The organism is Sorangium sp. So ce590, from assembly GCF_051521365.1.
In the GTDB taxonomy this organism is placed as follows: Bacteria; Myxococcota_A; Polyangia; order Polyangiales; family Polyangiaceae; genus Sorangium.
Window position 1 is genome coordinate 3,117,565 of sequence record NZ_CP150346.1, and the last position, 57,671, is coordinate 3,175,235.

47 protein-coding genes and 2 tRNA genes (2 of these 49 only partly in view) are annotated in these 57,671 nt (G+C 72.1%); 15 read left to right on the forward strand and 34 right to left on the reverse strand.

The annotated features are described in order from the left end of the window. The 4 genes in view from WMF28_RS11925 to WMF28_RS11940 are tightly spaced (at most 27 nt apart) and all read right to left on the reverse strand, a layout consistent with a single transcriptional unit that may run on beyond the window. Positions 1-582, reverse strand: partial view of a DUF4340 domain-containing protein gene (locus WMF28_RS11925; RefSeq protein ID WP_437602311.1) — the 5' portion only. Its footprint begins 528 nt before the window's first position; 582 of the gene's 1,110 nt are visible here — the first part of the coding sequence; it begins with the start codon at positions 580-582; the stop codon falls past the left edge of the window. A 27-nt stretch (positions 583-609) separates the two neighbouring features. After that, positions 610-2,451: a GldG family protein gene (locus WMF28_RS11930; protein WP_437602312.1), complete on the reverse strand. Its 1,842-nt coding sequence runs from the start codon at positions 2,449-2,451 to the stop codon at positions 610-612. 9 nt (positions 2,452-2,460) lie between these two features. Next, complete coding sequence (locus tag WMF28_RS11935) at positions 2,461-3,195, reverse strand: ABC transporter permease (protein WP_437602313.1); 735 nt, start codon at positions 3,193-3,195, stop codon at positions 2,461-2,463. Between the two features lie 5 nt (positions 3,196-3,200). After that, positions 3,201-4,385 (reverse strand): ATP-binding cassette domain-containing protein, encoded by a 1,185-nt coding sequence (locus tag WMF28_RS11940; RefSeq protein WP_437602314.1) that lies wholly within the window; start codon positions 4,383-4,385, stop codon positions 3,201-3,203. Between the two features lie 440 nt (positions 4,386-4,825). Between WMF28_RS11940 and WMF28_RS11945 the strand changes: the two genes are divergently transcribed. Together WMF28_RS11945 and WMF28_RS11950 are read left to right on the forward strand one after the other, a co-directional pair. Further along, a complete protein-coding gene (locus WMF28_RS11945) occupies positions 4,826-6,073 on the forward strand; it encodes an aspartate kinase (protein WP_437602315.1) in 1,248 nt (415 codons plus the stop codon). 219 nt (positions 6,074-6,292) lie between these two features. Next, positions 6,293-6,769 (forward strand): hypothetical protein, encoded by a 477-nt coding sequence (locus WMF28_RS11950; RefSeq protein ID WP_437602316.1) that lies wholly within the window; start codon positions 6,293-6,295, stop codon positions 6,767-6,769. 42 nt (positions 6,770-6,811) lie between these two features. Here WMF28_RS11950 and WMF28_RS11955 read toward each other — a convergent pair whose 3' ends face one another. From WMF28_RS11955 to WMF28_RS11980, 6 genes are all read right to left on the reverse strand, one after another. Beyond that, positions 6,812-7,204 carry a DUF4150 domain-containing protein gene (locus WMF28_RS11955; protein WP_437579845.1) on the reverse strand — a complete coding sequence of 131 codons (393 nt, stop codon included), beginning with the start codon at positions 7,202-7,204 and terminating at the stop codon, positions 6,812-6,814. A 23-nt stretch (positions 7,205-7,227) separates the two neighbouring features. Then, complete coding sequence (locus WMF28_RS11960; RefSeq protein ID WP_437602317.1) at positions 7,228-7,914, reverse strand: DUF3540 domain-containing protein; 687 nt, start codon at positions 7,912-7,914, stop codon at positions 7,228-7,230. A gap of 18 nt (positions 7,915-7,932) precedes the next feature. Further along, positions 7,933-8,997, reverse strand: a complete 1,065-nt coding sequence (locus WMF28_RS11965) for a pentapeptide repeat-containing protein (RefSeq protein ID WP_437602318.1) — start codon at positions 8,995-8,997, stop codon at positions 7,933-7,935. Next, positions 8,984-11,650, reverse strand: a complete 2,667-nt coding sequence (locus tag WMF28_RS11970; RefSeq protein WP_437602319.1) for a DUF2169 domain-containing protein — start codon at positions 11,648-11,650, stop codon at positions 8,984-8,986. Before WMF28_RS11970 ends, WMF28_RS11965 begins: the two co-directional genes overlap by 14 nt. A gap of 181 nt (positions 11,651-11,831) precedes the next feature. Then, positions 11,832-13,427 carry a TROVE domain-containing protein gene (locus tag WMF28_RS11975; RefSeq protein ID WP_437602320.1) on the reverse strand — a complete coding sequence of 532 codons (1,596 nt, stop codon included), beginning with the start codon at positions 13,425-13,427 and terminating at the stop codon, positions 11,832-11,834. A 133-nt stretch (positions 13,428-13,560) separates the two neighbouring features. After that, positions 13,561-13,694, reverse strand: a tRNA-Arg gene (locus WMF28_RS11980). 788 nt (positions 13,695-14,482) lie between these two features. Between WMF28_RS11980 and WMF28_RS11985 the strand changes: the two genes are divergently transcribed. Continuing rightward, positions 14,483-15,565 carry a hypothetical protein gene (locus tag WMF28_RS11985; protein ID WP_437602321.1) on the forward strand — a complete coding sequence of 361 codons (1,083 nt, stop codon included), beginning with the start codon at positions 14,483-14,485 and terminating at the stop codon, positions 15,563-15,565. A gap of 206 nt (positions 15,566-15,771) precedes the next feature. Here the strand turns inward: WMF28_RS11985 and WMF28_RS11990 are convergent, their stop codons facing one another. Continuing rightward, entirely contained in the window at positions 15,772-17,148 is a 1,377-nt protein-coding gene (locus WMF28_RS11990; RefSeq protein ID WP_437602322.1) for a type VI secretion system Vgr family protein, read from the reverse strand. A 208-nt stretch (positions 17,149-17,356) separates the two neighbouring features. Between WMF28_RS11990 and WMF28_RS11995 the strand changes: the two genes are divergently transcribed. Beyond that, positions 17,357-18,436 (forward strand): hypothetical protein, encoded by a 1,080-nt coding sequence (locus WMF28_RS11995; RefSeq protein ID WP_437602323.1) that lies wholly within the window; start codon positions 17,357-17,359, stop codon positions 18,434-18,436. A gap of 173 nt (positions 18,437-18,609) precedes the next feature. Here the strand turns inward: WMF28_RS11995 and WMF28_RS12000 are convergent, their stop codons facing one another. Next, entirely contained in the window at positions 18,610-20,853 is a 2,244-nt protein-coding gene (locus WMF28_RS12000) for a type VI secretion system Vgr family protein (RefSeq protein ID WP_437602324.1), read from the reverse strand. A gap of 40 nt (positions 20,854-20,893) precedes the next feature. Further along, a complete protein-coding gene (locus tag WMF28_RS12005) occupies positions 20,894-21,697 on the reverse strand; it encodes a hypothetical protein (protein ID WP_437602325.1) in 804 nt (267 codons plus the stop codon). 389 nt (positions 21,698-22,086) lie between these two features. Here WMF28_RS12005 and WMF28_RS12010 point away from each other — a divergent pair, with 389 nt between their 5' ends. Further along, the gene (locus tag WMF28_RS12010; RefSeq protein ID WP_437602326.1) at positions 22,087-22,827 is read left to right on the forward strand and encodes a hypothetical protein; all 741 of its coding nucleotides are present in this window, start codon (positions 22,087-22,089) and stop codon (positions 22,825-22,827) included. Between the two features lie 98 nt (positions 22,828-22,925). On the opposite strand, the gene WMF28_RS12015 is transcribed toward WMF28_RS12010, so the two are convergent. The 8 genes from WMF28_RS12015 to WMF28_RS12050 form a co-directional block, all read right to left on the reverse strand. Further along, a complete protein-coding gene (locus WMF28_RS12015) occupies positions 22,926-25,022 on the reverse strand; it encodes a S9 family peptidase (RefSeq protein WP_437602327.1) in 2,097 nt (698 codons plus the stop codon). A gap of 69 nt (positions 25,023-25,091) precedes the next feature. Then, positions 25,092-27,947 (reverse strand): hypothetical protein, encoded by a 2,856-nt coding sequence (locus WMF28_RS12020; RefSeq protein ID WP_437602328.1) that lies wholly within the window; start codon positions 27,945-27,947, stop codon positions 25,092-25,094. 78 nt (positions 27,948-28,025) lie between these two features. Beyond that, positions 28,026-28,577, reverse strand: coding sequence for an outer membrane beta-barrel protein (locus WMF28_RS12025; protein WP_437602329.1), 552 nt, complete (start codon positions 28,575-28,577; stop codon positions 28,026-28,028). A 125-nt stretch (positions 28,578-28,702) separates the two neighbouring features. After that, entirely contained in the window at positions 28,703-29,401 is a 699-nt protein-coding gene (locus tag WMF28_RS12030) for a hypothetical protein (RefSeq protein WP_437602330.1), read from the reverse strand. A gap of 167 nt (positions 29,402-29,568) precedes the next feature. Then, positions 29,569-31,827, reverse strand: coding sequence for a hypothetical protein (locus WMF28_RS12035; RefSeq protein ID WP_437602331.1), 2,259 nt, complete (start codon positions 31,825-31,827; stop codon positions 29,569-29,571). An 84-nt stretch (positions 31,828-31,911) separates the two neighbouring features. Continuing rightward, on the reverse strand, positions 31,912-32,760 hold the full coding sequence (gene lipB / locus WMF28_RS12040; RefSeq protein ID WP_437602332.1) for a lipoyl(octanoyl) transferase LipB: 849 nt from the start codon (positions 32,758-32,760) through the stop codon (positions 31,912-31,914). A 2-nt stretch (positions 32,761-32,762) separates the two neighbouring features. Next, positions 32,763-34,250, reverse strand: a complete 1,488-nt coding sequence (locus WMF28_RS12045; RefSeq protein ID WP_437602333.1) for an HD domain-containing phosphohydrolase — start codon at positions 34,248-34,250, stop codon at positions 32,763-32,765. Positions 34,251-34,480: 230 nt separating this feature from the next. Then, the gene (locus WMF28_RS12050; RefSeq protein ID WP_437602334.1) at positions 34,481-36,688 is read right to left on the reverse strand and encodes a pseudouridine synthase; all 2,208 of its coding nucleotides are present in this window, start codon (positions 36,686-36,688) and stop codon (positions 34,481-34,483) included. Between the two features lie 446 nt (positions 36,689-37,134). Here WMF28_RS12050 and WMF28_RS12055 point away from each other — a divergent pair, with 446 nt between their 5' ends. Then, positions 37,135-38,661 (forward strand): hypothetical protein, encoded by a 1,527-nt coding sequence (locus tag WMF28_RS12055; protein ID WP_437602335.1) that lies wholly within the window; start codon positions 37,135-37,137, stop codon positions 38,659-38,661. Positions 38,662-38,671: 10 nt separating this feature from the next. Here WMF28_RS12055 and cyaY read toward each other — a convergent pair whose 3' ends face one another. From cyaY to WMF28_RS12105, 10 genes are all read right to left on the reverse strand, one after another. Then, entirely contained in the window at positions 38,672-39,010 is a 339-nt protein-coding gene (gene cyaY / locus WMF28_RS12060; protein ID WP_437602336.1) for an iron donor protein CyaY, read from the reverse strand. 108 nt (positions 39,011-39,118) lie between these two features. Then, a complete protein-coding gene (locus tag WMF28_RS12065) occupies positions 39,119-39,400 on the reverse strand; it encodes a hypothetical protein (RefSeq protein WP_437602337.1) in 282 nt (93 codons plus the stop codon). Positions 39,401-39,464: 64 nt separating this feature from the next. Then, positions 39,465-39,538: transfer RNA gene (locus WMF28_RS12070), tRNA-Arg, on the reverse strand. 105 nt (positions 39,539-39,643) lie between these two features. After that, positions 39,644-40,384 (reverse strand): polyprenyl diphosphate synthase, encoded by a 741-nt coding sequence (gene uppS / locus WMF28_RS12075; protein WP_437602338.1) that lies wholly within the window; start codon positions 40,382-40,384, stop codon positions 39,644-39,646. A 285-nt stretch (positions 40,385-40,669) separates the two neighbouring features. Beyond that, on the reverse strand, positions 40,670-42,043 hold the full coding sequence (locus WMF28_RS12080; RefSeq protein ID WP_437602339.1) for a histidine kinase dimerization/phospho-acceptor domain-containing protein: 1,374 nt from the start codon (positions 42,041-42,043) through the stop codon (positions 40,670-40,672). Between the two features lie 3 nt (positions 42,044-42,046). Then, positions 42,047-42,748: a winged helix-turn-helix domain-containing protein gene (locus WMF28_RS12085; protein WP_437602340.1), complete on the reverse strand. Its 702-nt coding sequence runs from the start codon at positions 42,746-42,748 to the stop codon at positions 42,047-42,049. Positions 42,749-42,925: 177 nt separating this feature from the next. After that, positions 42,926-43,504 (reverse strand): hypothetical protein, encoded by a 579-nt coding sequence (locus WMF28_RS12090; RefSeq protein ID WP_437602341.1) that lies wholly within the window; start codon positions 43,502-43,504, stop codon positions 42,926-42,928. An 11-nt stretch (positions 43,505-43,515) separates the two neighbouring features. Beyond that, on the reverse strand, positions 43,516-44,781 hold the full coding sequence (locus WMF28_RS12095; protein ID WP_437602342.1) for a hypothetical protein: 1,266 nt from the start codon (positions 44,779-44,781) through the stop codon (positions 43,516-43,518). Further along, positions 44,778-46,013, reverse strand: a complete 1,236-nt coding sequence (locus WMF28_RS12100) for a hypothetical protein (protein WP_437602343.1) — start codon at positions 46,011-46,013, stop codon at positions 44,778-44,780. The genes WMF28_RS12095 and WMF28_RS12100 overlap by 4 nt, the downstream gene beginning before the upstream one ends. Positions 46,014-46,158: 145 nt before the next feature. Then, complete coding sequence (locus WMF28_RS12105; RefSeq protein WP_437602344.1) at positions 46,159-46,965, reverse strand: tetratricopeptide repeat protein; 807 nt, start codon at positions 46,963-46,965, stop codon at positions 46,159-46,161. Positions 46,966-47,316: 351 nt separating this feature from the next. Between WMF28_RS12105 and WMF28_RS12110 the strand changes: the two genes are divergently transcribed. The 7 genes from WMF28_RS12110 (at position 47,317) to WMF28_RS12140 (ending at position 54,207) form a co-directional block, all read left to right on the forward strand. Beyond that, entirely contained in the window at positions 47,317-48,762 is a 1,446-nt protein-coding gene (locus tag WMF28_RS12110) for a sigma-54-dependent transcriptional regulator (RefSeq protein ID WP_437604248.1), read from the forward strand. Positions 48,763-48,766: 4 nt separating this feature from the next. Then, positions 48,767-50,056 (forward strand): formylglycine-generating enzyme family protein, encoded by a 1,290-nt coding sequence (locus tag WMF28_RS12115; RefSeq protein WP_437602345.1) that lies wholly within the window; start codon positions 48,767-48,769, stop codon positions 50,054-50,056. A gap of 182 nt (positions 50,057-50,238) precedes the next feature. Next, positions 50,239-50,979: a hypothetical protein gene (locus WMF28_RS12120; protein ID WP_437602346.1), complete on the forward strand. Its 741-nt coding sequence runs from the start codon at positions 50,239-50,241 to the stop codon at positions 50,977-50,979. After that, entirely contained in the window at positions 50,976-52,307 is a 1,332-nt protein-coding gene (locus tag WMF28_RS12125; protein ID WP_437602347.1) for an ABC transporter ATP-binding protein, read from the forward strand. The genes WMF28_RS12120 and WMF28_RS12125 overlap by 4 nt, the downstream gene beginning before the upstream one ends. Then, positions 52,297-53,061, forward strand: coding sequence for a hypothetical protein (locus WMF28_RS12130; protein WP_437602348.1), 765 nt, complete (start codon positions 52,297-52,299; stop codon positions 53,059-53,061). The genes WMF28_RS12125 and WMF28_RS12130 overlap by 11 nt, the downstream gene beginning before the upstream one ends. A 134-nt stretch (positions 53,062-53,195) precedes the next feature. Beyond that, positions 53,196-53,609, forward strand: a complete 414-nt coding sequence (locus WMF28_RS12135; protein WP_437602349.1) for a hypothetical protein — start codon at positions 53,196-53,198, stop codon at positions 53,607-53,609. 55 nt (positions 53,610-53,664) lie between these two features. Further along, positions 53,665-54,207: a hypothetical protein gene (locus WMF28_RS12140; protein ID WP_437602350.1), complete on the forward strand. Its 543-nt coding sequence runs from the start codon at positions 53,665-53,667 to the stop codon at positions 54,205-54,207. On the opposite strand, the gene WMF28_RS12145 is transcribed toward WMF28_RS12140, so the two are convergent. The 3 genes from WMF28_RS12145 to smpB form a co-directional block, all read right to left on the reverse strand. Further along, positions 54,185-55,639, reverse strand: a complete 1,455-nt coding sequence (locus tag WMF28_RS12145; RefSeq protein ID WP_437602351.1) for a DUF362 domain-containing protein — start codon at positions 55,637-55,639, stop codon at positions 54,185-54,187. The genes WMF28_RS12140 and WMF28_RS12145 overlap by 23 nt on opposite strands. Before the next feature lie 158 nt (positions 55,640-55,797). Next, a complete protein-coding gene (locus WMF28_RS12150) occupies positions 55,798-56,100 on the reverse strand; it encodes a hypothetical protein (protein ID WP_437602352.1) in 303 nt (100 codons plus the stop codon). Further along, positions 56,097-56,627, reverse strand: a complete 531-nt coding sequence (smpB, locus tag WMF28_RS12155) for an SsrA-binding protein SmpB (protein ID WP_437602353.1) — start codon at positions 56,625-56,627, stop codon at positions 56,097-56,099. The genes WMF28_RS12150 and smpB overlap by 4 nt, the downstream gene beginning before the upstream one ends. A 227-nt stretch (positions 56,628-56,854) precedes the next feature. Between smpB and WMF28_RS12160 the strand changes: the two genes are divergently transcribed. Both WMF28_RS12160 and WMF28_RS12165 read left to right on the forward strand, forming a co-directional pair. Continuing rightward, on the forward strand, positions 56,855-57,202 hold the full coding sequence (locus WMF28_RS12160; protein WP_437602354.1) for a hypothetical protein: 348 nt from the start codon (positions 56,855-56,857) through the stop codon (positions 57,200-57,202). 40 nt (positions 57,203-57,242) lie between these two features. Then, positions 57,243-57,671, forward strand: the 5' portion of a protein-coding gene (locus WMF28_RS12165) for a collagen-like protein (RefSeq protein WP_437602355.1). The gene runs 816 nt beyond the window's last position; only the first 429 of its 1,245 coding nucleotides appear in the window; the start codon lies at positions 57,243-57,245; the stop codon falls past the right edge of the window.

Genomic DNA, 57,671 nt, shown 5'->3' on the forward strand with positions numbered 1-57,671 from the left:
GATCGCGTTCTCGTCCTCGAACTTGAGGATCGAGTTCTCGCGCCAGTTCTTCGCCTCCCGCGTGTAGAGGTAGCTCGAGTAGCCGCCCGCGACGTAGACGCCGTCCGTGCCCTCGACCCGCGCCATCTGCCCGCGCGACCCGCTCTTGCCGAAGTACAGGTCGAGCGCCTTCTCGTCGCCCTTGTGCGCGACAAGGCGGACCGCCTTCTCGTCGGTGAGCTCGTACTGGCCGTAGGTGCCGCTCGTCCTGTCGATCACCTCCTTCAGCTTGAGCTCCTTCATGTTGTCGAGGAGGCTCCGCACGTTCGCCGCGTTCGCCTTCGCGTTCACGGGCTTCGTGACCTCCCACGTCTCGCCCTTCTTCTCGAGCGTCACGTCGGACTTGTCGGCGTTCTTGATCGAGATCTTCGTGATCTTCTCGACGTCTTCCTTCGAGATCCCGACCTTGGGCAGATCCGCCGTCGCGGCGGTCACCGAGTGCGCGGCGAGCTGGTCCTTCTGCCGCTTCTGCGTGAGGTACACGCCGACGCCGAGGAGCGCGAGGACGACGAACGCGATGTAGATTTTGTGCTCGGTCTTCATGGCTCTTTCACCCCAGGGGGCCCTGGCTCAGTCGAGCGTGATGTTCTCGCGTGCGCTCTCGCGCCGCCGCCACCGGACGAGGCCGAACGCGGCGAAGAAGACCGCCGGCAGGAGCGTGAGCGTCCACTGCACGCGCTGCTGCACGGTCTTGCGCTGCGCCCGGTACTCCTCGGTCTTCTTGGCCAGCGTGGCCTCGTCGTCCGTGGCGTCCTGCTTCGGCTTCTCGACGTCGGCGTAGGTCAGGTTTGTGTCACCGAACATCTTCGCGGTCGCCGCGAGCAGCGTGCTGTCCCCCGCCATCCAGTCGAGGGTGTTCTTGAACGTCAGGATGGTGGCGGTCAGGTACTTCTGCGCGTAGGGCTGCGACAGCATCAGGAGATCCTCGTCTCCGCCCATCCCGCCCATCATCTGCATCTGCGGCGGCATGGGGGGCGCGTTGCCGGCGCGGGCGAACGGGTTCGCGAGGAACTGCGACGCCGAGAGCACGAGGATCCGGCTCCGGTCCGCGCTCTCCGCGGGCGCACTGATCCCGAGCCCCTCCTGGCCGCCGAAGGCGCTCTTGAGCTTGCCCTCGACCGTCACCGCGATCGCGCGCTGCGCGTACTCGCCCTTCGGCTTCCAGTCGGCCGAGAACTTCATGTCGACGGCCTCGGACGTGTCGACCGTGGTCTTCGGGGTCGAGCGCGCGACGACCTTCATCGTCGCCTCGGGCTGCTTCTCCGGGTGCGGCACGAGGGTCGACGGGAAGGGGAAGGCGAGCTCGGGGAGGCGGAAGAAGCCGGGGAACGACGAGTCGAGGATCTGCTCGTTCTCCTCGAAGCGGCTGTCCTCCTGGAGCTGGAGGATGCCCGGCGCGCGGAACCACATCATCTGGCCCGACTGCGTCTGGACCGGGATGGCCATCGAGCGGCTCCAGTCGAGGATCGCCTCCTTCTTCATCTCGACGCCGTAGCCGTCGAGCAGCTTCTCGAGGCCCCAGGTGTTCAGCGTCGCCTTCATCGACGGGTCGGACGCCTTGAGGTTCACCGCGCCGGCGAACACCGCGAGCGACTTGTTGCCGAGCATCAGGAACTGGTCGACGCGGCGCAGCTCCTTCTCGGTGAACTCCTTGCCCGGCTGCGTGATGACGAGGCCGGCGAGCTCCTTGTTGACCTCGGCGTCGCCGCCCTTCAGGTCGACGTCCTCGAACTTGTAGAACGGGAAGTGGTGCTCGAGCAGCGCCCGCATCGACGGGCCGCCCCGGCCGCCCTGCGACGCGACGAGGTTCGGGTCCGTGAGCTTGATCTCGTCCTTGCCGGTCACGACGCCGATCTTTGTATCGATGCCGTCCGCCTTGTCGCGGATCTCCCGGATGGTGTTCGTGATCCAGAACTCGAGGCCCTGCCCCTGGTCGGGCGAGAGCATCGGGATCGCCTCCTTCTCGCTGCCGTACTTGAAGGCGATGCCCATGAACCCGCGGGTGATCGTCGCCTGGTCCTGGCCGGTCTCGCTCCCCTCGCCGAACGCGGCCTCCTGCAGGCCCGCCTCCTTGGCGGCGGTGCGCTGCTCATCCGTCTTCGCCTCGATGAGCGCGTAGTGGAGCTTGCCGTTGGAGGCCTGCTCGTACTCGTTCATCAGGTCGGTGAGGTCCTGGATGAACGCCTCGTGCTTCGGGAGCCCCCGGGTGACGTAGACGTCGATCTGGAGATCCTGCTTGAGCCCCTCGCGGACGAGGTGGGCCGAGCCCTTCGAGAGGGTGAACCTCTCGGCCTTCGTCATGTCGAAGCGCTTGTAGACGCCGAGCGAGATGACGTTGGCCGCCACGAGGATGGCGGCCACGATGGCCAGATAGACGCCTGTCTGCGTCGCGGCTTTGGCTTTGCGTTCCATGGTTAGTCCTTACGCCCACTTCCTGCGCTCGAGCGCCCTGAACGCGGCCATGAGGCAGCCTGCGGTGATCGAGAGGAAGAAGACGATGTCGCGGGTGGACACCATGCCGCGCGCGAACGGCGTGAGGCGGGTGTCGAAGCTGATGAAGGAGAGGACGTCGCGGAAGGCCGACGGGGCGTAGTCGGCGAAGTTGTCCACGCCGTGCAGGAAGGCGAGCACCAGGAAGGTGATGAAGAAGGCGATCACCTGGCTGTCGGTCAGCGACGAGATGAGGAGGCCGATCGAGACCGCCGCCGCGCTGTAGAGCACGAGGCCCACGTAGCCCGCCACCACCGGCCCGCTGTCGAGCGCGCCGAGGTGCCAGGGCCACATGAACATCATGATCGGGTAGAGGATGGTCGAGAAGACGAGCACGAGGACGAGCCCCCACGCCCCGAGGAACTTGCCGAGGACGACCTCGTGGTCCTGCACGGGCAGGGTGATCAGCATCTCGAGCGTGCCGCTCCGCTTCTCCTCGGCGAGGAGGCGCATCGTGATCACGGGGATGATGAGGAAGGAGAGCCCTATCGGCGCCCACGAGAACAGCTGCACGAGCGAGGCGCGGTCCGCCTGCCAGAAGCCGCCGTTCATGAAGAAGAAGATGACGCCGAGCGCGATCAGCCCGAAGCAGATCACGACATAGGCCAGGGGGGAATCGAAGTTGGAGCGGAACTCCCGCTTCGCGATGGTCAGGGTGGTGCTCATACCGTTCAGCCCTTCTTCTTGGCCGGCGCTTCGTCGTCGGCGCCTCCGTCCTCGGCGCCGTCGCTCTTCGCCTCGTCGCTCTCGTCGCCGGCGCTGTCCTCGTCCTCGTCGTCCTCGTCGTCCTCGTCGTCCTCGGCGTCGTTTTCGTCATCGAGGTCGTCGGTGATCAGGGCGCGGCCGCGGTCCTTGCGCTCGTCGCCGCGCGTGAGCGCCTTGAACACGTCCTCGAGGCTCTGCGAGTCGCGCCGCATCTCGAGGAGGAGCCAGCCCTTCTGCACGATGAGCTGGAAGAGCTCGGGCCGGACGTCGCCGCCGAGCGCGCCGAGGAGCTGGAAGCTGTGGGCGTTGTCGTCGGTCGGCAGCTCGGTGACGCTCGTGACGCCGGGCAGCCCGGCGAGCGCCTCCTGGACCTCCTGGGCCGTCGGGGGCTTGCGCGCGCCCGACCGGTAGCCCTCGCCGCCCTCGAAGACCTTCTTCTCGTGGACGGTGACCACGTACCGGACCTTCCCGCTCTTGGAGCGGATCTCGTCGAGGGGGCCGTCGGCGACGACGCGCCCCTTGGAGACGATGATGGCGCGGGCGCAGGCGGCCTCGACCTCGGAGAGGTTGTGGGTGGAGAGGAGGATCGTCCGCTCCTTGCCGATCTCCTTGATGTAGCGGATGACCTCCGCCTTCTCGTTCGGGTCGAGGTCGCTCGTCGGCTCGTCGAGGATGAGGATCGGCGGGTCGTGGACGAGCGCCTGACCGAGGCCGACGCGCTGGCGGTAGCCGTGGGAGAGGGTGCCGATGTCCTTGCCGAGCACCTGGGCGAGGCCGCACACCTCGACGATCCCCTTCATCCGCTTCTTGAAGAGCGACGGGTCGAGCCCGCGCATGTCGGCGACGAACGACAGGTACTCCCAGACGTTCATCTCGCCGTAGAGCGGGGCGCGCTGGGGCAGGTACCCGAGCTTGCGCCGGACATCGAGCGGGTCGTCGAAGACGTCGTAACCGTGAACGCGCGCCGTCCCGGCCGACGCCGAGATGAAGCAGGTGAGGATGCGCATCGTCGTCGACTTGCCGGCCCCGTTCGGTCCGAGGAAGCCGACGACCTCGCCGCGATGGACCTCGAAGCTCACCTTGTCGAGCGCGCGCAGCGACCCATAGCGCTTGGTCAGCGAGCTCGCCTCGATCATCACATCGCTAGCCAAAATGACCTCCTTAGATGGTTCCTTGAGAAGCGGAGCGGGTGCTCCGCGGTTCGCCCCTGGGCGATCCCCCCCGCCCTGGCGGGCGGCCGCGCCGTCGTGACGCCCTGGATCGCCCATTACCCAGGCGAATGGCGGCGCCATCGTAGCGACGGGTGGATCTGTGTCAACAGCGCCGACCCGAAGCGGTTGAGCCGCGGGTTTATTCCCGGCCGGCGGGCCTTGCACGGGGCGTGGTGGTTCAGGGGTTCCACGGTCGGGGTTGGGGTGGCGGCGGTGCTTCCGGTGCCTGGCCTGGGCGCGCTGTGCTCGTCTGCTCCGCGGTGCTTTCGCGTGCGCTGCGGCGCTGTCGCGTGCTCCGCGAAGCTGTCGCGTGCTCCGCGAAGCTGTGGAATTTCCTCTTGACCCGGGCGTCCACGTTGGACTAGTTGGCCACACCTCGCGTGAGCCTCATCGTCCAGAAGTTCGGCGGCACGTCCGTCGGGTCCATCGAGCGCATCCAGCGGGCGGCCGCGCGGGCGCTCGCCACACAGCGGGCCGGTCATGACGTCGTGGTCATCGTGAGCGCGATGGCCGGCGAGACGAACCGGCTGCTCAAGCTGGCGTCGGACATCGCGCCCGTGCCTGACGCGCGGGAGATGGACGCGCTGGCGGCGACCGGCGAGCAGGTCTCGGCGGCGCTGATGGCGATCGCGATCCAGGCGCTGGGGGGCCAGGCGCGGAGCTTCCTCGGTCACCAGCTGAAGATCCTGACGGACAGCGCCTACACGAAGGCGCGGATCAAGGCGATCGACGCCCAGCGGCTGCACGAGGCGCTGGCGGCGGGGAAGATCGCGGTGGTCGCCGGCTTCCAGGGCGTGGACGACGCGGGCAACATCACGACGCTCGGGCGCGGCGGCAGCGACACGAGCGCCGTGGCGATCGCCGCGGCGGTGGGCGCCGAGTGCGAGATCTACACGGACGTCGACGGCGTTTACACGACGGACCCGAACATCTGCAAGACGGCGCGGAAGATCGAGCGGATCAGCTACGAAGAGATGCTGGAGCTCGCCTCGCTGGGCGCGAAGGTCCTTCAGATACGGAGCGTGGAGGTTGCGATGAAGTATGGTGTCCCGGTGCACGTGCGGTCGTCGTTCTCGGACGTGCCGGGCACGTGGGTCGTCGGCGAGGAGCAGTCGCTCGAGAGCGTGACGGTGACGGGCGTGGCCCTCGACCGGAACGAGGCGCGGGTGATGCTGGTCGGCGTCGACGACAAGCCGGGCGTCGTGGCGCAGATCTTCGGCGCGCTGGCCGAGGAGAACATCAGCGTCGACATGATCATCCAGAACGCGCCGAGCTACGGCCTGGAGGCGCGCGGCGCGTCCGGCGAGGTGAGGGCCGACGTGACGTTCACGGTCGGCAAGGCGGATCTTCCCCGGGCGAAGGTCGTGATGGAGAAGATCGCCGGCGGCGTGGGCGCGGTGGGGATCCGTTACGAGGAGGACATCGTGAAGGTGTCGATCGTCGGCCTCGGGATGCGCGCGCACGCAGGCGTGGCGGCGCGGATGTTCCAGCTGCTCGCGGCGGAGGCGATCAACATCCAGGCGATCTCCACGAGCGAGATCAAGATCTCGTGTCTGGTCGGGACGAAGTACGCTGAGCTCGCCGTCCGTGCGCTGCACGATGGCTTCGGGCTCGGCGCCAAATCGTAACGAAAATCGTGCTACCGTCGTAGCGCGCTCGCCGTGAGCGGCCGCCGACACTGTCGGTGAGGCTGCTCGCGGCGCGTTGCGTTATGGCGTCGCGATCGCTCCGTGAGGAGCGCACGGCGTTGTTTTTGTCGTCGTGGGGGGTCGCATGCGTAGCAGGGATGTCGAGCTGCTGTGGCGAGGCGCGCTCTGCGCGGTGGCGCTTTCCATGAGCGCCGGCGGGTGTCAGCCCGCGAGGGGAACCGCAGCCTGCCGACGGGGCCTGGGCGGCCGGGAGGGGCCACGAGCGGGGCGGAGGCGAGCGCTGGCGAGGTGGTGAAGCTCAGCTCACCCACCGAGAAGGATTTCCATCACGCGTGGGGCGGAGTGAAGGTCCGGCTGGAGGGAACGCTCTCCCCGGTGCTCCGGACCGATACCATGGGCGAGCAGACCGTCGCGGGGGCCCATGGGAATATCCACCTCAACAGCGGACCCGAGGGCGGGCTCGTTCATGTGGGCAACGAGGCCTATTACATCGGCGGCGCGCAGAGCGCTTGCCACGAGGGACCGGTCTACTCGGATGTGAACGTCGTGTTCAATCGAGTCGACGGTTTCATTCATAACAACTCCTGTATCTGGAGCTTGCAGCCGGCGAACAAGTGCACGGACATCGATCCGCCGAGCGAGGACTGCATCGCGGAGGAGTCGATGTGCCCCTGACGCTGTACACCGTGCCTCGTTTGCGTGCTGTCCCGACCTCCCTCACGGCGCCAGCATCAGCACCTTCACCTGGCTCGGCACGACCCTCATCCCCGGGCAGTTCGTGCTGTTCTGGAGCGACATGCTCGTCAGCCTGCTCGCCGGCATCCCGCGGATCAGCACCGTGAAGGCCCCGGTCAGGTGGCGGCTCGGCCCCATCACCGTGCCCGACGCGACGCCCATCGCGACCCCGGCGTTGTCCCCGTTCGTCAGCGGGATCGTCGTCGCCAGGTTGTGGGCCGGCGCGGCCATGAACAGCACGTTGTAGACCGCGGGCACCCCCATCGGGCCGGCGGCGATGTTCGGGTAGGGCACGGGCACCGGCGCGGGCGAGGGCGTCAAGCACACGTCCGGCAACCCCAGGTCGATGCCCATCATCTGCGTGTTGGCAAACATCGCTTCCTCTGCTCCCGTTCAGCTCAACCGAGGTGGATCTGCGCGCCGTCGAGCTTGACCAGCTCCTCGGCCGTCACGAGGGTGTTCTCGCCGCGCAGGCTCATGTTCTTCTTTGCCACGTAGTCGACGCGCTCCGCCCGGAGCTGCTCGAACTCCTCGACGAAGCGGTACACCCGCTTCAGCCGCTGCGTCACCCGCTCCACGGAAGCGTCGAACGCCGCCGCCTTCACCTTGACCTTGTCGATCTCGGCCTGCACCGCCGTCCCGAGGTACGACAGGCTCTCCACGAAGACGCTGCCGAGGCGCGCGTTGACCTTCAGCTCGCCGGCCACCACCCCCACCTCCTTGCCGGACGCGAACGTCACGCCCTCGGCGGCGCCGACGACGAACCGCCCTCTGGGCAGCTTCACGTGCAGATCCCCTTCGAGCACCAGGCTGACGTCGCTGCCCTGCCGCTCCAGCACGGCCAGGATGTACGCGCCGCGCTCCGGCAGCACCGAGACGAGCACCACGTCGCCGGCCATGGGCTCGACCATGCAGCTCACCGCGCGACGTGCCTCGATCTCGGCGGCGCCGGAGGCCACCACGAACGCACCGCCCTCCGCGCGCACAACGCGCCCCGCCTCCTGGTAGGCAGCCTCGGGCTCGATCTCCTCAATCTTCGCGAGCTTCTCGATCTTCGCGAGCTTCCTCGCAACGTTGTTTCGCATCACGCCTCCCGCGCCGGCTCAGCCGGCCTTGCCTCGAAGCTTGTCCTGCCAGGCCTCCGCCTCGGCGAGCGGCTCGTCATCGCCCAGGGCGAGCGCGCGGCCGGTGAAGACGGCCCCCTCGTCCCGCGTCCGGTGAAGGCGCGCCCGGAAGAGCGCGGCCCCCGTGAAATCCGCCCCCCGGACGTCGGCGTGGGAGAAGTCGGCGTACGTGAGCTCCGCGCCCGGGAACCGGGCGCGCTCGCAGCGCGCGCGGTGCCAGAGGCTCTGCTCGAGGCTGGCCCTCGAGAGATCGGCGCCCTCGAGCTCGGCGTCGACGAAGATCGCCTGCTTGAGCCGCGCGCCGCGGAGGCTCGCGCCGCTCAGGTCGGCCTCGACGAAGATCGCGCCCTCCGCCCTGGCGTCGTCGAGCCGCGCGCCGGTGAGCTTCGCACCCTTGAAGCCGCACTGCGTGAGGGTCGCGCCGGTCAGGTTCGCGCCGGTGAGATCCGCCTCGGTGAACTGGCTGAGGGTGAAATCGAGCCCCGAGAGATCCATGCCCGCGAACCGGCTGCCGATGAAGATGACGCTCCGGCAGCGCGCCCCGGCCAGCGCGACCGTCGTCATGTCCGCCTTGATGAGGTGCGTGAACTCCAGCCGAGCGCCCGAGAGATCCAGGTGCGCCACGTTCGCGTCGACCAGCACCGTGCGATCCAGGCTCGCGCGCGCGAGCCTCGCGCCTGCGAAGCCCGACTGCGCGAACGCCGCGATGATCAGATCCGCCTCCGAGAGATCGGCGCACGACAGATCGGACGCGGCGACCTGCGCCGCCGCCCAGCTCGTCCGGACCAGCTTCGCCCGCGCGAGCACGCACCGGTGCATCGCCACATGGTGCAGGTTGGCGCCGGTCAGATCCGCCTCCCTGAAGTCGCACGCGGTGAGGATCGACTCCTTGAACGAGGCCCCGGCGAGGCGCGCCCCCTGGAAGCTCACCTGCTCGAAGAGCCCGCCCGAGAGGTCGGCGCCGCTCAGGTCCTGCCCGTCCAGGCAGGCGCCCGAGATCGTCTCGCCGCCCTGGATCGCCGCGATGAGCTCAGCCCTGTCCACGTTGCCTCCGCGGCACGAACCGCACCTCCCGGACGTTCGCCTCCTCGAAGCGCGTCCGCTCGTCGCCGAGCACCTTCGCGAGATCCGCGCGGAAGAGGTTGGCCCCGGTGAAATCGGCGCCCATGAGCTTCGCCTTCTGGAGGACGCCCAGCATCAGATCGGCATACGTCAGATCCGCGTCCGACAGCTCGGCTCGGATGAACCGCGCCTCGCGCGCCGCGATCCAGGCCATCCTGGCGCCGCGCAGGTCGCAGTCGCTGAGGTCGCTGCCGTTCATCTGCGCCTCGGTGAAATCGGCGCCGGCGAGGCTCGCCCCCCGGAGGTTCGCGCCGCTCAGCGTGGCGCCGCGGAAGTCGGCGCCGTCGAAGGCGCACGCCTTGACCATGCGCAGGTTCTCCGCGAAGGCGCCCCGGAACACGGCGCCTCGACCCTCCGACGAGAAGAAGGCCGTCGAGATCAGCCGGGCGCCCGAGAGATCGACGCCGCCGAGCTTGCACTCGATGAAGGTGGACCGCGAGAGATCCGCGCCGGTGAGCTTCGACCCCGCGAGATCGACCCGCAGCAGCGTGAGCAGCTGCGCCAGCGCGTCCGAGAAGTCGTTGTCGCCCAGGGTGGCCTCGGAGAGGTCGGCCAGGGTGAGCTCCGCGCCCCGAAACGATGCCCCCGTGAGGTCCGCCCGGTAGAGCACGGCGCCGGAGAGGTCCGCGCCGGAGAGGTCGGCGCCCCGGAGCGTCGAAAGCCCCAGGTTCGCGTCCTCGAGCCTCGCGCCCCGGAGCGCGGCCCGGCAGAGGTCGGCGTGCGCGAGGACCGCCCGTTCCAGATCGGCGTCCTCGAGGTCGGCGTCCGCGAGGCTCGCGCCCTCGAGCAGCGCGCCGGTGAGGATCGCCCCGCGGAGATCGAGGCCGGAGAGGTCGGCGCCGGTCAGATCGCGGCCGGCGAGCGAGCGCCCCGCGCGATGCGCTTCGATCACCTCGTCGCGGAGGCGCCGCGCGGCCTCGCCGGCGAGCCGGCCGGCCGCGGGGCCGAAGTGCGCGGTCTGCCGGTATCCCTCCAGCACCTGCGCTTCCATCTCGGCGAGCTTCCGATCGAAGGCGGGATCGGCGAGCGTCTCCTCGAGCGCGGTGTCCGGATAACCCGCGTTCGCGAGCAGCGCCGCGAGATCCTCCAGCCGCTCGCGCTCGGCCTTCGCCGAGAACTTCGGCGGGCCGGCGGCCTGCTTCATCGCGTCTGCCGCCAGCGCGTCGTAATCCATCCCGGCCGCGGCGTAGGCCGCGCGCGCCTCGGCTTCAGCGCTCGCCCGGCGGCCCTCCGCCTCGGCCCGCTCCCGCTCTGCGCGCGCCTCCAGCGCCTCGACGAACGGCCCCAGCTCCTCGATGTCGGGGATGACCTCGTCCACGGCCGGCTCCTCGGCCTGCTCCAGACCGAACTGCGCCGGGTCGAGCCCGAGCTCCACGACGGTCGCGTGCGCCTTTCGGCGGTTCGCCTCCGCCCTGCGCCGCGCGCCGTCCTGGAGGTTCTTCCGGAGGAGATCGTCGCTCTCCAGCAGCCGCTCGACGTCGGACTTGTCGCGCGGCGGCCGCGCTCCCGAGGGCAGCGGCGGCAGGAGATCGCCGTCGCGCAGGGCCGCGAGGTGCCCCGCCTTGGGGTCGAGCCGCTGCCTCAGCACCTCGCGGTAGTGCTCCTCGGCCCTCGGCTCCCCGAGCGTCTCTGCGCCGATCACGATCTGCAGCACGTCGGCCGCGTCGTCCTCGTCGACGAGCGCGATGCCCCGGAACAGGAGGACCCCGCGCTCGGCGTGAGGAAAGAGGTGCACGGTCTCGAGGTGCATCGCGATCTCGCTGAACGTCTCCGTCTCCCCGCTCTTCCGGTTCATGAACGCGCGCGTCGCGATCCCCGGCAACGCCGCCTCGATCACCGGCTTTTCCGGGTGCATGTGCTCCAGCACCATCGGCTCGTCGCCCCGGAAGAACCCCTGGATCTGCTGGTCCTCCGGCGCGGCGTTGAACATGCCGAGATCGGTGTCCTCGGCGAAGCCGGGGAACCGCTCCTTGAGCCACTTCTGGTCGTACGTGCCGATCTTGGCGAAGCGCTGCGGCCACATGAGGTCGATCGGGCCGAAGCCCGCGGGCGCAGGTCGATCGCCCGGCGACGTGATCAGCGGCTTCGGCAGCTCGATGTTCGGGAGCGGGTGGGTCTCTCCCGCCTCGGTCTCGATCGGCTGGGCCCCCTTGCCCACGGGGTTCGGCGCGAACCCCGGGCCGCCGAAGGCGCGCTCCCAGACGATGGGCATCGAGGTGAACGGCTCCGGCTCGGTGGGGACGCCGCGCCGCCACGTCCTGTCGCCGATGACGTAGAGCGTCTTGTCCACCGCGCCGAGCCGCGCCCTCACCGCGCAGGCCGGCGCCCGGCCCTCGCGCGGGTAGGCTCGCCCGGAGATCAAGAGCTCTCCTCTCGGCTTGGGCATGCCCATGTCGAGCACGGCGTCCCTGCCGAGCTCGGCCGCGGTGAACTTCCACAGATCGATCTCGGACAGCAGGGCTGCTCCGGGGTCGAACGAGAAGAAGGCCAGGACGGTGACCGACAGATAGCAGTCGCTGCCGTCCTCGAAGACCCTGTGGAGGAGGCCGAGCTTCTGGGGCTTGATCGTCTTCATGGGAAAGGGAGGCGCGCCGCGGGAGCGCTGGCCCACGGCCCCCGTGCCGAGGGGAAGCGAGGCCGTGGGGCCAGCCGAGGATCAGGGGCGCCGCGGGCCATGCCGCGGCGGCACTGTCACCGAGCCGCCCGCGTCCGTCAATGCGGCGGCCGGAGACCCGGCAGGGTTCCGGCGCGCGCCGCTACGCCTGCGCCATCGCCGCGGCGAAGCGCAGGAGCCCCTCGCCCCAGCCGCCGAGGATGTACGTGCGATCGTAGAACTCGGGCACGAGGGTGTCCTGGTAGCCGGCGACCTGCACGAGGAACACGCGCACGTCGCGGTGCACGCGCGCGCGGTACGCCGCGACGAGCTTGGCCACGTCGATGTACTGCTCGTTCCAGGCGAAGTCCGCGTAGTCCTTCGGTCGCTTACCGTAGAGGCCGCCGTGGCCGGCCTGCATGTCGCTCAGCACGAACACCGCGTCCCAGCGCTGCCGCTCGCGGATGGCGCGATCCCAGAACAGCCACACGCCGTTCTCGGTCGCCGTGCCGATCGTGCGGGCGATCTGCTCGGCGCGGTCGAGCTGTGAGAACACGCTCTCTTTCCTGCGCACGGCGAAGCTCTCCAGCCGGTCGCCGAACACGCCGAGGTGCCCGTCGTCGGCGCGCATCCCGGCCACGACGCCCGTGAGGTTCGCGATCGTGGAGATCCGCATCGTGCCGAGGCTGCTCGTGGTCGTGCCCTGCGCCGAGCCGCTGTTGTCAGAGAGCACCATCACCCGCCCGGGGAAGAACGGCACCTGGCCGAGGGAGCGGTGCAGGCACTGCTCCACCGCGTCCAGCACGGCGCCCGGCGCGCAGGCCTTCACCGCCTGATAGGCGCTGTAGTACCGGAAGGGCAGCTGCTTGCCCTCGGCGGCCGTCGCGACGAGCTTCGGCAGGAACACGTCGGTCGGCACGCCCGCCTCGATGAGGTTGCGCAGGTTGCGCAGCAGGGCCATGTGGCCCATGGCCGGCAGCGCCTTGCGCCACGCGCACCGGTTCGAGCCGCGGGCCGAGACGATCGCCTCCCAGGTGCGGCCTGTCGCGCGGAGCGTGCCCTTCGCGAGGCGGTCGACGCTCGGGCTCTTCGGGTGCACGAGGTTCACGACGTCCACGGTCTTGCTCCCCTTGCCCTCGAGGCGGTACTTCGCGAGGGCGTGATCGTCGAGGCGCTGCAGCGCGTCGCGCAGCGCGCGCTTCAGCGCGTTCGGCACCGGCTTGCCGAACCGGTAGAGCTGGTACGCGAGGGCGACCGCCGGCTCGTCCGCGCGCTTCAGGATGCCCGGCGCGAACCGGCGCACGAGGCCGGTTCCGCGGACCGAGGCGGTGTTCGCCGCGCGCACGAGGATGACCTGGGGCGTCGTGCGCAGGTGCTCCTCCTCGCGCAGCCGCGCCGCCTCGGCGAGCGTCGCCTCCGGATCGGCCGCGAGCGCCTCGTCGATGGCCCGCTCGATCAACGCCGCCGGCGAGAGCGCGCGCCACTCGGCAGGATCCACGGCGCCGAGCGTCTCGCGCAGGCGCCTCACCTCCGCGTCCGAGAGGCGGGCGCTGTCTTCCGCCTTCTTCCTGGTCTTCGCCGGGCGCGGGTCCGCCGGGTCGCGGTGGTAGTACATGGGCTCGCCGAAGAAGCACGACGAGGCCGCGAGGCGGAGGCGCTTCAGCGGATCGGCGATGTCGTAGGAGCGCCCGCCCATCCAGTTCAGGTGGGAGGCGCCGTCGCGCTGAGCCTTGCGCTTGAGATGCTGAAAGAAAGCCATGAGGACACCTCCTTCCTCGACGCACGCGCGGCGAGGGGTCGAGAGATCGGGCGCAGCGCGGAGGATGGTGGTCACGGGGGTTGTCGTTGTTGGACGAAGGAACCGTGACGCTCACTGCCGCGCTGCGCCCTTGTGCCAGAGGCGGGACTCGAACCCGCGACCTCGTCCTTAGGAGGGAAGTAACCCCGGTTCTCACTGCCGGCGCTCATCGCGCCGGAGAACACCGTCCGGAGTTGTTTGCGCGCTCTACCGCTGAGCTACTCTGGCGTGGACGCTGAGGGGGTATTGCAGGGAGGATGCCAGCCGGCCTCGGGCGGGGATTTCCGCGAGGAGCCGTGGGGGACGAGCGCGGGGCCAGGGGGAGGCCTATCCTGGAGGATAAATTTGTAGATGGGGGGATAGAGAGGTGGGCGCGCCGCCGCGCGGGCACGGGCGAGCTGCGGCCGGCGGAGCTCCCGCCGTCCGGCCGGCGGCGTGCGGTGGGGCCGGGGGTTGGGTGTATCGAGGGCGGACGGCCGGGGGTGGGGCCGGCGCGGCGCCGGCCGGATGGCGCGCAGGGGGCCGGGAGGTCGCGACCGCGGCGGGCGCTCGTGACGAGCGAGCGCGGAGGTCGCGACCTGGCGCGCCGCATCTTTTCGACGGAACTGCGAGGTCGCGACCGATGGCTCAGCATAATTTTGAAGGAATTGCGAGGTCGCGACCTGGCGCGCCGCATCTTTTCGACGGAACGGAGAGGTCGTGACCTATCGCACGGCATGATTTCGACGGAACTGCGAGGTCGCGACCTATCGCACGGCATGATTTCGACGGCGCGGAGAGGTCGGGACGTGTCGCAGTGCATGATTTCGACGGCGTGGAGAGGTCGGAACGTGGGCGGGGGCTGTGAGACGAGGGGGCGGCCAGGGGCGCGACCTCCCCAGGGGCTGCGGAGCGAGGGGGAGTATCGCGTGTCGTGATCGAGGTTGCGGTGCGCGCCGGCCAGCGTTCGTGCGGGCTGTCGCTTCGTGTACAGTTCGCGCAACGCGCCCGAGCGCGCCGTCGATCTCCAGGACAGGATGAGCACAGCGACCGTCGAGTTTGCCGGCATCGAGCTCCTCAGCCCGTGCCCCCACTGCAGCGCGCCGATGGCGGTCAACACGCTGACCGACCGGTGCCGCTGCTCGAGCTGCCTCATGGAGTCGGCGCTGCCGCCGCCGGTCTGGGACGAGGCGCTGCGCGGCGTCGAGAAGGACGTTGTGCAGTTCGCGCCCGGGTACCTGCGGCACGGCCCGGCGTGGGGCGAGGGGGGGCCGCCGCCGGGGCCGCACGTGGAGTGGCAGCGCGGCCACGACGCGCCGCCGTGCCCGCGCTGCCAGCGGCCGATGCGCCTGGCGCCGCAGGGGGGCTGCGTCTGCGCAGCGTGCGGCGCGGGGCGAGCGATCCTGCCGAAGCCGCCGTGGCTTCCGGAGAACAGCCCTGTTCTGGGCTTCGTGAGCGACGAGCCGGCCGTGGCCGAGGAGCGGCCGCGCGAGCCCGTGCACGTCTCCTGCACCCAGTGCGGCGGGCCGCTCGTGGCGGATGGGTCGAGCCGGATCGTGCCGTGCGGCTACTGCTCGGCGCGGGTGGCATTGCCGGATGCGGTCTGGGCTGCGCTCCACCCGCCGCGCATCAAGAGGCGGTGGTGGCTCGTCGTCCATGTCGTCGCTGACCCGCGACGAGAGCCGGCGCGACCCGACCTGTTTGGAGAGCCTGCGCTTTGGGTTGTCCTCATGGCCGTGCTGGTGCTGCCGTGGCCTGGCATGCTTCTCTTGGCTCTACTGGATTGGCGAGTGGAAGTTGCTGCCGCCTGTCTACTCACTACGATTGCCGTCATCGTCGCCCTTTGGCTCCGAGGGCGTTGGCTCTACCGAACTATCTGCCGCCCCGAATGCGAAGTCGTGGGCCGCCTGGTTGGTCCTTGGCGCTTGCGGTACACCGCCAGGGTGCTTCTCACGAAGCCCCATCAGCCGGACGTCGTTCTAGCAAGTGCAGTTCTACGGCACGTCAGTGCAGAACGGTTCGCCGAACTCGGCGGTGACGGTGGCAAGGTCCGCGCATGGATGGTGCCCGGAAGAACAGATCGGGTTCACGTCGAGGCGATGCCTTCTGTGCTGGAGTAGGGGCTTTATTTGATCGGGCTGTGCAACCATGTCGCTACACCCGGTTGAGCTCGATGCGTCAGGATCTGTCCGTAGAGGAACTTGATTTTGCGCTTCGGGCAGCGCTGTTCTCGCGACCCTCCGGCCCAATTCACGTCGATGTCGTGAGGCGTTGGGGTGGATGACCACGAAGGACCGGTGACTCATGTTGCGAGGCGTGGGCCACCTCACGCGATCGAAAAGATGCCCGTGAGCATCGCTCGAACGGCGTTCTTGTCAATATGGGTTGCGGCAGTCTTCATGTTGACGGCATTGTTCTGCATCTTGAAGCCGGCGAAATCGACCTTGAAGACGGTTATGTCCATTTTCTGAATTCCGATGTTGATGCTCCGGCCGAAGGTCTTTGTTTCGGCAATTACTCCTTTCATATCCAGGCCGATGAACGCCGACTTGTACCAGGTCCTCTCGTTCCAGCTCGCGATCACCGTGTCCACTAAGCCTTTGGTTTCCTTGTGGCTCCCCGCGTTGGTGACCTTGAACTCCGGCGCGTCGATCACGAAGCTCGGCGCCTTGATGTAGCCGCCCCCGCTGAGCGTCCACTTGAGCCCCTTCGTCTCCCAGTCGAGCGCGCCGACCCTCCACTTGACGTCCCCGCCCTCCTGCTCCGCCGTCCCGAACTTGTCCTTGTGCAGCCCCTCGACGGTCGTCTCGAGGCGCTTGAAGTCCTCGTCCACGGCGCCGGCCTTCGTGTGCTTCTTGCCCGCCATCTCGGTGTCCTGGCTGGCGTAGCGCTCGACCACGGCCTCGGCGGTCGTCTCCTGCTTCCCGCCGATGGTCGTCGTCAGCGAGGTGTCGTAGTCCTCCTCGACCGCGCCCTCGACGTGGTCGTCGCGCTTGCCCGCGACGTGGAGCTTCTGGTCGCCGCCCACGTCCACGCCCTGGTTCGCGCCGACCGTGACGACGTTGTCGCGGTGGGCATGGAGCTCGAGCAGCTCCGCGCCCTTCTTGTCCTCCATCATGATCTGGTTGAACCCCTCGCCGCCGGGCGACGTCTTGCTCTTCCAGATCGAGCGCGTCTTCTCGGCGGGCAGCTTGAGCGGCGAGACGCTCCACGCGTTGTGCAGGCGGCCGACGACGACGGGCTCGTCCGGGTCGCCGTCGAGGTAGGCGATGATGACCTCCTCGTTCACGCGCGGCAGCATCACCATGCCGTAGTCGAGCCCCGCCCAGCCCTGCGAGACGCGGACGAAGCGGGTCGGGTTGCCCTCGTGCAGGTCGCGGCGATCCCACCGGAACTCGACCTTGACGCGGCCGTGCTCGTCGACGTCGATCTCGTCCACGCCGGCCTTGTTGCCGACCACGAAGGCGGTCTGCGTGCCGAAGATGCGCGGCTTGGGCCGGCGCGCAGGACGCCACGGATCGCCCGCGGGCACGCAGACGAGGACGTGCCGCCGCACCGGGTGGCCGTCAGCCACCGCCGTCACCGTGCAGCGCGACCGGATCACGAGCAGCTGGCCGTTCACGTCGGCGCGCGGGTGCTCCTCGACCGTGAAGCGGCCGCCGGCGCCGAGCGCGAAGCTCGTGTGGCACTCTTGAACCGCCAAGGCGCCAAGGACGCCAAGAAAACCACAAAAGTCTTGGCGTCTTGTGGCGCCTTGGCGGTTTCATCATTCCGGCAGGGTGGGGGAATTCCCCCGTCGCCGCGCGTCGTGGTCGAGGCTGCGGTGCGCGCCGCCCGGCGCTCGTGCGGGCTGTCGCTTCGTGTACAGTGGGCGCAACGCGCTCGAGGGCGCCGTCGATCTCCAGGACAGGATGAGCACAGCGACCATCGAGTTTGCCGGCATCGAGCTCCTCAGCCCGTGCCCCCACTGCAGCGCGCCGATGGCGATTAACACGCTGACCGACCGGTGCCGCTGTTCGAGCTGCCTCATGGAGTCGGCGCTGCCGCCGCCGGTCTGGGACGAGGCGCTGCGCGGCGTCGAGAAGGACGTTGTGCAGTTCGCGCCCGGGTACCTGCGCCATGGCCCGGAGTGGGGCGAGGGCGGCCCGCCGCCGGGGCCGCACATGGAGTGGCAGCGCGGGCACGAGGCGCCGCCGTGCCCGCGCTGCCAGCGGCCGATGCGCCTGGCGCCGCAGGGGGGCTGCGTCTGCGCCGCGTGCGGCGCGGGGCGCGCGATCCTGCCGAAGCCGCCGTGGTTGCCGCCGGACAGCCCGGTGCTCGGGTTCGTGAGCGACGAGCCGGCGATGGCCGAGGAGCGCCCGCGAGCGCCGGTGCATGTCGCGTGCACCCAGTGCGGCGGACCGCTCGTGGCGGATGGGTCGAGCCGGATCGTGCCGTGCGGCTACTGCTCGGCGCGGGTGGCGTTGCCCGATGCCGTCTGGGCCGCGCTGCACCCGCCGCGAATCAAGAGGCGGTGGTGGCTGGCGGTGCACGTGGCGAACGACCCGCGACGGGCGCGGGCCAGCACTGACAGGTTCATTGAGCCCGCGGTAGCGGTCGGCTGCATCTCTGGGCTCATCGGCATAACACTCATCGCGTTCGGCTTCGTGAGATTCCGCAACTTTGCAGCCGCAGCGGCCTGCGTCATCATTCCTGCTGCGCTCACTCTCATCTTCTGGCTCCGTGGGCGCTGGCGCTACTCTCGCATTTGCCGCCCTGAACACGAGGTCGTCGGTCGCCTCCGTGCACCTTGGAACAAGGGCTACCGCGCCGACGTGCTGGTGACACCACCGCACCAGCCGGCCGCCGTGCTCGGACGCACCGTTCTCAAGCACATCACCGACACGCGATTCGCCGAGCTCGGCGGCGACGGCGGGAAGGTCCGCGCATGGGCCGTGCCGGGGAGGCCAGATCTGGTCCACGTCGAGGCGAAGCCCAGCGCGTTGGAATGATTCTCTCGTTCGGGCAGTAGCTGACCTTGCCCCACCTGCTGGAGCGTGGCGCTAGTCCTGGACTCAGATTGGCTACTGCATCACCGCTGAGATGCGTCGTTCAGCCGCGCGAGGCGCCTCGGAGTCATGTCGGTGCGGATAGGGGGCTTCGGTCGGCGATCAGGAAAGCGGGATCATGCGATCGAGAAGATGCCAGCGATCGTTGATACTATGCCGCTCTTGGCGATCTTGGTCCCGGTGTCCTTCAGGTTGATAGCGTTGTTCTGGAGCTTGAAACCGGCGAAGTCGATCTTCAATCCGGTGATATCAAGCTTTGTTTCCCCGGCGTTGATGCTGGTGCCGAAGGCCTTGAACTCGTGGTACACGCTCTTTGTGTCCGACGTGAGGAATGCCGCCTTGTGCGCGGTGGTGTCCTTGTGCGCCGCGCACAGCGTTTCCCACGCGCCCTTGACCTCCTTGTGGCTCCCCGCGTTGGTGACCTTGAACTCCCGTGCATCGATCACGAAGCTCGGCGCCTTGATGTAGCCGCCCCCGCTGAGCGTCCACTTGAGCCCCTTCGTCTCCCAGTCGAGCGCGCCGACCCTCCACTTGACGTCCCCGCCCTCCTGCTCCGCCGTCCCGAACTTGTCCTTGTGCAGCCCCTCGACGGTCGTCTCGAGGCGCTTGAAGTCCTCGTCCACGGCGCCGGCCTTCGTGTGCTTCTTGCCCGCCATCTCGGTGTCCTGGCTGGCGTAGCGCTCGACCACGGCCTCGGCGGTCGTCTCCTGCTTCCCGCCGATGGTCGTCGTCAGGGAGGTGTCGTAGTCCTCCTCGACCGCGCCCTCGACGTGGTCTTCGCGCTTGCCCGCGATGTGGAGCTTCTGGTCGCCGCCCACGTCCACGCCCTGGTTCGCGCCGACCGTGACGACGTTGTCGCGGTGGGCGTGGAGCTCGAGCAGCTCCGCGCCCTTCTTGTCCTCCATCATGATCTGGTTGAAGCCGTCGCCGCCGGGCGACGTCTTGCTCTTCCAGATCGAGCGCGTCTTCTCGGCCGGCAGCTTGAGCGGCGAGACGCTCCACGCGTTGTGCAGGCGGCCGACGACGACGGGCTCGTCGGGGTCGCCGTCGAGGTAGGCGATGATGACCTCCTCGTTCACGCGCGGCAGCATCACCATGCCGTAGTCGAGCCCCGCCCAGCCCTGCGAGACGCGGACGAAGCGGGTCGGGTTGCCCTCGTGCAGGTCGCGGCGATCCCACCGGAACTCGACCTTGACGCGGCCGTGCTCGTCGACGTCGATCTCGTCCACGCCGGCCTTGTTGCCGACCACGAAGGCGGTCTGCGTGCCGAAGATGCGCGGCTTGGGCCGGCGCGCAGGACGCCACGGATCGCCCGCGGGCACGCAGACGAGGACGTGCCGCCGCACCGGGTGGCCGTCAGCCACCGCCGTCACCGTGCAGCGCGACCGGATCACGAGCAGCTGGCCGTTCACGTCGGCGCGCGGGTGCTCCTCGACCGTGAAGCGGCCGCCGGCGCCGAGCGCGAAGCTCGTGTGGCACTCGAAGACCCGCCGCTCCGAGCGGGCCTCTTCCAGGTACCGCTTCGCCAGCGCCTCGCCGTGCTTCTCGGAGGCGGCGGTGAACCTGTTCGTCGTGAACTCGTACCGTTCGAGCGTCGCCTCGCGGACGAAGGCCTTCTGCGAGGTCTCGACCCGCTGATCGAGGACGTACTCGGGCTTCTTGAAGTCGTAATCCCGCACCGTGACCATCGACGTCTCGATCGACGAGGTGATCGCGATGAACGAGACCGTCGGCGCCGCCGCGCTCATCCCGGCGCCCGTCGGCGGCACGAACGGCACCCGGGGCGCGCCGTCGTCGGTGAAGGCCGTGTCCTCGGCGAGCACCCAGTCGCTGCTCCGGGACCCGTGATCGAAGTAGGAGATGAGGCCCTCGTCCGCGAGAGCGCGGAACATGAAATCGAAGTCGGTCTCCCCGTACTGGACGCGGTACTCGCGCGCCGGCCGATCCGGCGAGGCGATGAGCGAGCTCGGCGCCGGGATCCGGCCGCCGTACGCCGACGCCACGACCTCGCAGACATCGTCCGCCGTGAGGTTCTGGATGATGCGGTGATCCGCGGCCCGGGTGCTGAGCCACAGGGGAGGCACGACCGCGAGCTCGTAGCGCGACACACCGGTGGGCTCCGCCGAGAGCTGCCGCACCCGCCGCACGATGCCGTGGACCTTCTTGAGGAAGGGCTCGCCGTCGAGCTCGACGACGATCTCCTCGCCCACCACGCTGGAGAGATCGACCTCCGGATCGGTGGTCACCACGTCGAGCGTCAGCTCGAAGAGATCGTTGAGCGCGTCCCTGTAGTCGAGCTGGTGGACCTCGAAGCCGGTGACTCCGGAGGTGGGGAACGTCAGGCGCACGTCGATGGCCATGGTCGGGTCTCCTCGGGGGTTGCGCCGCCGGGCGCGGCGCTCATCTCGGCTCGTTCGGGCTCTTCCCGGCGGGAGAAGAGCGGGCCCTTTGCTGCCAGTAAAGCTCCTGCCAGCGCTGATGCGCCGCCGGGTCGCGCGCCAGGCGCTCGCGCCAGAAGCCGTCCACCGCGCGGCGCGCCTCGGGCTCCCTGAGCCCGTACTGCGCGAAGAGGGCCTCCGCGCCGGCGGGAGCGGCGGCGAGGTCGGCGCAGAGGGACGCATACTGCTCCAGGGAGAGCGCCGGGGCCGGCGGGGCGCCCGGGGACGCAGCGGGCGCGGCGGGCGCAGCGGGCGCGGCGCGAGCGCTGGACGAGAACGGCAAAGCCGCCTCCGCGGGCGCTCCGGACGTCGGCTGCGTTCCGGTCAAGCTGGTGAAGCCGCGCATGCCTCTGGGCACCTCGGCCATCGCCGCGCCGAGCTTCGCGGGCTGCGGTGGTGCAGGGAGGCCGAACGGCAGCACGGGTGCGGTGGAGGCGGCGTCGGAGGTGGGCTGCGTGCCACGAAGATCGGTGAACTTGCGCATGCCCGGCGGGACCAGCGACGCCGGGTCGGCCGGCGCCGCGCGAAGAAAGCTCGGCACCGCCGGCGCGCGACGCGGGGCAGGGTCGCCGGTCGGTCGCGGCGCGGGGGGCTCACCCGGCGCGGGGGGCGCAGATGCCTCGGGTGCAGAGGCCTCCGCGCGAGCCGCGCCGGGCTTCGCCACGCGGGCGTGCGCCGCCGCCTCCGGCGGCAGCGCGCGCGGCCGGGATCGAGATGCGTTGGGCGACGGGATCATCAGCAGGTTCTTGAGTTGTTTCGTGATCATCGCTGTCGTCTGTCCCGCCGCCGCTCCGACGCTCTCCAGGCCGGCTGCGTTCGTGGCTGTCCACGACAGGTATCATGATGCTGGTGTTTCGGCGCGAGAACGCACAGCACCGGGCGGGCGCCGCGCCCGCGGCTTTGCCGCGAAGGCGCACGGCACCGGCGCTGCGCCCGGTTGGCGTCCCCAGGAACGTGCAGCGCCGGCGCCGCGCCAGGTTCCGCTCAGGCTGGATGCCCTCGAGAGCGTTTGTTTCCGACGGCGCTCACCGGCGTGCGCGCCACGACCCGACGGCTTCTGTCTCGTCGCGGCCCACGGAATTCCCTCCCGCCGCTCGCGCGCCTCGGGTAGAGAGCTCTGGCTGGGTCCGCCTGTTCCGCGGTGGAGCTGCCCCCATGTCCGATTCCTACATCTACCAGCGCGATATTCAGGCTTACGGCCGCTTCACCGCGTCGCAGATCCGGACGCTCGTCCTGCCGGTCGATGCGGGCTTCCAGCAGGCCTTGCGCGCCATCACGGCGCGGCTCGACGCCGCGACGGAGGCCTTGCGCAAGGCGATGCTGGAGGCGATCGCAGCTGCGGTGGCGGCCCCCGCGTCCAGCACCTCGAGGAGAGGCCAGGTCGATCCGGTCGCGAAGGGCCGCGACCTGCTTCGCCGCCTCGTCGAGCACGCCGCGTCTCGGCCCGGCGGGGTCGCGCTGGCCCGCGACATCCTTCAGGGCGAGACCCTCGCCACGGTGCTCCGCCGCCGCCCGGCGAAGCTCGCCGCGGCGATGGCGCATGCGGTCGAGGTGGTCGAGCAGCGCAAGCGTCAGCTGCCAGAGCACGAGGCGTGGGCGGCTGAGCTGAAGCGCTCGCGGGACGCCCTCGAGCCGCTCATCCGGAGCGTGGGCAAGACCCGGATCGCCCGCCGCACGATGACCCCCGAGGTGAAGGCCGCGCGCGCCGAGTGGCTCAACATCTATGGCGCGGCGAAGCTCCTCGTGGAGTGCGTACTCCGGCTCCACGGCAAGGTGTCCCTGATGCCGCAGATCTTCGACGACCTCGCGGACGCGTCCCGCGTCACCGACGAGCCGGCCGCCCCTGCGCGGCCTCCGGCCGCCCCTGCGCAGCCTCCGGCCGCCAGCGCCGCCTGAGGGCTCCTCTCCGGCGCCAGCCGCATCCGACACGCAGCCTCGGGCCGGGCAGCTCGGAGCTGCCCCCCGCGCCGCGCAAACAGACCTGGAATAAGCGCCTACCGCCCCCCGAGGTGCGTCCGGAAGAACCGCACCAGATGGCCGTACTGGAGCACCTGGTTGTCCCGCTTCTGCGCCCCGTGCCCCTCGTCGGCGAACAGGATGAGCTCGGACGGGATCTTCTTCGCCTCCAGCGCCCGCTGGATCTGCACCGACTCGCCAGCAGGCACGCGCGGATCCGTCACCCCCTGCACGATCAGCAGAGGCGCCTTCACCCGATCGAGGTACGTGATCGGCGAGAGCTTGATCAGCGCCTCCCGGTCCTTCTCGGGATCACCGTACTCCGAGATCCGGAGGATGCGCCGGTAAGGCGCCGTGTTCTGGAGGAACGTCACCAGGTTGCTCATGCCGACGACGGCCGCGCCCGCGTCGTAGGCGCCGGCGAACATCGTCATGCCGAGCAGCGCGGAATAGCCGCCGTAGCTGCCGCCGAAGATGCCGACCTTCGGCGGCCGGCCCTCGTGGCCGAAGCTCGCCCTGACGAACTTCGCCGCGTCCTCGATGTCGGTGATGATGTCGAGCCGCTTCGCGCCGTCGTCGGCGTGCAGCCACGTCTTGCCGTAACCGTCGCTCCCCCGGACGTTCGGCTCGACGAACACGAACCCCGCGTCCACGAAGATCTGCGCACGCGCGCTGAACCCCGCCCTGATCTGGCTCTCCGGGCCGCCATGGAAATGGACGATCACCGGACACGGCCGCTCGCACTGGGCAGGGCGCCGCACGAACATCGGGATCTGCGTCCCGTCGCGCGCCGGATAGGACTCCAGCGTGGCCGCCGCGAACGCGTCCGGCGCGATCTCGGGCATGCTCGGGGTGTGCCACTGCGTCAGCTTGCCAGTCGTCCAGTCGAGGACATAGCTCGCCGCCGGCGCCCTCGAGGTCTCCAGGAGCAGCGTCGTGAACCGGCCATCCGGCGTCGTCGCGACCGGCACCACATGATCCGCCGCGGGGAGCGCGGGTAGCTTGACCTCGCGGTGCGACCTCGCGTCGAGCGCGCGCAGCCGCGTGTGGCCCCGCTCATTCACCGTGTAGAGGATCCTCTTCCGCGCCCGGTCGATGGAGAAGGCGCTGACGTCGAACGGGAGCTCCGGCGAGATCGGCGTGAGCTTGCCCGCCTTCCAGCTGTAGAGCCGGCGGTACTCCCCGAGGCGCGGCGTGAGCACGAGGACCTCGCCGGGCGCCGCTCCGAACATGGCCCTGTAGTCCTCGCGCTCGCCCTGCCCGAAGAGGGGAGTCAGCGCTCCGGCCGCAGGATCGGCCTTCGCGGCGCCCTGCGCGCCGGGCGCCCACGCGTAGAACTCGCTCATGTTGGAGCCGACGTCCCTCGCGAGCAGCAGGCGGCCGTCGGCCGCGGCGTCCACGGCGCGCCAGATGCCCTCGTGATCGAACACGAGCTCGCGCTGCTTCGACGCGATGTCATACCGGTAGATGGCATACGCGTCCTTCTTGACGTCGTTGGCCCGGTAATAGACGTGCCGCCCGTCGTCGGAGACGAACTGCAGCTGCGTCTGCACGCCAGGCTTGTGCTGGATGGCGAGGAGCGGGCCGCCCTTCACGTCCTGCAGATAGAGCCCGGGGTTCTCCTCGCCCTTGCGATCGCGCGAGAGGACGAGGTGCGCGCCGCCGGGCGTGACGTCCTGCACCACCGTCGGATCCTCGCCGCCCGTCAGCTGCAGCGGGAAACGCTGCGGCCCGTCGAGCCGGAAGACCTGCCTCGTGCCCGTGATCGTCCAGGTGAAGTAGAGCGCCTTGCCATCCGGCCCGAGGACGCCGCCAGAAGGAGCGCGCACGTCGAGCAGCACCTGGATCCGGCGCGAGACGTCGTCCGGGAGCGGCGGCGGCGCATAACGTGCCAGGATCTCAGGAGAAACGCTCGCCGCGCCGTGGCCTTCGTACCCCGGCCGCTCCGGCGCGGGCGCAGGCCGCGGCGCCTCGGCGGAGACCGACGGCGCAGACGGCGCGGGCGCCCCGGGCCGGGGCGCGGCCGGCGCCGGCGCCGACGAGGCGGGCGCGCACGCCGCGGAGAGGGAGAGGAGGCCGAGCAAGGAGAGCAGCGCGCCGTCGTGGCGCCGGCGCCGCGTCGAGGGGGACGACATGTGGGACATTTCGCCGGAGCGGCCGCGCGCCGGCAAGGTCAAAGGCCGCGGCGGCGACCGGGAGCCGGCTCAGTCGGGCTCGCCCGGGAGCCTGAGGCGGCCGAGGGCCGCTTCCGCCGCCGTGAGCTGCGCCGCGAGCTTCCGCAGCAGCTCGGCCTCGTCGCCCTGGAGCGAGATGTTCGGGACGAGCGCGTTCAGGGCGCGGCGGTTGTACGCGAGCCCGAGCGGCGAGCCCTTCTCCAGGTTCATCGCCATCGACTCGGCCAGCAACGAGAGCGCCTCCCGGTGCAGCCCCTTCGCCGAGAGCACCTCGGCCAGCGCGGCCGTCGAGCGGGCAAGGCCGATGAGATCGCCGAGCGCCTCCTCCGCCTCGATCGCGGCGCTCAGGCGCTGCGTCGCGCGATCGAGGCGGCCCTTGCGGAGCTCCAGCCGGCCGATCGTCTCCCACACCCGGGCGAGCTCCCGGCCATCCCCGAGCTGCTTGTAGGTGCGCTCGGCGGCGAGCGCGTGGTCGATCCCCAGCGAGAGGGCGTCGGACTCGCGCCCGGGCCGGGGGGGGACGTGGAGCGGGATCCGCGCGAAGAGGTGGTCCGTCTCGGCCAGCTCGACGCGCGCCACCGGATCGACCCGGGCCCGCTCCTCGAAGACGCGGCGCGACTCGGTGAGGAGGTGCGCCGCCCGGACGGGATCGCCCATGCGCACGTAGACCGCCGCCTGATCGTTGAGCAGCCGGGCCGAGCCGAGCGCGTCCCCGGCGTCGAGCAGCAGGCGGCTCGCGGTCGTGAGCTCCTCCAGCGCGCGCTCGAGCGAGCGCATGTCGCCGATGTCGTAACAGACGCTCGCGGTGAGCGCGGCGACCTCGGCGTGCAGCTCCGGCGGGTCGCCCTGCGCGAGGAGCGCCCGCGCGGCGTCGAGCACCTCGAGCGCGCCCGCGAGCGTGAAGTCCGGGTCAGGGCCGGCCGCCTGCCATTGCACCCGGGCGAGGCCCGCGAGCGCGCCGACGCGGAGCCGCCGGCGCGCGGGGGTGGCCGGCATGCCGTCGAGCAGCGCGAGCGCCTTCCGCCCGTAGCTCAGCGCCTGGGCATACGCGCCCATGGCGGCCGCCTCCGCCGCGGCCCCGCGGTAGCGCCGCGCCGCTTCCTCGAGATCGCCGGCCTCGGTGAGGTGGGCTGCCGCGCGCGCGTCGTGGGGGCGGCGTCCGGCGCCGTGCTCCGACGCGCCCGCGGCGCTCGCGGCCTCGGCGCGGTCGGGCTCGGGCGGGGCCGGGTGCACGGACACGCCGAGCGGCGCGGCGGCGCGCAGGGATTCGGCCGCGGCGCGCGCGGGGTCGACGCGCGCGCTGGCCGCGGCGTCGGGCGCCGCAGGCCACGGGAAGGACGAGCGGGATCCGCCGGGGGGCGGTCGCTCGGACAGCGCGGCGGGGACGCGCAGCGAGGCCCCACGGACCGAGAGGATCGGCTCGTCCCCCTGGCCGCCGGCGCTGCCGGGCGCGAGATCGCGGGGCACCCGCACCGGCCCCGGGATGGGCGCGTCCAGCGAGTCGGGCGGGGCGTCGAACCGGACGGACTCGGGCGGCTCGGAGCGGCGGCGGCTCTCCGGGCTGCGCGGGAACAGCTCGGCGTAGGGCCACGGCGGGTTGCCCGGTCCGGCGGGCGCGATCGGCGTGGACCTCTCCTGGCCGACGCGCGGGTAAGCGCGGCGCGCGCTGTTCATGTGCGCGCCGCCGGCATGGGCGGCGGCAGGCGGCGGCCTGAGCGTCTCCGCCACCGGCGGTACCCCGCCGCGCGCTCCCAGGGATCCGGCGTCGGCGCCCTTCTCCCGCTCGTCGGCGGCCGCCGCGCCGCCGCTCTCGAGAACTTGCACGGCGGCGGCGGTGGGCGCGCCCGGCGATGCGGCCGCCGGCGGGGGCATCGTGCCGCTCGTGCGCGGCGTCGCGATGGCGGGTGTCGACGTGGACGGCGCAGACGACGCGCCGGCAGGCCCCGCGGCAGGGCTCTTCTGGGGGTCGGGCGCGACGGCGCCCGCCGCCGCGCGCGGGTCGTACGCCGCCGGAGCGCCCGGCGCGATCGGCTCCTCGCTGAGGAGGGTCGCGAGCCGCCGGTGCCACAGCCGCGCGAGCGACGGGAGGATCGACCCGCGGAGCGCCTCGACGATCGTCTGCGGCAGGTGGAAGCGCCCCTCGCCGCGGTCCTCGAGCGGAACGCCCGCGTCCGCGGCGCGCTGCAGCGCCTCGAGCACGTCGACCGCATCGACGCGGAGGAGCGCCGCGACGAGCTCGCCCTCGAACCCCGAGCCGACGATCGCGCCGGCCCGGAGCACCCGGAGCACCTCGCCGGGCAGCTCGCGCAGCGTGAGCTGCGGCGGCGGCGGGGGCGCGGTCACGCTCGTCAGCGTTGTCGTGGCGTCGGGCGGCCGGAGGATCGCGTCGGCGCCGGAGCCGGCGCGCACGGCGCTGAGCAGCTCGCCGGCGGGGCCGGCGGGCGCACGCAGGCGGAAGGACAGGACGAGCGCGACCCGGAGCGCGTCGGGGCGCGACACGACCCGCCGCAGCACGTCGAGCGTGGCGTGGTCGGCGAGCTCCACGGCGTCGAAGACGATGGCCCACCTGCGATCGGTGTGCTGCGCGAGGCGGTTGGCGGCCTCGGTGAACTCGACGTCCACCCTCCGCTCGTGCACGTCGCCGAGGAGCCGGCGCCGCAGCCCGGAGACGACGCGGCTGCGCGCCTGATCGAGCAGCGGCGGCGCCCCGCCGACGAGCCGCTCGACCTGGGTCCGCACCTCGTGCAGCGGCCCCAGCGTCACCTCCGGCACATCGCAGCGCACGCGCAGGACGCGCAGCCCGAGCTGGGGCGGAGGCTCCCCGGGGACGATGTCGAGCAAGGCCGTGTGCCGGCCCTCAGAAACACGCTGCCAAAGCTGTTCCACGGTCCGCTCCTTCCGTCTGGCTCGCCCGGAGGTCTCGCACGACTGCGCCCGATCTCTCCGAAGGACGTCACGCGCGAGCTAGTAGCCCCAGAGAAACTCCGCGCGGGCGAACGCCGTGAAATAGCTCCCCGGACCGTCGCCTGCGCCCGGGAGGAGCAGCGTGTACTTGCCGGCGAAGCCTGCGGCGAACTGGCGGTTGAAGGCGTAGTCGATGCCGAACGGGATGGAGACCCCGAACTGCCCTCGGTGGCAGCTCGGCTGGCCATGCGAGCCGCAGGGCGCGAGGCGCACGCTGTCGTACGCGCCGGTCATGAGGCCGATGTAAGGGACCCACTGCAGGATGTCGATGACGTAGGCGGCGCCGGCCGATGCGCCGAGGAACATGAGATCGCCCCCCGGGTGGGACGCGGTGTCGAGCTCGGCCATCACGTTGAACGCGTCGGTGAGCCCATAGGCGACGTGCAGGCCGCCGCCGAGCCCGGGGTACGTTCCGCCGTCCGCGAGGAGCGCGTACCCGATGCTGGCGCCGGCGTGCCATTGCCGTTCAAAGGCGTCGGCCTGCGAGGGGGCGAGGAGCGCGACGAGCGCGAGCGCGGCGGCGGTCAGCGGGGCGGCAGGGGAGCATCTCATGGTCGGTGGCGGCGAGCAGCCCGGAGCGCCCCCGCGCCGAACCAGGGAGCGAAGGCGATGGAGGCGCGCGCCGGGCGCTCGATGGGCGCGCGGCGCGAGGCTAGCATGCGCGCCGCGGGACATCCTCAGCGGAGCCGCTCGCGGCGGCGGGGAGCGCGGGACGCGCCCGCTTCCTCTTCATCGAACTCCTCCGCGAAGACCCTCGCCGCGGGGTCGGCCGCGCCGTGGCCCGGATCGATGCGGAGCGAGGGCTGCGGGAAGCGGACGCCGGCCGCCCCCGTGATCCCGGAGAAGGTGTAGAGGAGCTCGCCGTGCTCGCCGAGCTCGACGCCCACGTCGTCGGGGCGCTCCTTGGCGAGCTCGGTGAGCAGGGTGTCCGCCTCCGACGACGGCAGGTCGAGCACGACGCCGACCTCCTGCGCGGTGAGCGGGCGGCGGCGGTGCGACGCGAGCGAGAAAATCGCCTGGATCTGCGCGTCCCGCGAGGCCTTCACCCCGGACCGGGAGAGCTTCCGCCCGCTGATCAGGAGAAGCACGCCGAGCGTCAGGGCGACGAACCCGATCGGCAGGCCGATCGCGAGGCCGGCGATCGAGCCCGGGAACAGCGCGGCCGCGACCAGCCCGAGGAGAAGCGCCAGCCCGATCCCCCCGATGAGGACCAGCCAGCCGAGCGCGCCCGCGACAGCTCCGCCGACCCTGGACGGCTTCCCCGCCAGGCTGACCGACTTGCCCGCAAACGGCAGGCGCTCCCGGCCGCACGCGGTGCAATACGCAGCGAGCCCGCGGTGAATGACCGGCGCGTTCTTTCCGCAATGAGGACACATGAGGACTCTCCCCGCGAGCAATTCTTCGCGAGCCAGGCTGTAGCGTAGGAACCGAGCGCCACCACCGCCAGCGGGTCGATGACGCGCTCTCCAGGTTTTTCAAGGCATGCCACGGAACGCTCTGGCGGTGGAGTCCGTCCCGGGGCGAGGTGCTCTGCGCGCAGGTCTCAGAGGCCGAGGTAGCGCGCGATCTCGGCGCGGGCCGGGTCGGAGGCCACGGCGCGCAGGGCCTCGTACCGGCGTTGCCATGCGGCCGCGCTGTCCTCGTCGCCGCGCCATCGCGCCGCCTCGGCCCGGGCGAAGGCGGTGTGCCGGAGCGAGAAGCGGGGAGCGTCGAGCGCGAGGAAGGCGTCGAGCCACACCTCGGCGTCCCCTTCACCGTCGCCGAGCAGCTGCGCCGAGAGCGCGGCGTACGGGACGAGCGCGGGCGGCGCGTCGCCGCGGCGGCGGAGGGCGGCGTAGCGGAGCGCGCGGCGCGTGGGCGGCGGCGCGTCGCGCGCGGCGCTCCAGGCGGCGAGCGCGCGCGAGAACGCCGGCTGGCCGGCGCGCGCCCAGGGGGCGTCGGGGCGCGCGAAGCCGACCCACGGCCAGGCGGCGGAGAGGTCCGCCGGCAGCAGCGCGGGCGGGCTGCCCTGCCGGAGCGGCTCGCCGCTCCCGGGGAGGGCGAGGGCGAGCCGGGTCCACCGCGCGCGAGCGTCGAGCAGCGCGAGCCCGGCGAGCCCCGAGGGCGCATCGCCGGGGCGCGCCGCGCGCGCGGCGGCGGCCGCCTCATCCGCGAGCACGGCCGCGCGCGCGGCCTCGATCCGGCGCCCGAGCGAGGCGAGGAGCTCGGCGCGCTGCAGGAGCACGGCCGCGTGGAGGGCCGGCGGCGCCGCGGCGAGGTCGACGCGCTCGATCCGGTCGAGCGCGCGATCGCGATCGCCGGCGAGGGTCCACACGCTCGATCGAGCGAGCGCGCGCGCCGCCTCCGGGGCGAGCTCCGGGGCGAGCGCGCCGAGGCGATCCAGCGCGTCGATCGCCCGGGGCGCGTCGCCCTCGAGGGCGAGCTCGCGGGCGGCCTGCAGCGCGAGGGCTCCCGCGGCGGCGCGCAGGGCGTCGCCATCGGCCGGCGATAGCTGAGGGTCGGCGGCCAGCTCGGCGGCGCGCGCCGCCGCGCGCGCGCGCAGCGCCCCGGCGATCGCGGGCCGCGCGAGCCCTCGCTCCGGGAGCCAGTCGAGCGCGCGCAGCGAGCCCGCGCGCAGCGCCAGCGCAGCGCCGGTCGCGCCGCGTGCCGGGGCGGCCACGGCGCCTCCGAGGGCGACGTCGGCCTCCTCGGTCTCGTCCGGCTCCGGCCGCGCGAGCGCGGCGGCTTCGGTCGCGTCGAGCGTTCCGCCCTCCGCCAGCACGACGGCGAGCAGGTCGCCGCGGGCGTCCGGATCGAGCGCGGCGGCGGCGGCGAGCAGATCCCGGATCGCGCGCACGGCGCGCTGCTTCGCCTCGGCGGCGTCCTCGCGGTCGGCGGCGAGGCGGGCGCGCTGCGCGAGCCGCGCCTCCACGGCGTCGGCCAGGCCGGCCTCGGGGTCTTCCGGCATCGGCGGGGGCTCGACGCCGGCCCGGGCAGCGCAGGCGACCAGGACGGCGCGGACCTCGCCCCAGTTGCGCACCATGCCCGCGTGGCGCTTCGATGCCCGGTCGTCCTGGGTCAGCGTCAGGAGCTCGACGCCTCGCTTGGCTTCTGCTCCCGTGCCAAGGCAGAGGATCGCGGCGACCGTCGTGCGCAGATCCTCGTCGCGGGGGTCCATCCCCGCGTAGCGTGTCGCGATCGCGAGCGCGCGCTGCAGGTCGCCCTCGGTGAGCGCCGCGCGGAGGGTGTGCACGCGCACGTGCCAGTCGGCCCAGCGATCCGGCTGCTCCAGGAGCGTGCGGCGATCGCCGAGGCGCGCCGCCTCGCGCGCGAGGCTCGGCGCGCCGCCCGCGGGCCCCAGCTCGTCGAACGTGATGCGCCTGGAGCCGGCGGCGACCGCGGCCTCAGCCGTCGCCACCGCCGCGGTCGCGCCGGCGAGCGCCGCGCGATCCGGCCGGCCGACGGCGGCGTCGATGTACCCGGCGACCGCGGTGCGCGCGCCGAGCTCCTCGGCCAGCGTGCTCGCCGTCCGGTAAGTCCACGGCAGCCGCGACGGCAGCGGGAACCAGCGGATCTCGGGCCGGCAGTCGGGCAACGCGGGGCCGCGCGGCGCCTCGATCGACGCGAGGCACGCCGCGGCGCTGCGCCTGCCGGCGAAGACCAGCGCGACGGGGGCGAGCAGCGCGAACACGAGCAGCGCCACGGCCGCCGTGGCGAGCCCCAGGGCGAGGGGCCGCCGCCAGCGCGGCCGCGCCGCCGAGGCGCCGCGGTGCACAAGGGAGCCGTCGCTTTCACGGGGCCGTATCGTGGGCTGCGCGCGCACGGGACGGCTTTAGCCCACGGCGCGGCCGAGCGACACTGCCTCGGCGGCGCGGCCCATCGCGCGGCGTCGTCCGCCGGGCGCTCGCTATCGAGCGCCCCGGCCCTCGCCGGCCACGGCCTCCGGGGCGATCAGCGCGCCGGCGAGATCGGCGACCGCCGACAGATCCTCCACGCGGGCGACGTCGAGATCGAGCCCGCGGGCGAGCTGCGGGGCGCTGGCGAGGGCGACCTCGGCGACGGTGAGCTTCCGTCCGGTGAGCTGGTGGAGCGACGTCACCCCGTGATCGCGGATACCGCAGGGCACGATCAGTTCGAACGCCGCGAGGTCGATCGCGATGTTGAACGCGAAGCCGTGCATCGTGAGCCAGCGCGACAGGCGCACGCCGATCGCGCCGAGCTTGGCGATCTCGCGCGCCCACTCGGCGCCGCCCCACTCCTCCGGGGCCGCGCGATCGACCCAGACGCCGATCATCCCGTCGACCACGCCGCCCTCGACGTGGTGCTCGCGCGCGAGCAGGATCATCACCTCCGCGAGCGACCGCACGTACTTGCGCACGTCGCACCGGTCCGGCCGCAGATCGAGCAGCGGGTAGCACACGAGCTGGCCGGGGCCGTGGTAGGTGACGTCGCCCCCGCGGCCCGTCGCGACGAGGTCGATGTCGCGCTCGTTCAGCGCGCCGGAGTCGAGCAGCACGTTCTCCGGGTTCGCCCGCGGGCCGAGCGTGATGACGGGCTCGTGCTCCAGGAGGAGGATCGTGTCGCCGAGCCGCCCCTGCGCGCGCGCCTCGACGAGCTGCTTCTGAAGATCGTGGATCGGGGCGTAGCGGCGCCGGCCGATCCACACGGCGCGCGCGCTCCGCGGCTTCGGCGCCCCGAGCGGGGCGCCCTGGTCCCTCGCGGGCTGCAGGAGATCGCGGAGCGGGTTGGTCGGCATGGCTACTCGGGGACCTTCTCGCCGCGCGCCCGCCGCTCGTCGCGGTACGCCTCGATGTGCGTCGTGAAGCTGGCCGCGACCTCGGGGTCGAACTGCGAGCCCGAGCACCGCTCGATCTCGGCCACCGCGACCTCGTGCGGGAGCGCGCGGCGGTACGAGCGATCGCTCGTCATCGCGTCGTACGTGTCGGCCACGGAGATGATGCGCGCGATGATCGGGATCTCGTTGCCACGCATCCGGAGCGGGTAGCCGCGCCCATCCCAGCGCTCGTGGTGCAGGTGCACGCCGGGGATGAGCGGGTGCAGGAACTTGATCGGCTCGAGGATGTCGCGCCCGTAGACGGGGTGCCGCTTGAACACCTCGTACTCGTCGTTCGTGAGCTTGCCCGGCTTGTTCAGGTTGAGCACGCACCCGATCTTGCCGATGTCGTGCATGAGCGCGCTCTGCCGGACGATCTCGATCTCGATCGGGCCGAGGCCGAGCCGCTGCGCCAGCATCACCGCGTAGACGGCGACCCGATCCGAGTGGCCCGCGGTGTAGCGGTCCATCTTGTCGATGGCCTTGGCGAGGCCCTCGATCGTCTGCTGGAACGTCGCCTGGAGGTCCTGGTAGAGGCGCGCGTTCTCGATCGCCGCCGCGGCGCGCGATCCGATGATGCTGAGCAGCTTGCGCTGCCCCTCGTCGAAGCGCTTCGTCCGGGTGAACGACGCGACGGCGACGAAGCCCATGACCCGCTTCTGGATGCGGAGCGGCACGGCGACCAGCGACTGGAGCGGCAGCGCCGGCTCCGCCGCGAAGAACCTGAGCCCCTTCATGCCCTGCTCGAGGAGCAGCGCCTCGGGACGAAAGTGATCGAGCACGAGCGCCGGGTCGAGCCGGCCGAGGTCGGCCCCCGTCGGGACCGACGGGCCGCGGAGGTGCTGCCGCTCGAAGAAGCTGCCCTCGCCGTCGTCGAGCCACGTCGAGATGAGATCGCCGCGCACCTCGTGGAGACAGCTGTCCGCGACGGTATCGAGCACCTGGTCGAGCGAGAGGCTCGCCGCGATGGCCTCGCTCACCTTGTAGAGCGACACCGCCTCGCGCAGCCGGATGTTCTCCGCGGCCATCCGCTGCTTCTCGATGCCGCGCTGGACCACGTGCACCACCTCGTCCAGCTTGAACGGCTTGAGCACGTAGTCGTAGGCGCCGCGCTTCATGGCGTCGATCGCGGTCTCGACGGTGCCGAAGCCCGTCATGATGACCGTGAGCGCGTTCGGCGCCGTCTTGCCGATCTCGTCCAGCAGCGCGATGCCGCCCATCCGCGGCATCTTGAGGTCGCTGATCACGAGGTCGTAATGACCCTTCGTGAGCTCGCTCAGGGCGCTGGTGCCGTCCTCTGCAGTGCGAACGTAGTAGCCCTCCATGCCGAGGAAGTCGGCCAGCATGTCGCGGATCACCTTCTCGTCGTCCACGACGAGGATGCGAGGGCGGTCTTCTGGAAACGTGGACATGCGGCCGGCAAGCCTACCAGATCCGCTCGCAGCCCATCGCTCCAAGGTGGGCGGGTCGGGCACACAGGCGGACCCACGCCCTTTGAGATCCAACGGACCTGCGGCGCCCAGGTACGGTGGATGGCGCTGCGGGGAAGGGGGCGGCCGCCGCGAGCGAGGTGGTCGCCGCCGCGCCACGGGCCGCGGCGGCCGGCCGGTCGGTCTCCTGCCCGCGCGCGGCGCGGGGCCGCTCAGTCCTCGTCGCCGGTCGAGACGATGGGGTGCCGGATGGTCCGCGGCGACTCGTCCAGATCCGGGACGCGGATCGAGATGGGCCCGGGGCTGCGGATGGAGGGAGGCGGCGCGGACTCGGCGTCCTCGGTGCGCAGCGGGATCATCCTGCTGCTCGGAGCGGGCTCGTCCGTGGCGGTCGTCAGCACGGCGACCGCCCGCTGCTCGCCGAGGGCGTGCTTCTGCTCGAGGAAGCGGAGGACCGACGGCCCGGTCGAGCGCTCGAGCGCCGAGCGCAGATCGCCGGGCAGCGTCGACTCGATGATCATCTTCACCCCGGTGCGGGGGTGCTCGATCTCGATGCGCACGAGGTGCACGAACGAGCGATCGAGCCCGTGCTTCTCCTCGAAGTAGCGGTTCGTGGGCACGTGGCCGTAGCGCTCGTCGCCGAGGATCGGGTGGCCGATCGCGGCGAGGTGCCGCCGGATCTGGTGCGTGCGCCCGCCGTCCGGGATGACGCGGAGGATCGAGTGGCCCGAGGCGACCGCGAGGCGGCGGTAGCGCGTGCGCGCCGTGTACGTGCGTGTCCCCTCGCGGAGATCGCGGGTGATCGCGCCCTTGCCCGGCGTGACGCCCTTGGCCGCGGCCAGGTAGATGAGGCGCCCCGTCTTCGTGAGCGCCTCGCCCCAGCGCGCGGCCGCCTCCTCGTTGCGCGCCAGCATGACCAGGCCGCTCGTGCCCGGATCCAGCGCGTGCACGATGACGGGCGTCGTTGTGTTGCCGGGGATGCGGGCGCAGCGGGCGAGCAGCGAGCCGAGGTACTCGGGCTGCGTGGCCACCGGCTCGTGCGGGCCCTTCTCGACGACCAGCACGTCGTCGTCGTCGTAGATGACCTTCGGCGCCGGAGGGGGCGTCCTGCGGAGGGCGGCGATCGTCTCGATCTCCTCCGTGAGCGGGATCATGTCGAGCGGGGTGAGCTCCGTCGACGAGTACCCGAGGCGGCAGAAGTGATCGAGGTCGCGCGCGAGCGTGTCGGGATCGCACGAGACGTAGACGAGCAGCGGCGCGCCGAGGCGCGCGATCGCCTCGCGCGCCGTCGGGGAGACGCCGCGGCGCGGCGGGTTCACCACGATGCCGTCGAACTTCTCCGTGCTGTTGACGAGGGAGCTCACGATCTCCGAGACGTCGCCGGTGCGCACCTCGATGCGCTGGCTCAGCCCCTGCGCCTCCGCCGCGGCGCGCGCGTTCGCCGCCGCGGGCGCGAACGACTCGACCATCAGGACCCGGTTGCCGCCTTGCGCCAGGGCGAGCGAGATCGCGCCCGAGCCGCCGTACAGATCGAGGACGCGCGGGGGCTCCTTGCGCCGGGAGGCCGGGCCCATCGGCGCCTCGCCCTCGATCACGGGCCCGTCGTTCTCGAGCGACGCGATCTCGCGGAGCAGGAGGGCGTGCACGCGCGCGGCCTGCGCGCGGTGCGCCTGCACGAACGAGCCGAACGCGGCGATGTGGTAGGTCTGCCCGATCCGGTCCTCCGCGTGCGAGACGCCATCGAGCACGATCGTCTCGGGCCCGAGGATCTGCGGCGCCTCCGCGTCGTGGAAGTTCGCCGCGATGCCGATGACGCGGGGGAGCATCTGGCGGATGGCGCGGCCGGCCTCCCGCAGCTCGTCGCGCGTACACGCGCGCTCGCGCTGGAGGACGAACGTGATCAGCACGAACGCCGGGTTGTCCTCGGTCGCCCCCATCTCCGCGAAGAGCGGCGTCCCGGGCGCGAGGTGGACCTCGCGCAGATCGAGCGCGCGGAGCACGCCGCCCCTCGCCGGATCGTACGGCAGGAGCAGCGGCCGGACCTCCGGCGGTGGGGACGCGATCAGCTCGCGGAGCCGCGAGGTCACCGCGGCGAGGGCCGGGGCGAGGACCCTGCAGCCAGGGATGTCGACGACCTCGTGATGCCCCGTGCGGCCGTACAGCCCGATCGCGCCGGAGGGGGCGACGATGAGCTTCGCTCGACCGCGATAGCCGGTGATCGGATCGGCCGGGATGACCGGGCTCGTCTGGAGCAGCTGGAGCGACGGGTAGTGCGCGGCGGCGGACACGACCCGCGCGCGCTTCGTGCTGAGCTGCTCTGCGTAATCACCCGCGATGAGCGGACAGCCCGCGCACTCGACCGAGTGCCCGCACTCGATCAGGGTGTTCGGGATCTCGCCTGCCTTCAATGTACGCCGCACGGGTCCGGACAAAACGCCGCCGCCCGATCCCTCTGCGCTGGTGCTCTCGCCCAGCCCGTGCGGTTCTTCGATACCTGCGCCGGAAGCCATTCCGGGGGAGCTTACAGGGGCTCTCGGCCAGCGTCGAAGGTGTAAAGAGGAGTCCGTCGAGCTTTTCGTCTGCAGCGCTTCGGCGTTCCGGGCACGCCTCCGGGGGACGCTCGGGATCCCGGCAAAGCACCGTGTCTCCCCCGGCGGCCCGCGCGATCGCCCGGACGGCGGGCCGTCCAGGCCGCGCTCGCTCCGTCGGGGCGGCCATCTGGGGATGCAGGCGCCAATGTGGGAGGCGCCTCGCGCTGCTCCGTACCTCGAGCCGCCGCGCCGTTCGCGACATCCGTGGTCGCAGCGTCGCAGCGGGCGCGTCCATCCCGCGCGCGCCGCGGATGAGGTGGTAGACTGAGCGCCTCTTGCGTCTTCCGATCGCTTCTCTCTTCGGCGTTCTGGCTCTGCTGTTCGCCCACGCGGCGCTCGCCGCGCCGGGCGACAAGGAGGCGAACCAGGGCATCAACGCGGCCAAAGGCGGACAATGCAAGCGGGCGATCCCGCTCCTCGAATCCGCCGAGCGCCAGCGGCATCGCCCGAGCTCTGCGGTCCCGCTCGCCGACTGCTACGTGAAGCAGGGCGACATGCTGAAGGCCAGCGAGATTTATCACACGGTCGCGAGCGAGAAAAAGCAGCCCGGTTACGACGCGCGCGATGTCGCGGCCATCACATCGGCCAAGAAGAAGGCGCCGCAGCTCGACGGGCGCATCCCGACGCTCGTCGTTGCGCCGGTGGAGCCCTACGAGGGGCTCGTCATCGAGATCGACGGCGCGGCGACCCGGGATCCATCGAGACCGCAGCGATTCGATCCCGGCAAGCGGCTGGTGATCGTCGCCCGGGCCGATGGGTACGCGGAGCTCACGCAGAAGATCACGCTGAAGGAGAAGCAGCGGCGCGTGATCAAGCTGCGCCTCAAGCCGAAGGTCAGCGCGACGAAGCCGCCGCCGAAGCCCGCGGCGACGAAGCCTCCGGAGAAGAAGCCGCCGAAGCCCGCGGCGACGAAGCCGTCGGAGAAGAAGCCGCCGGAGAAGGAGCCGCCGGAGCCCGCGGCGACGAAGCCGCCGGAGAAGGAGCCGCCGAAGCCGGTCGAAGGCAAGCCGCGCGTCGCGGCGAGCGCCGAGGAGAAGGCGAAGCCGCCGGTGGAGATGCCCGAGCCCACGCCGCCGGCTGTGCGCAAGCAACGGAGCGTGTGGCTCGGCGCCGGCTTTCGGGGCTTCTTCGTCCCCCAGGTCATGTTCGAGCTCTTCGGAGAAGGGGGACGGCATGCCCTCTTCCCCGGCGGAGACGTCTCGCTGTCCAAGAGGCTCGGGCGGTTCGATCTCGTCTTCTCCGTCGCCTACGCGCGCCTCCGGCTGCACGAGACGCCGTTCAAGCCGAAGGGGCACCCCGACACCGACTACGAGATCATCGAGAGCGATCTCCAGGCGCTCCAGGCGGATGTTCGCCTGGTCTGGAACATCCCGCTCGATCGCGATGAGCTGTTCGCCTTCCGCGTCGGGGCGGGCCTCGGCGTGGGCTGGATGTTCATGGGCGAGCTCTACCGGACCCAGGCGTACCCGGGCGACGCCGTCCCCGGCGACCAGAGCTCTTTCGTGCCGGGAGACCCGTACCGCTACGTGAAGTGCCGCGGACCGAACAACCCGGCCGGGAGCTTCCGGTACTGCAACCAGCTCGACTACGACGCGAATCATTACCCCGGCTATGTCGAGCCGAGCTGGTTCACCCGTCCCAAGGGGAGGCCCCAGGGCCTGAAGCCGGTCGTCTATCCATGGCTCCTCTTCCCCGAGATCGGCCTCGCGTTCCGCCCGTGGGACCGCGTCGCCTTCGATCTGCGGGTCGGCGCCTCCGTGACGGGCCCGCTCGGAGCGCTCGGGATCCGCTTCGCGCTGTGAGCGGCGGGGCTCAGCGATCGAGCTTCACGGCGCGGCCGAGCTTCCGGGAGAGCACGGCCTCGAGCGTGCTCCAGAGCTCCTCGCCGGTCTTCTGCGCCAGCCACCGGCCCTCGGACTGCCGGTAGTCGAAGTGCCACGCGGCCCGCTCGGCGGCCATCCAGATCTGCCGCGCCGCGCGGTGGCTGTTGACGATGTACTTGATGCCGTCCTCGAACTCCAGGGTGAGGATGCCGCTCTGCAGGTCGGCCTCGACACCGTCGGGGATCTCATTGATCGCCCGATCCAGCGCGCGCAGCGACCGATCGGCCACGGCGTCGAACTCTCGCTCCGACAGGGGCTCTCCGCTCATGCCGATCGACTTACAACGGCGCGCGCCCCGGCGGTACGGGGAAGCGCCCGGGGGGGCCGCTGCGCCTCGAACGGCGGGCAGGGAGGCGCCGCGCGCCGCGCCGATGCGTCAGTAGCCCGGCCAGGGCTCGGCCGGCTTCAGAGGCGCCGGGGCCGGCCTCTTGAAGCACATCACGCCGGCGTCCAGCGCCACGAGCTCCCAGCCGCTCTCCCCGCGCGCCTTGGCGACGGCGCGCGCTTCCTCCACGCCGTGCGTCTGCTCGCAATCCTGCTCCCATCGCGGGGCGGGGAGGCTCGGCGCGGGCACCTGGGCGCGCACCCGCCCTGCCGCGAGCGCGCAGGCCGCGCCCAGCACCAGACCTCCCAGCACGAGCGCGCCCCGCTTTTCCATGGCTCCAGGAACATGGTGGTCCGCTGCGGGCAGGACCGTCAAGCGACGCACAGAGGACGTTCGGCACGCCCGGCAGGATTCGAACCTGCGACCCGCGGCTTAGAAGGCCGCTGCTCTATCCAGCTGAGCTACGGGCGCTTGGACGACAAGCGCGTCTTTCGTACTGCATCGCGGCCCCGGAATCGAGCGCAACGAGCGACGCGGGTGCGGCGGGCACGGGCGCGGCGCCCCGCCGGTGCCCGTTCAGCTCGACGCGACCAGCCGCCGGACCTGCTCGCCGGTCCGGCCGTAACGCCGCTGCCGCCGGGCGTAGGTCGCGAGCGCCTCGTCGAAGGTCGCTTCGGCGAAGTCGGGCCAGAGCGTGTCGGTGAAGAACAGCTCCGCGTACGCGGCCTCGAAGAGCAGGAAGTCGCTGAGCCGCTTCTCGCCGCCGGTGCGGATGATGAGATCCGGATCCGGCATCGAGCTGGTCGTCAGGAAGTTGCGGAGCGATTTCTCGTTGATCTCCTCCGGGATGACCAGCCCGGCGCGCGCGCGGACCGCGAGCGCGCGCATCGCGTTCGCCATGTCGCGGCGGCCGCCGTAGCTCAGCGCGAGGGCGAGGGTCATCTCGGTGCCCCCCGAGGTGTCCTCCACGAGCTTCTCCATCGCGCGCCGCGTCGGGGTCGGGATTTCCTCGAGGTCGCCGACCACCTGCACCGCGATGCCGCGCCGGATCAGCTCGTCGTGCTCCCCCTCGGCGAACTCCTGGCAGATGCGCATCAGCGCGTCGATCTCGTCCTTGGGCCGCGACCAGTTCGCCACGCTGAACGCGTAGAGCGTGAGGTACGGGATGCCGCGATCGCGGCAGGCGCGCACCGAGAGGCGCACGGCCTGCGCGCCGTGCTGGTGCCCCTGCATACGGGCGAGGCCCCGAGCCGCTGCCCAGCGGCCATTGCCATCGAGGATGATCGCGACGTGCTTGGGGAGGGTGCTGGACGTCATGGGCTTTCCTGGGTCGGGACGACGACGCACTTTGCGCCGAGCATCAGCGCCGTGGGGGGGGCGACGGTGATGCGATTGTGGAGGTTCTGTGGAGGATGGCGCGCGTGAGCTCAAGCGCCGCTGTCCGTCGACCTTAGCGCGCGCCGCTCGGATCGCTCCGCCCGATCGTCGGTCGCGCCTTCGCACCCTCGATTTGACGCACCGGCAAATCGGGGAAACCTCCCGGAAACCCGGATCCTCGCCGGGGAGGTGAGGCGAAGCGGGGGAGCTCATGGGTCCACCAGCTCAGGCCCCCGGCAGCGAGATCTTGAACTCGACCGCGGGCGGCCCGCGGTGGGTGCACTCGGCCGAGCCGCTGTGGGCCTCGGCGATCGCCTTGACGATCGCGAGGCCGAGGCCGGTGCCGCCCCGGTCGGCGCGGGTCGTCACAAACCGGCGGAACAGGCGGCCAGCGACGTGCCGCCCGAGCTCGCCGCGGTTGCGGATCGCGATCGCGACCTGTCCGCCCAGGCGGGATACGGCGATCTGGATGGGGGCCGCGGCATCGCCGTGCGTGCGCGCGTTGTCGAGCAGGTTGTCGAGCGCGCGCGACAGCCAGAGCTCGTCGCCGCGCACGGTCGCCGAGCTCGGCGTGTCGAGCTCGACGCGGCTGCCGCGCTCGCGCGCCCGCGCCGCGGCGGCCTGCGCGATCGCGACGAGGTCGACGACCGCGGCGTGCTCCACGCCGCGCGCCTCGAGGCGCGCGAGCGACAGGAGCTCGCCGAGGAGCGCCTCGATCCGCGTGACCGCCTCGCGGATGCGCGCGACGAAGCGGGCGGCCTCCTCGGGGTCGTCGAGCGCCTCCGAGAGCACCTCGGCGCTCGCGCGGATCGCGGCGACCGGGTTCTTGAGCTCGTGCGAGAGATCCGCGGCGAACGTCTCGACGAAGGGGCGGCCCTCGATCTGGCGCCGCATCGAGTCGATGGCGCGCGTCAGCCGCTGGACCTCGCGGCCCTGGGCCGGCGGCGGCGCCGCGCGCACCTCCCCCTCGCTCACGCGCACGGCGAACTCGGTGAGCGTCTCGATCGGCGTCGCGATGGTGCGGCCGATCAGGAAGGACGAGAGCGCCGCCGCGGCGCCGAGCACCGTGCTGATCACGAGGATCGGCGGGGCGAAGTCGGCGACCATCCGCTGCACCACGATGGTCGGCTTCACGACCTGCACGCTCCCGACGCGCCGGCCGCGGACCTCGATGGGCGAGGTCACGAAGACGGTGCCGGGCTCGCCCGGCGAGGCGCCGCGCGCCCGGAGCACGCGCCCCTCCGGGTCGAGCAGCGCGATGCTCTGGGCGGTGGGGCCGTCGGCCTCGCCGTCGAGCGCGCGCACGGCCGCGAGGTCGACGTCGCGGACCTCCATCTCCATCGCGGCGACGGCGGCGAACGCGGCCGCCTCGTCGCGCGCGCTGCCCTCGGCGAGCAGCGTCGCGCGCGCCTCGATGCGATCGATGACGAGCAGCCCGAGCCCGAACGCGAACGCGCCGACGATGCCGCCGAGCGCGATGAAGATCTGCATCCGGATGCTCATCCCGGCCGTCCGGACCCGGACGAGGCGGGAGGCGAACAGCGCGACGAGCAGGATGAGCGAGACCGCCGCCGCGGCGGTGACGACGAGGCGCACCATGCGCTAGCCGCCGCCTTCCGTGCGGCTCGGCTTGTCGGTGACGCGGTAGCCGACGCCGCGCACCGTCTCGATGAGGTCGGCGTCGCCCCCGGCCTCGACGACCTTCTTCCGGAGCCCCTTCACGTGCGAGTCGATGGTCCTGTCGGTGATCGCGAACCCGTCGCCCCAGACCCGGTCGATGAGCTGCGCGCGCGTGAACACCCTGCCCGGCGCGGCGAGCATGCAGGCGAGCAGATCGAACTCGACGCGGGTGAGGTCGACCTTCTGGCCGTTGACGTGCGCCCGCCGCGTGGCCTCGTCGACCATGAGCGGCAGCGGCGCGGGGGCGGCGTCGGACAGCGACGGCCGCGCGGCGCGGCGCAGGACGGCGCGCACCCGCGCGACGATCTCCCGCGGCGAGAACGGCTTTGTCACGTAGTCGTCGGCGCCTGTCTCGAGCGCGGCGACGCGGTCGGCCTCGCTGTCGCGGCTCGACAGGACGATGATCGCGGCGCGCGCGGCGCTCCGCCGCACCTGGCCGATGAGATCGAAGCCGCTGCCGTCGGGGAGCATCAGATCGAGGATGATGAGGTCCGCATGGTCGATCTCCCGCTCCGCGGCCGCGAGCGTGGTGGTGACCGTGGCCGCGAACCCGTCGCGGCGCAGGAAATAGGCGATGGACTCGGCGATGGCCGGCTCATCCTCGACGACCAGGACCTTGGCCATGATCGGGGAGCCTAGAACGGCGCGGCGGACGCGTCGACAGGGCTGGCCGGCGGGGCCGCGTTGTTGTATTGTCGCGTATTTGTGTGTGATTACGCGTGCTTACATGACTTTGCGCGCGTAAGCGCGTGTGTGCGTTGGATTACGGGAGCTTGCGGGGCGCTCACGGGCGCCTTGCGTTCACGGGAGCGCCGCGTTGACGAGCTCGCGCACGATGCCGAGCAGCCGGTCGTAGTGCTCCGGGATGGGCCGCAGGCCGGCGCAGTGCACGACGAGCCCGCCGGGGCGGAGCTCGAGGTGCCCCTGGAAGCCGCGGCGGGCGAGGAGCTTGCGGAGGCGCGGATGGAACGCGGCGGCCGCCTCGCGCGCGGAGGCGGCGAATGTCGTCACGTGGGCGTCCCAGAGCGCGTCGTCGAGGACGACCCTGGGCGGCGGGGGGCTCTCGATGAAGGCGACGCGGGTCAAGAAATGCTCGCCGACGCGCATCGCGGCGCGGTGCTGGAGCGCCGGGTGCGTCGCGAAACCGAGCAGCGATCGCTCGAGCGGCTCGGCGTCGCCGTCCGCGTACCAGGGCTCGGCGATGACGGCGTGCCCGGGGTTCGCCGTCCACGTGCACGCGGAGAGGTACGCGGAGGGGGGCGCGATCGTGTCGTACGGCTCCCAGCGACGGAACCAGGCCTCGTCGGGGCGCGAGGTGAAGGCGAGGCCACGCCGGGCAGCCCACGCTGCGATGAGCTCGGATCCGAGCGAAGGTGGCATGCGCGGCGAGGTTAGTCCGTGCGACGACGCCTCGGAAGCCTCCGCCGCCACGCCGCGGCGAGCCCTCCGGCGCCGAGCGCCATCCAGGACGCCGCGCCGGCGGCGGCGCCGCTCCCGGGCACGTCGCAGGAGCACCGGCCGTAGATGCCCACCCTCGTCGAGGTCGTCTCGTCGTCGTTCTCCTCGTCGTCCAAGGGGCGGCCGGAGCCTCCCTGGCCAGCCGTGACGGGCGGGCCTCCAGCGTCGCCGTCCGGTCCACCGCTGCCGTCCGCGCCACCTGTCCCGCCTCTGCCGTCCGCGCCGTCGCTGCCGTCCGCGCCACCGCTGCCGCCTCTGCCGCCCGCGCCGCCGTCGCCGTCCGCGCCGCCGTCGCCGTCCGCGCCGCCGTCGTCCACGCAGCGCGTGACGTGGAGGGGGCGCGTTCGCGTGCAGTCCGTCGGCGAAGCGCAGCGCGGCTCGGAGAGCGCGGCCGGCGCGCCGCTGCCGCCGATCTCGCCCAGGGCCGGGTAGGCGACCTCGGTCCCCTCCCAGCGCCCGCCGGTGTGCTCCATCCGGCCGAACACCCGCTCCTGGTACGGAACAGCGCCGCCGATCGCCGGATCGTAGACGCCGCGCCCCGCGTCGTAGTTGGGGTTGTTCGGGTTGTTCACGTACGAGAGCCCGTTGTAGGCCCACACGGCGCTGTACCAGTGCTCGACGATCGCCGGTTGCCGGTCGCCGACGCAGCGCGTGGCTTTCCACTTCATCGCGAGGATGTGCGTGCCGGTGGCCGCGTTGTAGGTCGGGTCGGCGGCCACGCGGCGCGGATCGAAATCGGGGCTATCGCCGCTGCGCATGCCGCTCGTGATCTGCGAGGCGCCGTAGCCGCAGTCGAACGAGATGATCGTTCGCGAGCTCGCCCCCGCCTGGTCCATGGGGCGGTCCGGCTCGCAGAACTGCTGCCACCCCGACTCCTGCATGGCGATCGCCTTCAGCAGCTCGCAGGGGAAGGCCGCGGGGATCTGCCGCGGCGCCTCGGGTTGATCGCAGCCCTGGCCGAGGTCGAAGGTCGCCGGGCCGGCGTCCCCCCAGGCCGCGGGGCCCCGCGCGACGCGGTCGAAGATGGCGTTCCACTCCGCGACCGATGGGTTGATCCCGGGCACGGCCTCGATCGCGCAGCCGCGATCGTTGTAGGCGCTCGACGCGGTGAAGCAGGGGCAGTACGCCGCGCGGGCGGCCGGCGCGACCAGCGTGGCCGCGGAGATCGCCGCCAGGATCAGGAGAGGGCGGCTCCTCACGGCTCCTCCTTCGCGGTGGTGAAGCCGGCGACGGCGATGCGCGCTCCGGACGGCGCGGGGATCGCGGCGACCTCCCCGCTCTCCACGTGGATCGCGAACGGCACGGCGAACGTGGAGGGGTTCGTGTGCAGCGCGGCCACCCACGCCGCGTCCGACGAGACGGCCTGGATGGCGTCGACGCCGGCGCCGAGCGGGCCGCGGACCCTCGCGCGGGCGCCGACAAGGAAGAGCCCGGTGGCGCGGGTGGGCGTGTACGCGAGCCCTCCGCCCGGCCAGACGTGCGGGGCGAGGCCGTTGCTCGCGCTCACCTCGAGCCGGGTGCGCTTGCCTCGGGCGAGATCGATGCGATCGATGACCCACATGCCGGGATTCGTCTCGTGCCGCTCCTGGAACACGAGCGCGCCCGTCGCCGCGTCGATCGAGAAATCGCGCGCGAACGGCGGGATCGACGGGGCGATCACGCGCGTCGTGCCGGAGTCGGGGTCGACGAGGACGATGTCGGCCGACCCGGGGGAGACGCGGTAGACGACGAGCTCGCCGTTCCACTCGCCGGCGAGGAAGGCGAGGTAGCCCGTGTGCCTGTGGGCGGTGCGCGTCGCGCCGGTGACGAGGTCGACCTCGTCGATGGTGAGCGCGTCGACCCGCAGCCGCGCGAGGTCGCCGTCCCGCGGCGGCTCCGGGCCGGCGACGCCGCGCGAGACGAAGACGCGCCCGTCGGCGGTGACCAGCGGGCGGCTCGCGTGCACCACGCGGTCGCAGAGGGCGACGGGCTCCGCGTGCGGCGCGATGCGGAAGAGGCTCGCGTTGAACGAGCGATCGCGGGCCGGGCTCGTGTCGGCGGTCGCGACGACGATCGGCGTTCGCGGCACGACGCGGGCGCGGACCACCGCGTCGCTCAGGTGCCGGATCGTGGCGAGCGCGGGGCCGACCTGCGCTCCTCCGACGGCGGCGATGTGGAGCGTCGTCCGGGCGCCCCCCGGCGAGGTCGCGAGGAGCGCGACGCTGGCGGCCGCGGAACGCGGAGCGGGCGCCGCGCGCGCCGGAGGCACGAGGAGACGACCGATCCGGGAGATCGCGGGCGCCGGGTCCTGCCCGCCGGCGAGCACCGCCGCCCCCGCGACCGACAGCGCGGCGAGCAGCGCGCCCGGAAGCGCGATCCTGTTCAGAGAGCACCTTGTCAGGAGGAGGCGGGCGGAGGACAGGAGGCGGCGGGCGGAGGAGCGGAGGCGCACGGTAGAAGAGTAGACGATACGCCGGCGATCGCTCGTCCGCCTGCGGTCCCTCGTTCCCCGTGCCGGCAGATCTCGCCGACCCGAGGCCGCCGGCCGTGTCGCAGCTGCGCCCGCACGGAGGCCAGCGGCTCGCCGGGAAGCCTGCTCAGAAGCGGCCGGACACGCCGAGCCCGGCCGCACCTGGACCGGCGACCGGGGTCAGCCGGACCCCGGCGGCGGGCGCAGGCATGCCGGCGACCGGTCGGGGCTGATTGAACCCGAGCTCCCAGATGAGGCCTCCGGCGACGCCGGCAGCGCCGAGCCCGAGGAGCACGCCGCCAACGGTCGCGTGGGTGCGGCCCTGGTTGCCCTGATCGGCCACGTCCGGCTCACAGTTGATGCGCGACGGGCAGCTGTCCTCGGCGGCGCCGATGTCCGCGAAGCCGCTCGAGGTCAGGATCCCGCCGACCAGCAGCGTGACGACGCCGGCGCCCGTCGCGACCCACGGGGCGTAGCCATAGGGGGGCAGCGGCGGGGGAGGCGGCTCCACGGGAAAGCTCGGGGCCGCCGAGGCGGTAGGATCCGTCGGAGGCGGCACGGCTGCCGACGCGGACTCGCTGGCGGTCGGGGTCGGCGTCGGCCGGATGGCGTTCTTGAGATTCTGGATCTTGTCCCGGATCGTCTGGGTGTCGCTCGCGTCCGGCGTGCGGGCGAGGTACGTCTCCAGCGCGGTGACCGCCTCGGCGCGATCGCCCTTCTTCTCGTACGCGTTGGCGATGTTGATGAGCACGGGGTGCGCCGTGCAGTCGAGCTGGTAAGCGTCCTTCCAGTACTGGATGGCGCGGTCGTAGTCGGCCCGCTCGTAGAACTGCGTGGCGGCCTTGTGCGCGCCCTTGGCGCCTTCCAGGTCCGCGGGCGTGGCGGTGCGGTAGCACTCGGGGTACTCGATGGCCGGATCTCCTGCTACGGCCAACCCCGCAGCGAGGAACATCCCCGCGCCGAGACCGACCAGCCAAGTCCGAAGCACACGCATCCGAGCCGCCCTCCACGAGAAGTGGGCGCAGCATACTGATCCGTCTCGCCGGCAGCGAGAAAAAGGAATCACGGCGGACTCCGGGGCAATGCGTTCGGCCCGTCGACCGGCAGGGCGGGCGGCCGAGCGAGGCGGCGGGGAGGAGCCCCGGAGCGCCCGTCGGCGCGGCCACGCGGAGCGCGGTGCGCGGTGTCGAGGACGCGCACGTCGCGCGCGCGGCGACCAACCTGGAGCATCAAGGGGCGGTCACGGCGCTTGCCTGGTTGCCGGTTCTGCTAGTCTCGCCCGGTGATGCTCCCCGAAAAGAAGCAGATCCTCGTCGTCGATGACGAGGCGAACCTCCGGCGGGTCCTCAGCGCCCAGCTCGGCCGGGATGGCTACGAGGTCCACACCGCCGAAGACGGCGAGGAAGGGCTCGCGTTCCTGAAGGAGCACCACATCGATCTGGTCATCACCGATCTCCGGATGCCCAAGGTCGACGGCATGGACCTGCTCCGGGCCGCGCTCCGCGACGACCCCTCGCGCCCCGTCGTGCTCCTCACAGCGCACGGGACCGTCGACAACGCCGTCGAGGCGCTCAAGACGGGCGCGTTCGACTACATCACGAAGCCGTTCGATCAGAACGAGGTGCGCGTCGTCGTGAAGAAGGCCCTCCGCACCCGCGATCTCGCGAGCGCGGACGCCACGCGCGACGTGTCCGCGGCGCCGCCCCGCGGGGGCTCCGACCGCTTCGGCATCATCGGCGAGAGCCCGCCGATCCAGGAGCTCTACGCGATCCTCGAGCGGGTCGCCGACACGCCGACCACGGTGCTCATCAGCGGCGAGAGCGGCACCGGGAAGGAGCTCGTCGCGCGGGCGCTGCACGAGAACTCCAGCCGGCGCGACCGGCCGTTCATCAAGGTCAACTGCGCGGCCATCCCGAAGGATCTCATGGAGTCGGAGCTCTTCGGCTACGAGCGCGGCGCCTTCACGGGCGCGGTCGGCTCCAAGCCGGGGCGCTTCGAGCTCGCCTCCGGCGGGACGCTCTTCCTCGACGAGATCGGCGAGATCCCGAACGAGATGCAGGTGAAGCTCCTGCGCGTCCTGCAGGAGAGCGAGTTCGAGCGGGTGGGGGGCATCAAGACCATCCACGTCGACGTCCGCCTCGTCGCCGCCACGAACCGCGATCTCAAGCGGGAGATCGCTGTGGGAACGTTCCGCGAAGACCTCTTCTACCGGCTCAACGTCGTCCCGATCGCGCTCCCTGCGCTGCGCGACCGGCGGAGTGACATCCCCCACCTCTGCGCCCACTTCGTCGCGAAGTTCAACGCGCGCCTCAAGAAGAGCATCGAGGGCATCGAGCCCGACGCGCTCGAGCGGCTGTCGTCGCACGCGTGGCCGGGGAACATCCGCGAGCTCGAGAACGTCGTCGAGCGCGCGCTCCTCTTCGCCGACGGCTCGCGCATCCGCCTCGACGACCTGCCGGAGGAGATCCGCAGCGGCGCCACGTCGACGCCCGGCGCCTCGCTGCCGCTCGCTGCTGCGGCCGCGGACACGTCCCTCGCGCCGTCGACGCCCGACGGCCTGAAGGAGCAGGTCAAGGCGGCGATGAGCAAGCTCGAGCGCGACCTCATCGAGCGCGCCCTCAAGCAGACGCACGGCAACGTCACCCACGCCGCGCGGCTCCTCAAGATCTCGCGCAAGGGGCTTCAGCTCAAGATGAAGGAGCTGAACCTCCGCGAACGCGACCCCGAGTGAGCCCGTGGGCCCCGGCGAGCAGCGCTCCGTCCGCACGCCGAGAGGGAAGGCCTTCGCGGCTGCCGTGTCGCTCGCCGTCCTCTCGGCGTCCCTCGGGTGCGAGCGCGGCGGCGCCTCGCCCGGCACGGACGCGGACCTCGACGCCGCGCCGCCCTGGGACGTGGGCCAGCCCGAGCCGGAGCCGCGCCCCGGCATGGCGTGGATCCCGAAGGGCGTGCTCATCGCGGGCACGCCGCCGGACCGGCTGCCGCGCATCGCCGACGAGGAGATGGCGGGCGCGCAGGTCGTGATGCACGGCTTCTACATCGACGTCTTCTCGTTCCCCAACGAGGTCGGCGCGATCCCGACCACGAACATCACGCAGGACGAGGCGCGCGCGCTCTGCGAGGCGCAGGGCAAGCGCCTCTGCACGGAGCTCGAGGTCGAGCGGGCCTGCAAGGGGCCGGTGAACACCACGTACGAGTACGGCGACGCGTACAAGGCGTCGGCGTGCGCGACCGGGCAGAGCCGGGTGCTGACGCCGAACGGGGTGAACGCCGGGTGCGTGAGCGCGTTCGGGGTGCACGATCTCCATGGCGGTGTCTGGACCTGGACCTCGAGCCAGTGGCAGCGGGGCAGCGGCAAGCCGGGGCTCGTGACGCTGCGCGGGGGCAACGGGCCTTCGGGCGATCTCGTGGGGCGCTGCGCCCACGGGCGCGGCGTCAAGCCGGACACGCGCCGCCCCGAGGTCGGCGTGCGCTGCTGCGCCGGGGACGTGAACAGCTTCGAGGTGGTGCTCGAGGTGACGCGCGATCGCCCGCTCCGGCTGGAGCCGCTCCTCGACGCGCGCGTCGCGGCGCAGCTCGCGGAGCTCGTGCCGGAGGAGGTGCGCGCCGCGGCCCAGGCCGGATCGTCCGAGGATGCGTTCAAGGTCGAGCGCATGTGGACCTGGCACCCCCGGGGAAACGAGGAGCTCGTGCTCGGCGGCGGCTGCGTGCGCCCGGGCGGCGCGAAAGAGGGGCCGCGCGGGCGCGGCAAGCGCGCGAAGCGAGCGCGGCCGGGCGACAGGGCGACGTGCGGGCTCCTCATCGCGCGGATGCACCTGAGCGCGCCCGCGCTGCTCGTGTTCGTCCCGTCGGACCTCTGGGAGCCCACGATCGGGGAGACGGACTCCCCGCGCGAGCTCCTGCTCTACGGCGGCGATGCGCTGGGCGTCTTCCGCCGTCGCATCACCTACGAGTGGGGGAAGATCGGCGTCGCCGACAAGGAGCGCAAGCGCAAGCACAAGGGCCGTCGCGGGCTCTCGTTCGACTAGGGCAGGGGGCTCCCGCTGCGCGCAGAGGCTCCCTGCTCGCGGCGGGGGTGGCGCCGGCGTACGGCGCGACCACATTCCAACGGCGCGCCTCGGCGCGTGCCACATTGGCCTTGCGCCCGCGCGCCTGGAAGGGCAGCGCTAGCTGCGCGCGTCGCCGCCGCTCTGTCCGCACGCCCCCTTCGATGACCCGCCCGCACGATCCCGAACCGCGCGATGCGCCGAGCAGGCGTCCGGACGATCCCGGGCGGCGGCGCGCGGCCGTGCAGAAGGCGCTGCGCGCCGCGGTCGCGCTCGGCTGCGCGCGGCTGCGCGGCGCGCGCGGGGGGCAGCTCGGCCTCGCCATGGCGGCGCTGATCTCGCTCGGGTACGGCGTCGCGGCGCTCGTGCTCCGGCTGGACGACGGGACGACGGCGCTGGAGGGCCTGCTCGGGTCCGCGGCGCGCGGGCTCGCGTGGGCGGCCGCCGGCCCCATCGCCCTCGCCGCGGCGCACGATCGGCCCGCGTCCGACCGCCGCGACGGCATCGAGGCGCTCGCCGCGGCGCGGGGGATCTCGCGGGCCCCGCTCCACGGCGCGCGCAGCCTCGCCGCGATGCTGGAGATCGCGCGCGTCGTGGCGCTCCCGCTGGCCATGCTCTCGACGCTCGCGGCGCTCCTCTCCGGCTCGGCGCTGCTCGCCCTCCATCACCTCGCCTTCGGCGCCGCGCTCGCCCTGTTCGGCGTCGTCTCCGGCGTGACGCTCGGCGGCCTCGCCTCGGCGAGCGGCCGCATCGCCGGCGCGCGAGGGCGCGCCCTGTTCCTGGCGCTGATCCTCGTCCCCTGGGCCCTCGCCGACCTCGCCGGCGACTCGAGGTGGTCGATCCCGGGCGCGCTCGGCGCGTTCCTCTCCTTCGCGGCCCGCTCGGCCGGGGCCCCCGCCGGATGATCCCGGGCGGGCCCATCGTGGTGCTCGATGGCGTGCGCGCGCGCGACAGCGCCGGCGAGGCGGGGCGCCCGCGGGGGAGCCTCTTCGGCGCGGCGGCGGCGCTCGGCCCGGGCGTGCACGCGGTCCTCGGCGCTCCGGAGGACGGGACGCTGGCCCTCGCCGAGGTGCTCGCCGGGCGCGCCGCGCCCCTCGCCGGCCGCGTCCTCGTCGCGGGGCGCGACCCGTTCCGGAGCGCGGCGACGCGGGCGCGGATCGGCGTGCTCTCCATCGCCCCGGAGCTGCCCGACGGTGCGTCGGTTGCCTCCTGCATGTCCGTGGCGCTCCGGGCCCGCGGCGCGCCCGCGAGCAGCGCCGCGGCGCTGCTCGATCCGCTCGGCCTCGCGCCGCTCCTCGCCCGCCGCAGGGCTTCGCTGAGCTTCGCCGAGGCCCGGGCGATCGAGCTGTCGCTCGCCCTGGGGGTGCCCCAGCCGCTCCTGCTCTGCCTCGTCGAGCCGTTCGCCGACGTCGCCGTGTCGTCGCCGGCGCCGGTCCGCGAGCGCCTGCGCGCGCTCGCGGCGGACGGCGCCTGCGTCGTGCTCATCACGTCCTCGACGGTGGACGCGAGCGCCCTCGCGGATCGCATCCACGTGCTCGATCGCGGCGTCGTCGCCCGGACCGAGCCCGGCGACGGCGAGCGCCTCGCCGGCGCCCCGAGCTCGGCCGCGCCCGGCGCCGGAGGGGCCGAGGTCGAGCTCCACGTGCTGGTCCATGAGCGGGCGCCCGGCGCGCCCGGCGCTCGCGCGCTCGCCGCCGCGCTCGCGGGCTCTCCCGCCGTCCGCGCGGGCGCGTGGGAGCAGGGGCCGGTCGAGGCGTCCTCGGCGCTGCGGATCCGGGCTGCCGACCGGGAGGCGGCGGCGCTCGCGATCCTGGACGCGGCTGCCCGGGAGGACGTCACGCTGATCGCGATCTCTTCCCCGGCCCCGTCGCTGCACGACGTGCGGGCTGCGACCGCGCTGCGGCTGGCCGCCGTTCGCCCGGCCCGGCCCTTCGGCGCGCCTGTGGGGGCCGGCGCTGCGCCGCTGCCCGGCGCGCCGCCCCAGGGTCCGGTCGCCGTTGCGGCGTTCGACGCGCCGGCGCCACCCGGCCAGGAGCCACTCGGCCAGGAGCCGCCCGGCCCGGAGCCGCCCGGCCCGCCGCTGCCCAGCGCGGTGCCGCCCGGCGCAGCGCTCGCGGACATGCAGCCGGCGGCGCCCGCCGGCACTGCTTCCGGCGGACAGATCGGGGCCGACGCGCCGGTGACCGATGGCTCGCCACACGCCACGGAGGCAGGACGCCAGCATGACAGGTGAGAGCGCCCCGGTCGAAGCAGCGCAGCCTGCGCCTCCTGCGGCGGGGGGCTCCGAGCGGAGGACGCCCGCGCTGGTGGGCGTCCGGCTCGGGATGGAGATGGCCCTGAGCCGCCTCCTCGCGCGGCGCCCGCTGCTGGCGCTCGGTCTCGGCGTCGCGCTCGCCGCCGCGGCGGCGGTCATCGAGGCCGCTTTCGGGTCTTCCGGGGCCGTCGACCGGGCGCTGCTCGCCACGTTCCGCGTCGTCACGCCGATCACGATCTTCGCCCTCGCCGCTGACGCCGCCGATCGCGCCGCGCTGCGCGACGCGGCCTGGCCGGCGGCCCGCTTCGGCGCTTCCTCCCACCATGTCGCGCTCGGCATCGCTCTGACCACAGCCCTCACCGCCGCTCTGGTGGGCGCGTTGCTCGCCGTCGTTGTCGTCGCGGCCGCCCGGGGCCCCGGCGCTGCGCCGTTGGTCCGAGACATGCTCATCAGTGGGTGGATCGGCGCGCTCACCGGCGCCGCCTACGCTGGCTGGTTCTCGCTCGGCGCGACCTTTCTCCGGCGCGGCCTCGGCCGCTTCGTGCCGCTCGCGGCCGACTTCCTTTTCGGGGGCTCGGCCGGGGTGGTCGGCGCGCTGTTGCCCCGGGGCAACGCCGTGAACCTCCTCGGCGGTCCCTCGCCGCTCGGGCTCGGGCAGGCGGCGAGCGCCGGCTTGCTCGCGCTGAGCGCCGTTCTTCTCGTGCTCGCCGCGTCCGCTCGCTGCAGGGAGTAGCGTTGTGGGCCGGGGCGGCGGGGGCGTTCGGTCCAGCGTGCCGCGATCGGCCGCTCGACTTCCTGCCCGAGCGTGAGGTCATCGGGGGCGCAAGAGGGATGGCTTCATCCGCTCGTTGACGTACTCTTCGAGGAATGGCTCACGAGGACGACGACGCCACAAAGGCGATCAATACGCCTCGATCGGTCCTGCTCGTCGGCTCGGCGGAGGCGCTCGCGATGCGCTGCAGGGGGATGTGCCTGCGGGCCCGCGTCATGCTCATCGTCGAGAGCGACCTCGCGACGCTGACGAACACGGCCGTGGAGCGGAAGCCGCTCGCGCTCCTGTTCCCCGACGACATCTACGCCTTCGACAGCGCGGAGTTCGACGCGCTGGCGCGCGACATCCAGGCCGCGGTGGTGACCCTGGAGCCCGACGTCACGGACGAGGTCATCGAGGCGCGGCTCGCCGAGGCGCTGCTCCGCGCCGAGCTCCTCCGGCAGCCCGAGCCTCAATCGAGCCGCTACGTGCTCGTCCCTGACGGACCGCGCCGCTCCAGGCGCCGCTGACCGTGGCGTCCTCCGTCCTCCGGCTCCCCCGCATGGTGACAAGGATCCTCGCCCCGTGAACGAGCTGCACCTCGATCCTGCCGCGTCCCGTCTGACGATCCGCACCCGCGCCGCCGGGATGCTCGCGCGCCTCGCGCACGACCTCGAGATCACCGCGTCGGAGCTGCGCGGCCGAGCGCGGCTCGACGGCGATGCATGGACGGCCGAGCTCGAGATCCGCGTGGCCGGCCTCTGCGTCGCGGGGGTGCTGCGCGGCGATCGCCTCGACCCGGACGCGCTCTCGGCGGGGGATCGTCGCGACATCGAGCGCCGCATCCAGGGCGAGGTGCTCCGGGGCGCGGAGGTCGTGGAGGTCCGCGCCTCGGGGATCGCGCGCGATCGCGCCGACGTGCGCGTGCAGATCCCCTCGGGGAGCGCCGCGCTTGTGGCGCGCCTGTCCTCGCGCGATCGCGGCGAGGGGGTCGTCGGCGTGACGGGGGGCTGTCAGGTCTCGCTGGCTGCGCTGGGCGTGCGCGAGGTCAAGGGGCCGCTCGGCGCCTTCAAGGTGCGGGACGAGATCGAGGTCCTCTTCGACCTCACTCTGCGGCCGGCGGGCTAGGCGGCTCGGACGGGAGCTCGGGGGCCGCCTCGCCGCGCGAGCACGCCCCGTGGACCTGGTAGGGCTTGCCTGAGAGGCGCTTGGCGAGCGAGGCCCCGCGCCAGGCGACGTACGCCTTGTTGAACTCGAGCACCTGATCGGCGGCGAAGTAGGGGTTCTTCGTCTTGCCCAGCGTGACGAGCGTGAGCACCTGCTCCGCGACGCTCACGGGACAGCCCTCGAGCCGGATGACGCTCTCGTTCCGGGCCATCGCGAGCTTGGTCGTCACCTTCACCATCTTCGCCAGCACGTCGTCGTGCTTCGCGGTGTAGGGGTCCCGCGCGCTCCGCTCCCGGTACAGGCTGTCGATGCTGATCAGCTGATCGCCGATCTTGCCCTTGTACGTCGCGCAGTCGCCGATGAAGACCACCTTCTCGCCCGGCTTGGCGTCGATGGGGCCCTCGTAGGCGCCGAACACCACGTGCATCCGCGGCATCTTCGCGTCGCACTCCTTGTCGTACTCGCGCAGGATCTCGATCGCCTCCTCGATGGCGCCCGGGCAGCCGCCCCAGCAGTAGTCGGTGTGCTCGGGCTCGGGCGGCGAGCCTGCGTAGGCGGTGATGTTGGTGCCCTCGAAGTACTTCTCGACGCGGACGAGGCCCACCTTGAACCCCTTGGCCTTCTGCCTCGCCTCCTCGAGCGTCACGTCCCCGGTGATCTCGATCTCGCCGAGGTTCATCGGGCCGAAGCCGCGCTCCGAGGCCAGGCGGATGTGCTCGACGCTCCTCGGATCGACGCCGATGATCTGGCAGCAAACCGCGTCGAAGGCGACCTGGTTGTTCCCCATGAGAATGAGGCCCAGGTCGAACGGCGACGGCGTGAGCATCCGGCCCTCGCCGGCGGTGATGGCGTCGATCGCGATGAACTGCGGCTGCACGATGTACTGAAGGTCGGCGACCTTCTCGTTCAGCCGGTGGTCGTGATCGATGAGCCGGTGCCGATCGTCCTGGATCCCGATGTAGTTCTTCATCGAGAAGGTCACGGTGGTCCAGGGGTGCGACTTGAACTTGGGGCAGTTCACGAAGAAGTCGGCCTTCGCGACGGGCTCCGGCGTGAACACGTAGTCGCGCAGCCGGCCCTCGTGCGTGAGCCGGATCTCGACCTGCTGCTCTTCCTCGAAGTGGTAGTGCTTGACCCCGGCCCGCCGGAACATCGGGTAGTAGCCGGCGCCCTCGTATGTCATGCGGGTCGGGAGCGTGATGCCGCACCGCTCGCCGACGGCGAGCTCGGTCACGCGCCCGTCGTCGCGATCCCTGAGCGCGCCGATCACCCCCTCGATGAACTCGGGCCGCGTATAGGCGTGCGGGAAGTGCGCGCCGGAGGCGACGACGTTCGGTTTGATGAGCGTCCGGCCCCGCGGGCGGAGCGAGAGCTCCTCGAGACCGCTGCGCACGATGCTGCGGATTTTCTCCACGTCATACGTCGAGCAACGTCGCAAAATTACACGAGGGCGCGACGTGATTTTCATAGACTGTCAGCGTAAATGTCGCGGTGAATCACCGCAACACCGCGGTCCGGATCGGCCCGGACGCTCGTCGACGCGAGCGCGGATCAGCCCGGACGCTCGCCGCCAACGAGCTGCGTGAGCTCGGCGCGGACATCACGCGTCGCGTCGATGAGCCGGCCTTCGAGCTCGTAGATGCGCTCGGCCGGCGCCGGGTCGCTGGGCTCGTGCGGGGCGCGCAGGCGGCACCGGGCCACCTTCAGCCGGATCGCCGTCCCGGTCGACCGGAGCGAGCCCTCGACGCGCGCTCCCGGCGCCGACGATGCGGTCGAGCGGAGCCGCACGCGGTCGCCATCGATCTCGACGAGCTCCGCCTCGCCGCCCTTCGACCAGGTGAGGTGCGATGTCATTCCGGCCTCCGCGGGCGGGGCGCCGGGCTGCGCCCGCGGTCGCCGCCGCCGCGGGCGCGCTCGATCGCCGCGCGTGCCTCGCGCGCGGCGTCCTTCTCCTTCAGGCTCTCGCGCTTGTCGACGGTCTTCTTCCCCTTCGCGAGGGCGATCTCGGCCTTCACGCGGCCGTTCTTGAAGTAGAGACGGGTCGCGATCACGGTCATGCCCTCCCGCTCCACGCCCTTGCGGATCGCCTCGATCTCGCTCTCGTGGAGCAGCAGCTTGCGCGGGCGCTTCGCCTCGTGCCCGAAGGCGGCCCCGGACATCATGGGGATGTTGACCCCCTTCAGGAACACCTCCCCGTGCTCGATGGCGCACCAGCTGTCCGTCAGCTCGGCGGCGCCCTCGCGGAGCATCTTCACCTCGCTGCCGAGCAGCACCAACCCCGCCTCGAACCGATCGTCGAGGGTGTAGTCGAACGTCGCGCGCTTGTTGCGCACGATGAGCTTCTCTCCCTCTCGTTCCTTCTCTTTACCAGCGCGGCTCACGCGGCCGCATAGCGCGCGCGCCGCCGCCTGTCCACCGCCTCACCGCGCGCGGGGCCGGCGGCGGCGCTCCGCGGCTCGCTCTGCCGCCGGCCCCGCGCGCGGTGAGGCGCGCCGTCGCTTGACGCCGAGCGCCGCCGCTCGTCCAATGGCTTTATCGGGCGCGACTTGCTGTCGGGCCGGAGGATTCAGTGAATCGCGGACTGCGTTTTTCCGCCTGGCTCGGAGCGATGGTGACGATCTCTGCGCTGACCCCCGCGGTTGGCTGCAGCTGCGCCGCCGATTCGATGGTCGAGGCTCCCTACACCGCGAGCAGCGGCGGCGCCGGCGGTCAGGGCGCGACCGCGAGCTCGGGCAGCGGCGGGGAGGGCGGCGGCGGCGCAGGGCAGGGCGGGGCCGCGCACGCTGCGGCGGGCGCGGAGGCGAGCGAGACGGTGACCGCTGGCGAGGTCGCGAGGAGCTCCCGCTACCGGATGGTGTTCACGCTCGGCCAGCCGACGCAGAACCAGGAGGCGTCGAGCTCGCCCAAGGTTCGGATGCAGGGGGGGCTCATCGGAGCCAACGGGAGCTTGCAATGAAGAGGATCTGGTGATGCGGACATCGAGGATCGCGCGGTGCATGATGGCTTCCGCCCTTGCGATGGGCGCGGTCGCGGGCGCAGGGACCGCGGCGGCGGCGGTGCCGGCGACCATCACCCACCAGGGCCGGCTCTTCGACGAGCGCAACGCGCCCATCAGCGAGACGCTCGATGTCGTCTTCGCCCTCTATGACGATCGCGGCGCGTCGACCCCCATCTGGAGCGAGGTCCACGCGATCACGTTCGAGGACGGCTTCTTCTCGGTGCGCCTCGGCTCGATCACGCCGTTCCAGGGCGCGATCTTCGACGGCGCCGAGCGGTACCTCGGCATCACGGTCGGCGACGACGTCGAGCTGAAGCCGCGCGCGACGGTCGCGAGCGTGCCGTACGCGCTCCTCGCCGGGAACGTGAACGGCGACATCACGCCGACCTCGATCTCGGTGAACACCGAGAGCGGCACCACGGTGCTC

Bases quoted from the DNA above. Each gene is read 5' to 3' on its own strand.
- WMF28_RS12150 (WP_437602352.1), bottom strand. From the start codon at position 56,100: ATGACATCGCACCTCACCTGGTCGAAGGGCGGCGAGGCGGAGCTCGTC.
- WMF28_RS12125 (WP_437602347.1), top strand. From the start codon at position 50,976: ATGATCCCGGGCGGGCCCATCGTGGTGCTCGATGGCGTGCGCGCGCGC.
- WMF28_RS12045 (WP_437602333.1), bottom strand. From the start codon at position 34,250: ATGTCCACGTTTCCAGAAGACCGCCCTCGCATCCTCGTCGTGGACGAC.
- WMF28_RS12065 (WP_437602337.1), bottom strand. From the start codon at position 39,400: ATGGAAAAGCGGGGCGCGCTCGTGCTGGGAGGTCTGGTGCTGGGCGCG.
- WMF28_RS12000 (WP_437602324.1), bottom strand. From the start codon at position 20,853: ATGGCCATCGACGTGCGCCTGACGTTCCCCACCTCCGGAGTCACCGGC.
- WMF28_RS12130 (WP_437602348.1), top strand. From the start codon at position 52,297: ATGACAGGTGAGAGCGCCCCGGTCGAAGCAGCGCAGCCTGCGCCTCCT.
- WMF28_RS11970 (WP_437602319.1), bottom strand. From the start codon at position 11,650: ATGAAGACGATCAAGCCCCAGAAGCTCGGCCTCCTCCACAGGGTCTTC.
- WMF28_RS12015 (WP_437602327.1), bottom strand. From the start codon at position 25,022: ATGTCGTCCCCCTCGACGCGGCGCCGGCGCCACGACGGCGCGCTGCTC.
- cyaY (WP_437602336.1), bottom strand. From the start codon at position 39,010: ATGAGCGGAGAGCCCCTGTCGGAGCGAGAGTTCGACGCCGTGGCCGAT.
- WMF28_RS12005 (WP_437602325.1), bottom strand. From the start codon at position 21,697: ATGATCACGAAACAACTCAAGAACCTGCTGATGATCCCGTCGCCCAAC.
- lipB (WP_437602332.1), bottom strand. From the start codon at position 32,760: ATGCCGACCAACCCGCTCCGCGATCTCCTGCAGCCCGCGAGGGACCAG.
- WMF28_RS11935 (WP_437602313.1), bottom strand. From the start codon at position 3,195: ATGAGCACCACCCTGACCATCGCGAAGCGGGAGTTCCGCTCCAACTTC.
- WMF28_RS11975 (WP_437602320.1), bottom strand. From the start codon at position 13,427: ATGGCTTTCTTTCAGCATCTCAAGCGCAAGGCTCAGCGCGACGGCGCC.
- uppS (WP_437602338.1), bottom strand. From the start codon at position 40,384: ATGACGTCCAGCACCCTCCCCAAGCACGTCGCGATCATCCTCGATGGC.
- WMF28_RS11960 (WP_437602317.1), bottom strand. From the start codon at position 7,914: ATGCGAAACAACGTTGCGAGGAAGCTCGCGAAGATCGAGAAGCTCGCG.
- WMF28_RS12090 (WP_437602341.1), bottom strand. From the start codon at position 43,504: ATGCCACCTTCGCTCGGATCCGAGCTCATCGCAGCGTGGGCTGCCCGG.
- WMF28_RS11995 (WP_437602323.1), top strand. From the start codon at position 17,357: ATGAGCACAGCGACCATCGAGTTTGCCGGCATCGAGCTCCTCAGCCCG.
- WMF28_RS12135 (WP_437602349.1), top strand. From the start codon at position 53,196: ATGGCTCACGAGGACGACGACGCCACAAAGGCGATCAATACGCCTCGA.
- WMF28_RS12110 (WP_437604248.1), top strand. From the start codon at position 47,317: ATGCTCCCCGAAAAGAAGCAGATCCTCGTCGTCGATGACGAGGCGAAC.
- WMF28_RS11930 (WP_437602312.1), bottom strand. From the start codon at position 2,451: ATGGAACGCAAAGCCAAAGCCGCGACGCAGACAGGCGTCTATCTGGCC.
- WMF28_RS12120 (WP_437602346.1), top strand. From the start codon at position 50,239: ATGACCCGCCCGCACGATCCCGAACCGCGCGATGCGCCGAGCAGGCGT.
- WMF28_RS12010 (WP_437602326.1), top strand. From the start codon at position 22,087: ATGTCCGATTCCTACATCTACCAGCGCGATATTCAGGCTTACGGCCGC.
- WMF28_RS12160 (WP_437602354.1), top strand. From the start codon at position 56,855: ATGGTGACGATCTCTGCGCTGACCCCCGCGGTTGGCTGCAGCTGCGCC.
- WMF28_RS12025 (WP_437602329.1), bottom strand. From the start codon at position 28,577: ATGAGATGCTCCCCTGCCGCCCCGCTGACCGCCGCCGCGCTCGCGCTC.
- WMF28_RS11955 (WP_437579845.1), bottom strand. From the start codon at position 7,204: ATGTTTGCCAACACGCAGATGATGGGCATCGACCTGGGGTTGCCGGAC.
- WMF28_RS12080 (WP_437602339.1), bottom strand. From the start codon at position 42,043: ATGGTGCGCCTCGTCGTCACCGCCGCGGCGGCGGTCTCGCTCATCCTG.
- WMF28_RS12030 (WP_437602330.1), bottom strand. From the start codon at position 29,401: ATGTGTCCTCATTGCGGAAAGAACGCGCCGGTCATTCACCGCGGGCTC.
- WMF28_RS11985 (WP_437602321.1), top strand. From the start codon at position 14,483: ATGAGCACAGCGACCGTCGAGTTTGCCGGCATCGAGCTCCTCAGCCCG.
- WMF28_RS12085 (WP_437602340.1), bottom strand. From the start codon at position 42,748: ATGGCCAAGGTCCTGGTCGTCGAGGATGAGCCGGCCATCGCCGAGTCC.